At 39.3% G+C, this 51,203-nt stretch carries 46 protein-coding genes, 5 tRNA genes and 1 other RNA gene; 27 read left to right on the top strand and 25 right to left on the bottom strand.

Going from position 1 to position 51,203, the window contains the following annotated elements:
- Positions 1-176 precede the first annotated feature (176 nt).
- The 10 genes from WSC_RS0108795 to WSC_RS0108745 all read right to left on the bottom strand — a co-directional run bounded on the left by WSC_RS0108795 (position 177) and on the right by WSC_RS0108745 (position 7,911).
- The gene (locus WSC_RS0108795) at positions 177-1,634 is read right to left on the bottom strand and encodes an NAD-dependent succinate-semialdehyde dehydrogenase (RefSeq protein ID WP_016955555.1); all 1,458 of its coding nucleotides are present in this window, start codon (positions 1,632-1,634) and stop codon (positions 177-179) included.
- 28 nt (positions 1,635-1,662) lie between these two features.
- Positions 1,663-2,226, bottom strand: coding sequence for a hypothetical protein (locus WSC_RS0108790; RefSeq protein WP_016955554.1), 564 nt, complete (start codon positions 2,224-2,226; stop codon positions 1,663-1,665).
- 386 nt (positions 2,227-2,612) lie between these two features.
- Positions 2,613-2,747 (bottom strand): hypothetical protein, encoded by a 135-nt coding sequence (locus tag WSC_RS25485; protein WP_016955553.1) that lies wholly within the window; start codon positions 2,745-2,747, stop codon positions 2,613-2,615.
- A gap of 278 nt (positions 2,748-3,025) precedes the next feature.
- The gene (locus WSC_RS0108780; protein WP_016955552.1) at positions 3,026-3,928 is read right to left on the bottom strand and encodes a hypothetical protein; all 903 of its coding nucleotides are present in this window, start codon (positions 3,926-3,928) and stop codon (positions 3,026-3,028) included.
- A gap of 361 nt (positions 3,929-4,289) precedes the next feature.
- Positions 4,290-5,510 carry an ImmA/IrrE family metallo-endopeptidase gene (locus WSC_RS0108770; RefSeq protein ID WP_016955550.1) on the bottom strand — a complete coding sequence of 407 codons (1,221 nt, stop codon included), beginning with the start codon at positions 5,508-5,510 and terminating at the stop codon, positions 4,290-4,292.
- A 9-nt stretch (positions 5,511-5,519) separates the two neighbouring features.
- Positions 5,520-5,771 carry a hypothetical protein gene (locus WSC_RS0108765; RefSeq protein ID WP_016955549.1) on the bottom strand — a complete coding sequence of 84 codons (252 nt, stop codon included), beginning with the start codon at positions 5,769-5,771 and terminating at the stop codon, positions 5,520-5,522.
- Positions 5,772-5,965: 194 nt separating this feature from the next.
- Positions 5,966-6,250 (bottom strand): type II toxin-antitoxin system RelE family toxin, encoded by a 285-nt coding sequence (locus WSC_RS0108760; protein ID WP_016955548.1) that lies wholly within the window; start codon positions 6,248-6,250, stop codon positions 5,966-5,968.
- Complete coding sequence (locus WSC_RS0108755; protein ID WP_016955547.1) at positions 6,240-6,491, bottom strand: type II toxin-antitoxin system Phd/YefM family antitoxin; 252 nt, start codon at positions 6,489-6,491, stop codon at positions 6,240-6,242. The genes WSC_RS0108760 and WSC_RS0108755 overlap by 11 nt, the downstream gene beginning before the upstream one ends.
- Before the next feature lie 124 nt (positions 6,492-6,615).
- Entirely contained in the window at positions 6,616-7,713 is a 1,098-nt protein-coding gene (locus tag WSC_RS0108750) for a site-specific integrase (RefSeq protein WP_016955546.1), read from the bottom strand.
- 9 nt (positions 7,714-7,722) lie between these two features.
- Positions 7,723-7,911 carry a hypothetical protein gene (locus WSC_RS0108745; protein ID WP_016955545.1) on the bottom strand — a complete coding sequence of 63 codons (189 nt, stop codon included), beginning with the start codon at positions 7,909-7,911 and terminating at the stop codon, positions 7,723-7,725.
- Positions 7,912-8,017: 106 nt separating this feature from the next.
- Here WSC_RS0108745 and WSC_RS0108740 point away from each other — a divergent pair, with 106 nt between their 5' ends.
- Positions 8,018-9,067: a hypothetical protein gene (locus WSC_RS0108740; RefSeq protein ID WP_016955544.1), complete on the top strand. Its 1,050-nt coding sequence runs from the start codon at positions 8,018-8,020 to the stop codon at positions 9,065-9,067.
- Here the strand turns inward: WSC_RS0108740 and WSC_RS0108735 are convergent.
- The 4 genes from WSC_RS0108735 to WSC_RS0108725 all read right to left on the bottom strand — a co-directional run bounded on the left by WSC_RS0108735 (position 9,064) and on the right by WSC_RS0108725 (position 14,084).
- A complete protein-coding gene (locus WSC_RS0108735; RefSeq protein WP_016955543.1) occupies positions 9,064-9,450 on the bottom strand; it encodes a hypothetical protein in 387 nt (128 codons plus the stop codon). The genes WSC_RS0108740 and WSC_RS0108735 overlap by 4 nt on opposite strands.
- A gap of 64 nt (positions 9,451-9,514) precedes the next feature.
- Positions 9,515-10,954, bottom strand: coding sequence for a replication endonuclease (locus WSC_RS22285; RefSeq protein WP_016955542.1), 1,440 nt, complete (start codon positions 10,952-10,954; stop codon positions 9,515-9,517).
- Between the two features lie 401 nt (positions 10,955-11,355).
- Positions 11,356-11,721, bottom strand: a transfer-messenger RNA (tmRNA) gene (gene ssrA / locus WSC_RS24630).
- Between the two features lie 74 nt (positions 11,722-11,795).
- Positions 11,796-14,084: a reprolysin-like metallopeptidase gene (locus WSC_RS0108725; protein WP_016955541.1), complete on the bottom strand. Its 2,289-nt coding sequence runs from the start codon at positions 14,082-14,084 to the stop codon at positions 11,796-11,798.
- 180 nt (positions 14,085-14,264) lie between these two features.
- Here WSC_RS0108725 and WSC_RS0108720 point away from each other — a divergent pair, with 180 nt between their 5' ends.
- The gene (locus WSC_RS0108720; RefSeq protein ID WP_016955540.1) at positions 14,265-16,430 is read left to right on the top strand and encodes a YgiQ family radical SAM protein; all 2,166 of its coding nucleotides are present in this window, start codon (positions 14,265-14,267) and stop codon (positions 16,428-16,430) included.
- Here the strand turns inward: WSC_RS0108720 and WSC_RS0108715 are convergent.
- From WSC_RS0108715 to WSC_RS0108700, 4 genes are all read right to left on the bottom strand, one after another.
- Positions 16,405-18,507 (bottom strand): TonB-dependent receptor plug domain-containing protein, encoded by a 2,103-nt coding sequence (locus WSC_RS0108715; RefSeq protein ID WP_169315471.1) that lies wholly within the window; start codon positions 18,505-18,507, stop codon positions 16,405-16,407. The genes WSC_RS0108720 and WSC_RS0108715 overlap by 26 nt on opposite strands.
- A gap of 36 nt (positions 18,508-18,543) precedes the next feature.
- Positions 18,544-18,702, bottom strand: coding sequence for a pleiotropic regulatory protein RsmS (rsmS, locus tag WSC_RS24625; RefSeq protein WP_016955538.1), 159 nt, complete (start codon positions 18,700-18,702; stop codon positions 18,544-18,546).
- Position 18,703: 1 nt separating this feature from the next.
- Positions 18,704-18,973: a late competence development ComFB family protein gene (locus WSC_RS0108705; RefSeq protein ID WP_016955537.1), complete on the bottom strand. Its 270-nt coding sequence runs from the start codon at positions 18,971-18,973 to the stop codon at positions 18,704-18,706.
- Between the two features lie 113 nt (positions 18,974-19,086).
- Positions 19,087-20,328, bottom strand: a complete 1,242-nt coding sequence (locus WSC_RS0108700) for a cystathionine gamma-synthase family protein (RefSeq protein ID WP_026016752.1) — start codon at positions 20,326-20,328, stop codon at positions 19,087-19,089.
- 56 nt (positions 20,329-20,384) lie between these two features.
- Between WSC_RS0108700 and WSC_RS0108695 the strand changes: the two genes are divergently transcribed.
- Positions 20,385-20,813 (top strand): OsmC family protein, encoded by a 429-nt coding sequence (locus tag WSC_RS0108695; RefSeq protein WP_016955535.1) that lies wholly within the window; start codon positions 20,385-20,387, stop codon positions 20,811-20,813.
- A 3-nt stretch (positions 20,814-20,816) separates the two neighbouring features.
- On the opposite strand, the gene WSC_RS0108690 is transcribed toward WSC_RS0108695, so the two are convergent.
- Positions 20,817-21,083, bottom strand: coding sequence for a DUF1289 domain-containing protein (locus tag WSC_RS0108690; protein WP_016955534.1), 267 nt, complete (start codon positions 21,081-21,083; stop codon positions 20,817-20,819).
- Positions 21,084-21,282: 199 nt separating this feature from the next.
- Between WSC_RS0108690 and WSC_RS0108685 the strand changes: the two genes are divergently transcribed.
- The 13 genes from WSC_RS0108685 to WSC_RS0108625 all read left to right on the top strand — a co-directional run bounded on the left by WSC_RS0108685 (position 21,283) and on the right by WSC_RS0108625 (position 33,379).
- On the top strand, positions 21,283-21,756 hold the full coding sequence (locus tag WSC_RS0108685) for a chemotaxis protein CheX (RefSeq protein ID WP_016955533.1): 474 nt from the start codon (positions 21,283-21,285) through the stop codon (positions 21,754-21,756).
- Between the two features lie 7 nt (positions 21,757-21,763).
- Positions 21,764-22,183 carry a secondary thiamine-phosphate synthase enzyme YjbQ gene (locus WSC_RS0108680; protein WP_016955532.1) on the top strand — a complete coding sequence of 140 codons (420 nt, stop codon included), beginning with the start codon at positions 21,764-21,766 and terminating at the stop codon, positions 22,181-22,183.
- Between the two features lie 329 nt (positions 22,184-22,512).
- Positions 22,513-24,000 (top strand): methyl-accepting chemotaxis protein, encoded by a 1,488-nt coding sequence (locus WSC_RS0108675; protein WP_016955531.1) that lies wholly within the window; start codon positions 22,513-22,515, stop codon positions 23,998-24,000.
- Between the two features lie 277 nt (positions 24,001-24,277).
- Positions 24,278-24,354 (top strand) — tRNA-Pro (locus WSC_RS0108670).
- Between the two features lie 31 nt (positions 24,355-24,385).
- Positions 24,386-24,462 (top strand) — tRNA-Arg (locus WSC_RS0108665).
- A gap of 22 nt (positions 24,463-24,484) precedes the next feature.
- Positions 24,485-24,560: transfer RNA gene (locus WSC_RS0108660), tRNA-His, on the top strand.
- Positions 24,561-24,583: 23 nt separating this feature from the next.
- Positions 24,584-24,660: transfer RNA gene (locus WSC_RS0108655), tRNA-Pro, on the top strand.
- 216 nt (positions 24,661-24,876) lie between these two features.
- Positions 24,877-26,175, top strand: coding sequence for a trigger factor (tig, locus tag WSC_RS0108650; protein ID WP_016955530.1), 1,299 nt, complete (start codon positions 24,877-24,879; stop codon positions 26,173-26,175).
- Between the two features lie 98 nt (positions 26,176-26,273).
- A complete protein-coding gene (gene clpP, locus WSC_RS0108645; protein ID WP_016955529.1) occupies positions 26,274-26,906 on the top strand; it encodes an ATP-dependent Clp endopeptidase proteolytic subunit ClpP in 633 nt (210 codons plus the stop codon).
- A 47-nt stretch (positions 26,907-26,953) separates the two neighbouring features.
- Positions 26,954-28,243 (top strand): ATP-dependent protease ATP-binding subunit ClpX, encoded by a 1,290-nt coding sequence (gene clpX, locus WSC_RS0108640; RefSeq protein WP_016955528.1) that lies wholly within the window; start codon positions 26,954-26,956, stop codon positions 28,241-28,243.
- A 232-nt stretch (positions 28,244-28,475) separates the two neighbouring features.
- Positions 28,476-30,824, top strand: coding sequence for an endopeptidase La (lon, locus tag WSC_RS0108635; RefSeq protein WP_016955527.1), 2,349 nt, complete (start codon positions 28,476-28,478; stop codon positions 30,822-30,824).
- Positions 30,825-31,060: 236 nt separating this feature from the next.
- Positions 31,061-31,336, top strand: coding sequence for a nucleoid-associated protein HU-beta (gene hupB / locus WSC_RS0108630; protein WP_016955526.1), 276 nt, complete (start codon positions 31,061-31,063; stop codon positions 31,334-31,336).
- 153 nt (positions 31,337-31,489) lie between these two features.
- Positions 31,490-33,379 carry a SurA N-terminal domain-containing protein gene (locus WSC_RS0108625; RefSeq protein ID WP_016955525.1) on the top strand — a complete coding sequence of 630 codons (1,890 nt, stop codon included), beginning with the start codon at positions 31,490-31,492 and terminating at the stop codon, positions 33,377-33,379.
- Between the two features lie 85 nt (positions 33,380-33,464).
- Here the strand turns inward: WSC_RS0108625 and WSC_RS0108620 are convergent, their stop codons facing one another.
- From WSC_RS0108620 to pspF, 6 genes are read right to left on the bottom strand one after another with little or no spacing between them, the layout of a single operon-like run.
- On the bottom strand, positions 33,465-34,250 hold the full coding sequence (locus WSC_RS0108620; RefSeq protein ID WP_016955524.1) for a peptide ABC transporter ATP-binding protein: 786 nt from the start codon (positions 34,248-34,250) through the stop codon (positions 33,465-33,467).
- Between the two features lie 3 nt (positions 34,251-34,253).
- Positions 34,254-35,237, bottom strand: coding sequence for an oligopeptide/dipeptide ABC transporter ATP-binding protein (locus WSC_RS0108615; protein ID WP_016955523.1), 984 nt, complete (start codon positions 35,235-35,237; stop codon positions 34,254-34,256).
- Positions 35,237-36,127: an ABC transporter permease subunit gene (locus tag WSC_RS0108610; protein WP_016955522.1), complete on the bottom strand. Its 891-nt coding sequence runs from the start codon at positions 36,125-36,127 to the stop codon at positions 35,237-35,239. Before WSC_RS0108610 ends, WSC_RS0108615 begins: the two co-directional genes overlap by 1 nt.
- Positions 36,120-37,145 carry an ABC transporter permease gene (locus WSC_RS0108605; RefSeq protein ID WP_016955521.1) on the bottom strand — a complete coding sequence of 342 codons (1,026 nt, stop codon included), beginning with the start codon at positions 37,143-37,145 and terminating at the stop codon, positions 36,120-36,122. Before WSC_RS0108605 ends, WSC_RS0108610 begins: the two co-directional genes overlap by 8 nt.
- Positions 37,145-38,758, bottom strand: coding sequence for an ABC transporter substrate-binding protein (locus WSC_RS0108600; RefSeq protein WP_026016748.1), 1,614 nt, complete (start codon positions 38,756-38,758; stop codon positions 37,145-37,147). The genes WSC_RS0108605 and WSC_RS0108600 overlap by 1 nt, the downstream gene beginning before the upstream one ends.
- On the bottom strand, positions 38,748-39,767 hold the full coding sequence (gene pspF / locus WSC_RS0108595) for a phage shock protein operon transcriptional activator (RefSeq protein WP_016955519.1): 1,020 nt from the start codon (positions 39,765-39,767) through the stop codon (positions 38,748-38,750). Before pspF ends, WSC_RS0108600 begins: the two co-directional genes overlap by 11 nt.
- A 231-nt stretch (positions 39,768-39,998) precedes the next feature.
- On the opposite strand from pspF, the gene pspA reads away from it, so the two are divergent.
- From pspA to WSC_RS0108535, 11 genes are all read left to right on the top strand, one after another.
- The gene (pspA, locus tag WSC_RS0108590; RefSeq protein WP_016955518.1) at positions 39,999-40,670 is read left to right on the top strand and encodes a phage shock protein PspA; all 672 of its coding nucleotides are present in this window, start codon (positions 39,999-40,001) and stop codon (positions 40,668-40,670) included.
- A gap of 12 nt (positions 40,671-40,682) precedes the next feature.
- Positions 40,683-40,916: an envelope stress response membrane protein PspB gene (pspB, locus tag WSC_RS0108585; RefSeq protein ID WP_016955517.1), complete on the top strand. Its 234-nt coding sequence runs from the start codon at positions 40,683-40,685 to the stop codon at positions 40,914-40,916.
- The gene (gene pspC / locus WSC_RS0108580; RefSeq protein ID WP_016955516.1) at positions 40,916-41,323 is read left to right on the top strand and encodes an envelope stress response membrane protein PspC; all 408 of its coding nucleotides are present in this window, start codon (positions 40,916-40,918) and stop codon (positions 41,321-41,323) included. Before pspB ends, pspC begins: the two co-directional genes overlap by 1 nt.
- 45 nt (positions 41,324-41,368) lie before the next feature.
- Complete coding sequence (locus tag WSC_RS0108575) at positions 41,369-41,719, top strand: 4a-hydroxytetrahydrobiopterin dehydratase (protein ID WP_016955515.1); 351 nt, start codon at positions 41,369-41,371, stop codon at positions 41,717-41,719.
- A 42-nt stretch (positions 41,720-41,761) separates the two neighbouring features.
- Positions 41,762-42,826, top strand: coding sequence for a quinolinate synthase NadA (gene nadA, locus WSC_RS0108570; RefSeq protein ID WP_016955514.1), 1,065 nt, complete (start codon positions 41,762-41,764; stop codon positions 42,824-42,826).
- 120 nt (positions 42,827-42,946) lie between these two features.
- A tRNA-Ser gene (locus WSC_RS0108565) sits at positions 42,947-43,037 on the top strand.
- Between the two features lie 165 nt (positions 43,038-43,202).
- On the top strand, positions 43,203-44,450 hold the full coding sequence (locus tag WSC_RS0108560) for an integrase domain-containing protein (RefSeq protein ID WP_016955513.1): 1,248 nt from the start codon (positions 43,203-43,205) through the stop codon (positions 44,448-44,450).
- A complete protein-coding gene (locus tag WSC_RS0108555) occupies positions 44,443-45,510 on the top strand; it encodes a hypothetical protein (protein ID WP_016955512.1) in 1,068 nt (355 codons plus the stop codon). Before WSC_RS0108560 ends, WSC_RS0108555 begins: the two co-directional genes overlap by 8 nt.
- A 94-nt stretch (positions 45,511-45,604) precedes the next feature.
- The gene (locus tag WSC_RS22280; RefSeq protein ID WP_016955511.1) at positions 45,605-45,901 is read left to right on the top strand and encodes a helix-turn-helix transcriptional regulator; all 297 of its coding nucleotides are present in this window, start codon (positions 45,605-45,607) and stop codon (positions 45,899-45,901) included.
- 8 nt (positions 45,902-45,909) lie between these two features.
- Positions 45,910-46,650, top strand: a complete 741-nt coding sequence (locus WSC_RS0108545) for a hypothetical protein (protein ID WP_016955510.1) — start codon at positions 45,910-45,912, stop codon at positions 46,648-46,650.
- 320 nt (positions 46,651-46,970) lie between these two features.
- The gene (locus WSC_RS0108535; protein ID WP_016955508.1) at positions 46,971-49,853 is read left to right on the top strand and encodes a DUF927 domain-containing protein; all 2,883 of its coding nucleotides are present in this window, start codon (positions 46,971-46,973) and stop codon (positions 49,851-49,853) included.
- The last annotated feature ends 1,350 nt before the right edge of the window (positions 49,854-51,203 follow it).

The following is a 51,203-nucleotide window of genomic DNA, read 5'->3' as shown; positions in this document are numbered from 1 at the left end:
CGATGGTAGTTTGGGAGTTCCCATGTGAGAGTAGCACACTGCCAGGCTTTTAATTTAAGAGAAAGGCCCACTCATCGAGTGGGCCTTTTTCGTTTATACCATCCAAAAAAAGTCATATCTAACAATCATATTGATTAGCCTTTTTATAATTTCCTTGATAATCAAAAATAGGCTAATTAATACTGAACTTTAGTGTATTTAACTTCTAAATATTCTTCTATTCCTAAAAATGAACCTTCTCGTCCAATTCCAGACTGTTTTACTCCGCCAAAAGGGGCTTTTACATCAGACAAAGCGACAGTATTAAAACCAAACATACCAAACTCTAAACTATCCTGTATTTTTTTCAGCTGTTGATAATTTGTTGAGTATACGTATGCAGCTAAACCAGCAACGATATCGTTTGCTTGAGTGATTGCTTCATCATTATCTGCAAATTCAATTATAGGTAATACAGGTGCAAATAGTTCATTTTGTGCTATATCCATGTGATTGGATACATTGTCCAAAATAGTTATAGGATAAAAGTTCTTATTTGGGGTCGCTTTAGACTTAAAAGCCACGTGTGCACCTTGGACTATGCTCGACTCAACCCATTTATGCACTGTCTTTATATGCCTAAGATTACTTATTGGGCCAAGATCTGTATTGGGTGTTAGGCCATTTCCCATAACCATGTCACTGACTTTCTCAATGAGGATTTGTAAGAATTTTGCCTTTACCTTGCTGTGAACAAATACTCTGTTTACACATATACATGTTTGGCCACTGTTTCTGAATTTTGATTGGATTAGGTCACTTGCCGCAAGATCTAAATCTGCATCTTCAAAAATAATAAATGGGGCATTGCCACCTAGCTCTAAAGATAATTTAGTTACATTTTCAGCGGATTGACTTATTAATTCTTTGCCTACTCTAGTAGACCCTGTAAAACTAATCTTCTTAATAATATGGCTTTGGTTGATTTGCTTCGAATATTCTTTTGGGCTAGTCGTAACTATGGTTTGTATTAAACCATTTGGAAAACCCGCTTGGTAAGCTAGCTCTGTTAAAGCTAATGCAGTTAAAGGCGTTAGTTCTGAAGGTTTTGCTATTATCGAGCAACCAGCGGCAAGAGCAGGCGCCATTTTACGTGTTAGCATTGCAGCTGGAAAATTCCAAGGGGTAATTAGCGAAACGACACCAATCGGATGTTTCGTGATTTGAATTTGCTGATCTGCTTCACTATTTAATACGCTACCATAAATTCGCGTGGACTCTTCTGCAAACCACTTAATATATTGTGCAGCGTACACAGTTTCTGCAATTGATTCTTTAATTGGTTTTCCTTGCTCTAGCGTGATCAACTTTGCAAGGTCTTCTTGGTTTTCTAATACTAATCTATACCAATTAAACAATAGCTTAGATTTAACCTCAGCTGGTACTTCAGCCCATTCTGATTGAGAATTTTTGGCTTGATCTAATACTTTTTTCGTTAAGCTAAAATCAAAATCACTTAATTCAATTAGAATAGAATTATCGTAAGGATTGATAACAGCTAAATCACTGTTGTGTGCATACCATGAATCAATGCAATATGAACCTGGTTTTATAAGTGATTTGTTTGCGATTTGTTTTTTTAAAATGTTTTGCACAGAGATGCGTCTAACTAGTTGGAATGATTTAATTGCTATTTAACTGTTGTTGCCAGATTATTTCAAATTGTTTTCTTTGTTGTTTTTTGGAATTTGCGCAATAAATGAAATCTGATTGGGTTTGTTTTTGCTGGCGACATCTTGGCTCTAGTTGAAAATAGGTATCCCAAGCTTTGGCCTTCGTGTGATCATACACATGATTGCTAGCCGTAAATTGACTATCAGTTGTTTTGAATTTGTTTCTGTTTGGCTGGTTATACTTGCGGTTACGCAAGTTTGGTTGTAGATGCGTTTGCTTTTTGCTTAGGGAGTCAGGCTGTACATTATGTTTCTGACCTAAACGCTGGTTTCTCAAGCATTGTTGATGTCTCGATTTTATTGCTCTCTCGGCCCGTTTTATATCTTTATATTCATCTTGGTTATATCCTTCTCGCATTTCTTGCTTAATAGAATTCATCCATTTACCAATATCATTGCAATGTATTTGGCTATAATCAATTAAGCGTAAATTACTATATGAGCAAGCAGAATATAAAAGGGTAACAATGATTAAAATGAAATAAGCTTGAAGTCTAATTAGTTTAGCAATCATCCATTTGCCTTTTTGTTTGTGTGAATGGCTAAAATATAACCTATGTTTCAACTAATGTCACTTGGCTGTTATTAATAACCGGAATATCTGAGCTTGATATAATTATCTGTAAGTTATTTAAGCTTCACTCCCATTGTCATACCCATAGGCTTCAACACTTTGTTGAGTGTCTGTAAAGATGGGGTGCCTGTATCTGTTTCAATTTGTTGGTTGAGTGGATGGTCTTTTGGTTGCTAATAAACTCAACTTGGCAAATGGTCTGCCAAGTTTCATTGAGATGCATTTCAACGTCTACAGTTTTCATAGTCAGCCCCACTACAATATATGTAGCGCAGTATAATACGCATTTATTTCTCTACTGATGTGAGCTTACTATAATGCACTTTTTATTTGTGAATAAGTTTGCACACTGAAATGTGGTTATCACGCAGCAATAAACCTTCACCGTCAAACAAGTTGTTTTCTTTGTCTTTTGTATTGTTAATTTGAGTGTTGTCTAAGGGTAAAGTGACACTAGGCATAGTAACATTTTTACTAACACCGGTTTTAGTAACATGCTCCGGTGTTACTAAAAATGTTACGACAAAGTGCGGATGTTACCAAACAAACAGGAACGAATACGAACAAGGAATGGTGTATTTTGTTGATTTTTAAGGGTTTTTAGTGCTTTATCGAACGATGCGGAACGTGTGGTGGTGGAGCCGGGGGGATTTGAACCCGAAGTTTTTTGTTGTTTCATAAATACTTAACCGATTTTTGTTAAAAATAGGCTCGATCCATCAAGCCTATTTTGTACTGGTTATGCTGCTTTATCTATAAATAGCTTATGCACGTTTGAACTCCATTTGCCATCATGAATGATTCTATCAATATGTAGATTTTCATTTAAGATGTCTTTTTTGGTAAATTGAGAGATTAATTCCCAATTCCCACCCAGAATGTAAGTCGCGTTATTATAATATAAGCTTTCCAGAATGTGGAAGCCAGCTCTTGGGAAACAATATACTATGTATCCAGTAAACCCACCCCGACCAATCGCAACAGATTCAGGGTTGTGCTGCTCAATTTCGCTAAGTCTGAAATCACATATGTTTCTCTTATTAGAACTAGCACTACGCTTAAGCTTTTTCAGCACTTCCAAATCATTCCTCCAAGGCAGTTCGCCTTTGGGAAGTATCTCCCAATTTAGCTTTTTTACGTTAGACAAAATTGGAAGTTTATTCTGATCAAAAAGCTCTACATCACCGAACATTTCTAAAAAAATGTTTATCGCTGATATTAACGTGGATTGGTCAGACGTATTGAGTGAATCGGTCACAGCAATCAACTGTTGTTCCATATTTGAGATTGTGATTTCCAAAGAGGTGGGAGCTATGGATTCTCGTTGGTACTTCATTCTTTGAATTGATACAACCTTACTATATTCATTCCCTTGATAATCTTTCCATTCCCAATATCGGTCGACAAAGTAGGGGATCTTCGGTTTGTCTTTTAAACGCTTACCTAGTTTTCCAATTGCATTAAATCTAGTTTTAGCTCCAAGAGCTTTGGGGAGCATTCTTTGACCAACTGAAATTTCATCTGGAAATCCATATTTTTTTAGAATATCTAATTTATCGGAATCAAGTTTAATACCGACGATGATTTTCTTTCGGTCACCAATTAGTCTATTGAATTTGCTAAGGGTTCGTATTGATTTCATTACTTCGCCCCTTCAATTGGTACTAACATCGGGAATGCTCTCATTCCGTACTGGCTAGCGTATTCAGTTTTTTTCGTCTTTGGGTTAGTTCTATACGGACGAAATATTAATTTCATACCTTTCGGTATGTTTATCTTCTTAGAGTCTTTAGTCATAGTAATTCACCTTATAAGGTTGTAATTAGAGACCAAGTAGTTGCAAAAAGGTAAATATTTGACTAATATTACGTCGCTAAGCAAAGCACGGAAGATTAGAAACATCTAACTTTCTTGGTGTGGTCTCTGGATTTCACCATTTCTAAGTATTGCAGTTGAGGTTGGTGGTACAACCTCAACTGATACTTAGAAACCAACTAAATTTTTTACTTTTCGAATAAAATTCTTACCCTCTTGCTGCCGATCCATCTATTAAATTTTCTGTAGTCCCCTGACTCTTTTCTATAACGCCCAGCGATAATACTTGCGTCTACAGAATATCGATTAGCAAAATGGGCTAAATCATCAGCGTCTTCAATTTCTGGATAAACTGTATTTTTCCACTCGTCTTGGTCCATTAGCGCATCAAGCGCAAGTGAGTCAGCTTCTATTTCAATATCATCGTTTTCTGCACTCTCTAAATCATCAAAAATATCAGATCTATCTGCATCAAGGTGCTTCCAAACATGAGCTAATTCATGCATAAGAACAAACCAAAAATTATCTAATCGGTCATATCTACCTGTAATTCCAATAATAGGATTTTCATCTAAACCTTTCATAGCCGCACCATCCAAGTACGTTTTGCTAAAATGAGGTTCGTAAATCAGATGAATACCATTCCTTGCTAATTCTTCTTGAGCTAATAAAGGACCATTTCTGAACTTAGATAATTTTAAAATTTCATTCATAAAATCTAAACTCAAACACTTTTTGTTGAATGAGGTTTTTACAAGCTTGTTATTTTTTGCCTTTTTAAGAACTTCACATTTCCAAACCTGTAAATTAATTTCATTCATTTCTTTAACAGAGCGCATGTGGGTTGAATTTACAGAGCTCCGACAAAACACTTTTGGTGTCTGACCGAATTCAGAAAGGTAATCATGTATTAATTTTTCTGCATTCTTTTTAAAAGTTGCTGTTGCAGTCTTATAGCCCTCAAAAATCCCTCGATTTAACATTTCTTTTAAAGGGTATGTCGACACATCTATTGCTAAATTATCTCTCGTCGACGCTGGTTCTGACATTAATATCTCATAAGGTATAAATAAGTGCTCATGCAATCTCTTTATCATGGATTTAGTTAGGCTCTTTTTGCCTGATAAGATTTCTGAAACCCTACTACTAGCACCTAGTATTGGCTCTAAATCTTTTCTAGTAAGCTCTAACTGTTCCATTTGAAACTTTATTGCACTTATAAAATCGACTTTTCCAAAATCGAATTTCTTTTTTTCGTACTTATCAATTAAGTAACTCAATAATTCAAACTCATCTAAAAATTCTTTATTATGTTTTTTATTTTCATATTCTGAGATGAATTGAGTTAGCTGGCTTTGAGCCAACGTATAATCACTTTCCGTTTTAATTATCTTTAACTTGTAATTCATCACTTACTCCTAGTTTCCAACAAAGGTTAAAACGACTAAACCTATCTCGAAAAATACTAAAAACCTTATAGAAAACTCGTGTGCAATTTCTAATTGAAATTCGCCATTGCTTACACGCGTTTTAGGGAAACTCCTGAAAATATCAGATTCACTTTTCCAGTCTGAACCTGCAACTAGCTTTTCCCAAACCACTAGCTGTGACCTTATCTCTGCAACTTGCTCAATGCCTTTTGCTATTTTGTCACGATTATTGATCTTCAAAAATATCCCCCATCTTTTTATATTATACGATCAAAAAATGCACAAGTCAAATCTAGTAATTGAATATTTAATTAATTACATTTTTTGTAACTAATTAAATTATTCTAACTTGTAAGAATGAATACTATGATATTGATAGGAATTGCACGTTAACCAAATGAGGTATTGGCTTTAATTATTCCATCTTTAGTTATCTATAATCTATTTTTGATGTCTTGATAAATCTTGCCTTTGTCTCGCTTCCCTACGCCTAAAACCAATACAGTAATCTCACTGTTGTTGACTTCATAAACAAGGCGATAGCCAGCGGTACGGAGCTTAATTTTATAAACAGAATCAAAACCACTGAGCTTTGCCGATGGTATATTAGGGTTTTCTATTCGCTCCGCTAGTTTCTTTTTAAACTGGTTTTGAATTGGTGGCGCAAGTTTTTTCCATTCTTTCAACGCCACTGGCAAAAATTTTAACTTATAAGTCATCCAGTGATACTTCTATCGCTTGCGACTTATCTTTTAGACGCTCTTTAACTAATTTAGTCAATTCAATATCATCAAGCATTTCCATCATCCATTCGTAGGTATCCGCGGGGATTAGATAAGCAGCTGGTTTATTATGGTTCAATATCGCAATCGGAGAACCAGCAGCCTCGTTTAATAAAGCTGTTGGACTTTTTTTCAATTCCGAAATGCTGGCTGAGCAATCTGCTAAAACTTGTCTCATAGTAATAAACCTAAAATAAGTATCTATTTGTGTACTTATTTTAGGCTTATTATGTTTTGAGTAAAGCTTTTTGTTTGATTCTTAGTCGCTCTGTTAGATTAACGGGTTATATTAAACTTGTGGCCTAGTCGTTTTTAATCCATTTACCGTAAGTTTTTATAATCATTCCCCAATCTTCATGACCCATTTGTTGGGCAACCCATAGTGGATTTTTGCCTTGGGATAACATTTGAGAAGCAAAAGTATGGCGTGTTTGATATGGATTTCGGTATGTTAAATTTGCTTGCTTAATAGCAGGTATCCAGATTCGTTTTCTTATAGCTGATGTGTCATACCAATAGTCGTTGTTAAGCATATCGGGGAATACTAAATTTTTAACGCCCAAGTTAAGGGCTTTTTGCTCACGTAAAATATTATAAGCTCGGTCACACAATTCAATGGTTCTAATGCCTGCTTTGGTTTTGGTGGTTTTTAGTTTTTTATAAACAAATGCTTTGTTAACCGCGACTGTTCTATCATTTAAATTGACGTCATCCCATGTTAAGGCCATGTATTCAGAAGTACGTAATCCTGTAAAAAATGCAAACTCAATCATATTTCGGTCTGCTTGGGATGAAATGTTCTTTAGGAGTTGGTCTATTTCACCTAAAGTAAACGGGTTGATATCGGCTTTGCTGAGTTTCAGATTTTTAACCCTAGCCATTGGATCTGTATCGATAATTTCATCTTCGTATGCTTGTCTAAAAGCGTCTTTTAATGGCGTAAGTATGTTGTTTATTCGCTTTGGCGACAAAGTTTGTTGTAGTTCAGCAACCCAATCTTTGATTAAGCTTGGCTTTATCTCCGATAGTTTCAACTTACCTAACTTTGGCAATATGTTTGAGTAAACAATCGTTTTATAACCTCGAATTGTACTAAAGGCACAATATTTACGTTTACGCGCAAACCAACTTGATAGTAATTCTTCAACGGTCAAATGGTTCGCCTGATTTATGGTCAGCGACTTAGCTTTTTTGCTGTTTGGAAAGTGTGCTGCATAATCAAATTTTCCTAAACTAATCTCATAAATTATCGCTTCTCGTTTTCTTGCGAGTTCTTGCATTATAGTTTTCGTTGGTTTGCATTTTATGGTTTCTCGGCAACGAATATTGTTATAAGTGAACTCGATAGCTATGCTGCTTTTGTTTGCTTTAATGCCTGTAAGTTTTGGTAAATTATTCATAGTAACCCCTTAGTGTTTGCAACCTGATTCAATCCAACTGGTGATTTGTTCGAAAATTAATAAGATGCGGCCGTCTGGCGCTTTGATGTAATGCTGATTTAATACCCATTGGCCTTTTTTAATCTTTGAGCGAATTGCTTGCTCGGTATAAATACCGAGTTGTGCGAATGATTTAACTGACATATATTTGCTTTCCATTTGTAAGCTCCTATTAGCTTTACTTGTTTTCGTTGGGCTTTATGGTGCTGTAGGTCATGCCAGAAAAAGAGGGAGAAAAGGGTTCGGAAACCCTTTAAGTATATATATGACTAGTGTTCAATATGATATTGAGGTTTTTGAATCTATTTTAAATCATACAGTTAACTTTCTTGAAGCAAATAGAAGTGAAACCTCAGATTGGTTGACATATATAAGGGCTTTCGGTGCTGAAACTCTAAACTCTTTACGTAATAAACACCAACCTCAAGCGAAAGTGCGGTTTACTTATGATGAACTATGGGAATTTTTTCATGTAGCGAAATATAAGAGCCTTCCGACGGAAGTCGTTGATGCAAAAAGAATAATCAAAAGATATGACGATACATTTCGAGGTACTATAGAAAAGCTGAGTGAAGACTATACTAAATATCTGTTGGAAAATGGCTGTTCTTTTAAACTAAATATTGCCTCTATAAAAGGTGGTGGGGCAGGTAACAAAACCAAGTACTACTTTCGTCTTGAACCACTGATTGACAATAAATCACCAGAAGTAAACGTTAGGCTGGGCAGTAGTGTTGACTTAATTGAGTATCGATTAGTTGAAATGCCCAATTTACGCTGGTACGCCAGTTGGCTTTCGAAAATTGAGTTAACGGGCTGGCGGCGCTGGTTGTACGTGTCAATTCCCATATTTTTATTACTAGAAGCATATTTTGCATTTGTTGCTTTTGTGCACTTAAAAGATTTCGCTCTTGGCTTTTTTGGGACTCTGGTATTCATAGTTAATTTTGTCGTGTTTTTACCTTTTAGTGCCTATTTTAGCTTAACAAATTCACGTGTAGCGGAAGCGCCTATTTGGCTTTTGCCGTTGTCGGTTCGATGTGCGCAATTAGTGTCTGTGCCTATTGAAGATCTCAAAAGTAAATCACGAAAAATTGAATTGAGGGTTTACCAAGCTGAATGTCCTATCTGTGGTGCAGAGGTTGATGTTGTAAAAGGTAAAGGAGAGTTTAAAAATCGTTTGATAGGCCAATGTTACGAAGCTGGCAATGAGCATATATTTAGTTTTGACCACGTAACTAAAAAAGGCGTGCCGCTACGAAGTAACGGCTATTATCGAGTTCACAAATTGTCAAAGAGCGAAAAAGCGGATTAGAAATCCATATCTATCAAAGCGAAGTTTTTATAAAACGTAGATTTACGTACTTGAAGTAAGCCATCGTTTGGCGTTTTCACAATAACTTCGGTTTCATCATTTAGTACAAGCATTCCAACCACAACGGCTATATCCTCATTGGTGTAGTCGTATTCTTTTTCAGCGTATACAGCATGGCTATTGAGTAGTTCATAAGCTTCTTGGTTTGTGAAAGTGGAAAGCTGTTGAAGCATTTCTAAATCAGGAAAATCACCAAATGCAAATACGTTAGGCGCAATTTCGACTTCATCATCAAAAAAAGCTTCTGACCTAGTTGGTTTTTGGGCTATTGGTTTGGTCGATTTTTTAGATTTTTTTCTTCGGTTATTTCTGCTTACAGGCATTTTTTGTATCTCTCAATTTAGTTTTTAAAAGGTCGGTACAGTTATTTACACAAGTCCAAGACGCTCAGTCGGGCGGGGCGCAAGAGCGCGCCCCTCCTCCTTCGCTGAAAAGCATATGTTCATAGGCTAGATAGGCTTCTTCGCACTTACGTGCGCGGGCAAGATGGTTTTGAAATTGAGCTTCTATGTCGTATTCAAGGTCGCACTGCTCGATAAATTCAAATTGTTCGCTACGCGAAGAAGTTGAATTTAACGACCCTGATAATTTCCATTCGTGTATGCGGCTAGTGATGATTTCACCATTGCAGATTAATCCTTTTAGTTTCTTCGTCTGTTTCGGTAGCTGGACAACTTCAGCCGTATCAAGGTCGTAAACTAGACCATTTTCAATTTCTTCGTAATAAGGTTGGATTGGTCTAGCTGAGCGGGGAAGGTTAGCGCCACCCATTAATAAGTTATATGCAGCCCAATCACTTGCATCGGCAGCTTGCCGCGCACTTTCGAGCAATTCGTCATCTTGAGTATTTTTAAGTTTTCTTAGTTCACGCCAAACGGTAACAGGTGCCCCACCAATTTGCTGAAACTGTCTAATGTTCCACGTGCTGGCCCAAGCTTCAATTTTTTGCGCAGCTACTTTTGCATCGTTCCCTTCTAAATCTTCATCTATTCCGAAACCATCAATATTTTTAGCTATGTATTTAGCAATGTAGCCAGCAGCACTACCTCTGTTTTTATCTATATGAACGACTTTTAGTCTGTGTTTTAAATTTGCGTTGGTTGTATCTGCGTCTTTGAGAGCGTAGTGCTTAAAAATGTCTACTAATTGTTGCACTTCCTCTGGATGAACAAATAACAACATATGCCAGTGTGGGGTTGCATCATGGTGAGGTTCAGCAACTCGAAAGCCGTATGGGTGAATCTCTTTTTTATTGTAAGCAGAGCGAATTTTAATCCAGTCGTTGTTTAAAAACTCCTGAACATCGGCAGGGGTTGAGCCATTGTATTTTGCGTTAGGTTTACCATTCGCGGTAATTTGGTGAAATCTTGATGGTGCTGTAATTGTTACAAACAAACCTACATGATTGTTGTATTCTGCTAGTTGTTCAAAGCCCTTCACTCTAACCATTAACTCCGCGCGTCTAATCGCAGGGTTAGAAATGTTTTTATCAGATAGCTCAGCTAGTGAAAATTCTTGGCCAATCTCATTTGTGACAAATGTTGACTCTAAAAACAGTCGTGACAGTGCTTTTTCTTTTAGCCTATTTTCTAACGTTAGGTTACTCGAGTAGGCTGATCTATGTTTATGCACTAGCTCAAGGTTACGAGCCAGTTGCTCTAAGGCTTGTTTCTGTAATCTTTTAAAGTTTCTGAACCACCACTTTTCGCAAGTAAAAGCTTTTAGTTGCGCTTGGTAATCATTTTCTTTGGGCAAGTGTTTAATGCCATAGCACCGTGCTTCCTCAGCAACGCTCGCCAGACTGCTCGCTTTCGCTTCGTCAGGCACGGTTGCTAGGGCATTTGCTTTTTCTCTTGCTAATTTTTTTAATTCTTCAAGGCTGTCTGAAAGGTTTAAATCGTTCTGTCTGAGTAATCTATCAATGTCGTTTAAAAATTGGTTTGCTTCACGATAGCCATGAATGGTGCGTATTTTGTGGAATTTTTCGTTAATTGTGTCGGTATAAGCAGGGTGAAGATCATGGAAAACTGCATGGAATATACGGTCTTCAAGAGGGATAAACTCGTCTGAATTTTTTCGTAAAATATTGTCATTTTTGTCAAAAAATGGGTATAAAGCAGCCCTTTTGAGCCTACTAGAGCCTATTTCGCGAGAAATTTGATTGAGCGTTAAACCTTTGATTTCATTAGGTTTAATGCGTCTGGAGTGGTCTGTATTGGTTCGGCTTGTGGTGGAGCCGGGGGGATTTGAACCCCCGTCCGAATAACTGCCGTCTTCGGTACTACATGCTTAGTTTGTCTTTAATTTCATCTAGCAGCTGCGAACAAACACGCCACTATTAGACTATCCTGAATTAAATTTCATGCTTCAGCTCTCAGGCGGGAGCATCCACACTATCTTGTTTGGGTTTGAACTTCTGTTATTCCCCGTCTTACAAGCGGAAGCTAGGGCAGAAGTGCTAAGAGCAGGTTATTAAGCTGCTAAAGCGTAAGTTTCGTCGTTTGCGACTATTTTTTTGCGGCTTTTTACGTGGCCAACCGCCCCACGGCATGCACCTTAGAGTTTTAGAAACCCGTCGAATCCTAATCGGCCCCTGATCAGGGTGTTGCTCACTCAAGGAAGGCGGATTCTACGCATTTTACCGCCTAACTGCAAGTGAAGTTTACTTTTAACTAGGTGAATTTCGGTAGCTTTTCGCTAGTGATAGAACCAGCAGCACCATTAATAAGTATAGATTAGTTGTGCCAGAACTGCCTGCTTTAATGTTTATAGTCACATCCGCTGAATTCTCATTTTCTGCTTCTGGCTCAATGGGGTCTGGTGTGTCGCTCTGAATTTTAGCTGAAAATGAGAATATGTTGCTGGTATCTGTGCCGTTGCTCACTTGTACATTAATAGAAACTTCGCTCCGCTCTGCATTTGTAATCGTTATTACATTGTCAGAAACAGTATAATTGGTTCCATTTAATATAATTACTTCTATGGCTGAGTTTGTTGGGTTGTCTATCACTAAATCATTTATCGATATAGTGAAGTTTTCCCCTTGGTCTACTTCAAATGTATTTTGCCCGGTAATTAAAGGTTGTAGGTCAGCGGCAATTGAAAAGAACCCACTGTTTAAATTGAAGAACTGTTGGCTAGCACAGATAACCATCAATTTTGCTTGGGTAGCTGTGGTATTTGGCAATTCAATTTGTTGTTGGCCATCGTTTGGTGTGTTTGCAGCTAGCGTATATTCAAAGGTATCATCTAAATCAGTATTCATTAAAATGTTTACTTGGCTGCAGAAGTTGTCAGTGCCATTAACTTGCCAATTTACGTCTATTAGTTGGCGGCCCACAAAGTCTTCACCTCCACTTGGTTTGGTAACAACAAATGGTCCAGTGTCGGCTCTTACATTCACGGTTAACTCATCATGTGCCACACCGCCTTTTTGATCTTTAGCGACAAATTTAAAAGTCATCTGCCGTGATGTTGACGGGAGTAGTTCCGCGCTGGTACTCCGCAAAAAAATTAAATCTTGGATATTTGGGATATACCTAGCAGGAGAGGTCGTTGCCGCATAGTTTCTAAAAATGGGTCCATCTCCACTGGTACCCCAATCAGATTTGTCACTCGTTGCCGTGCCTAAATCATATTGTTCCCACGTGTAAATTAACGAATCTTGGTTTGCGTCGTTTGCTTGTCCCGTCAAAACAAATGGTGTGTTGGCTGGAATGGTTTTATCGCTTCCTGCGTTGACTGTCGGTGACAGATTGTCACTTGTTTGGTGGGTTCCGCAGTTTCTACCACCACTAAAGCGTACATAATTATGGATCTCGCTGATACTTTGAAAATGGAAATTGGCGATAGATGTTGTTCGGACATTTTCGTTGCCACTGTTGTCTGAACAAATACCTGCGTATCCCATTATGGTTACGCCGCCGCCTAGTTCATACGCCGAGTCATCAATTCTGCCACCGTCACAAAAACCTGCTGTTCCGTTGAATGTATGTAAAGCACCTAATTGATGGCCGATTTCATGGGCAACAAAATCTACGTTGAATGAATCTCCCTGTGGCCTAGGCGTGCCCGTCATGGCTTGTGCTTTTAATCCGCTTCTGCATACGGCACCAACTTGCGCCAAACCACCACCATCAGTTGCAAACACGTGTCCAAGGTCGTAGTTACTAGAACCAATTATATTATCAATGGTTTGCTGTGCCGCCGCGATATCTGCATCCGGATCATCGTTAGCAAATGGGTCTGTACTTGCATTGGTAAATATCAGCAGATCATTGTTGTCAATCAATTGCAATTGAATGGCCAAATCGCGCTCAAACAACAAATTTACTCGATTAATGGTCGTGACTATGCCATTCAGGGCGTTTGTTTTGTTATTGTAAAACTGGGTATATTCACCTGTTGCTGCAACGGCTATGCGGTATGTAACTATACCTGGTTCGGCAGACAAAGGTCCTCTTGCTAGTAAGTTAGATGTCTGTAGCTGCTCAGTTATTAAAACCTCATCATGTTTTAAATCGCTGTGACCCGTATACAACTGGTACTGGCCATTTGTATCTGGGTCCAAGTACCAAACTTGGCCATCTAGCAAGTACATTGCGTAAAAGCCATTTGGGCCTATGGTAATTCTGGCTAGCTGAGTTGGGTCACTAACTTGATGGCCTTTAAAACTTTTTATTTGTGGGTAATCCTGTTGTAGTTGACCAGTAATTTCATTCGTTCGAGAGATATTGAAATCAACTAATTCACCTGTCGCGGTTGGCAGCTGCACTACAAAAGTGTTTTCGGTAGAATTGCTTAAAGTAGCTAATAATTTTTGAGACGAGTCGTCGGCAGCTAACTTAATCGCTTGGGCTTTATCAACAACATTAGACGTAACTTCTACATCACTTGCTAACGTATTTGGCCGCTCAAGTATCTGCCATGCTGCTGTAGGTAAAGATATAAAATACATGCTTGCGACAAATGGCAAAATTCTCACTGTATCATTCTCGCTTTTGTGCTGCTGCGCAGCTTCTTTAGTTATCCTATAGTTTAGCTTGTTTGATAAATATTTCCGTGTCTCTTTTGTTAACTAGTAGAGATTTTGGTATGATCGGCCTTTATTTCTATTCTCGCTTTGTTGGGTGTATCTATGCTAGCGCAGCGCATGAAAGCGGATCGCGATCTCTTTTCTTATTCCAGTCCAAATTTTCAATCTAAACCGGCACCATTTTTGCCTATGTCAAAAAAGGAAATGGCGCAATTAGGTTGGGATAGTTGTGACATTATCATTATTACCGGTGATGCTTATGTAGACCATCCTAGTTTTGGCATGGCTGTAATTGGACGCATGCTCGAGGCGCAAGGCTTTCGTGTTGGCATTATTTCTCAGCCTGACTGGACTTCAAAACAAGATTTTATGCGTTTGGGGAAACCAAATCTGTTTTTTGGTGTGACCGCTGGCAATATGGACTCTATGATTAATCGCTATACTTCAGATCGAAAATTACGTCATGATGATGCATACACAGCGGGTAACATAGGTGGGAAAAGACCCGATAGAGCCGTTACTGTATACACGCAAAGATGCAAAGAAGCGTACAAGGTTCCAGTCGTTATTGGTGGTATAGAAGCAAGCTTACGCCGCATTGCACATTATGATTATTGGTCAGATAAAGTGCGTCGCTCTGTGTTATTTGACTCTAAAGCAGATATTTTAATTTATGGTAATGCCGAACGGCCGCTAGCAGATGTCGCGCATCGTCTTGCAGCAGGCGAAACAATCGACCAGATGCAGGATATTCGTGGCACTGCGGTTTTACGCAAAGAGCCATTGCCTGAATGGTACGGTGTTGATTCAACCGAGCTAGACAAATTGGGGAAAATTGATCCTATCCCCAATCCATATGAAATGATTCAAGAGTCGACTTGCGAAACCAATCAAGCTACTGAGACTTCTGACGTACAAGTGGTCACAATTCAGCCGGCAAAAACACGTCGACCTTGGGAAAAAACTTACGTTAATTTACCTTCATACGACATAGTTAGAGCGCAAAAAACATATTATGCCCATGCTTCTAGAATATTACATCAAGAGACCAACCCAGGTTGCGCTAGAGCTTTAGTACAACGCCATGGTGACAGAATTGTTTGGATTAATCCGCCAGCGTTTCCGTTAGAAACTTCAGAAATGGATGCTGTGTTTGGTTTACCTTTTGCCCGGATACCACACCCAAGTTATGGTAAAGCGAAAATACCAGCGTACGACATGATCAAAACCTCGGTTAACATCATGCGGGGGTGTTTTGGCGGTTGTACTTTCTGTTCAATTACTGAACATGAAGGGCGGATTATTCAAAGCCGCTCTGAAGAATCTATCTTGCATGAAATTGAACAAATCCGCGACACAGTCCCTGGGTTTACCGGTGTTATTTCTGACTTAGGTGGGCCTACAGCAAACATGTATAAGCTTAGATGTAAACATCCTAAAGCAGAACAAACATGTCGCCGAATGTCGTGTGTGTGGCCGGATATTTGTGGGCATATGGATACTGACCATAGCCCAACAATTAGCCTTTACCGCAAGGCGCGCAAAATTAAGGGGATCAAAAAGATATTAATAGCCTCAGGTGTTCGTTATGACCTTGCTGTTCAAGACCCAAGATATGTAAAAGAATTGGCGACACATCATGTTGGTGGCTATTTAAAAATTGCGCCTGAACACACAGAAGAAGGGCCGCTGAGTAAGATGATGAAGCCTGGAATGGGTACTTATTATAAATTTAAAGAGCTGTTTGATAAGTACTCTAAAGAAGCAGGCAAAGAGCAATACTTGATACCTTATTTTATTGCGTCTCATCCAGGTACAACAGATGAAGACATGGTTAACTTAGCTATTTGGCTGAAGAAAAACCGCTTTAAACTAGATCAGGTTCAAAACTTTTATCCGTCGCCTATGGCAAATGCGACCACTATGTATCATTCGCAATCTAACCCTCTACACAAAGTTACGCACAAGAGTGAAAAGGTTTTTATTCCGAAAGGGGATAGGCAGCGTAGATTACATAAAGCTTTATTGCGCTATCATGATGAGCAAGGCTGGCCAATGATACGTGAAGCTTTGAAGAAAATGGGCTTAAGTAAGCTTATAGGTAATGGACAAGATTGTTTAGTTCCAGCCGAAAGCCGTCGCAAAGCTGCAGGCCAGAATAAGCAGGGACGTAAGCCAAGTGGTCAAGCTGGTAAACAACAGGGTTTCCAGAAAGCGACCACTCGTTTTACATCAGATCAATTTAAAAAGAAAACTCAGCGCCGATAGACCACTGTCGGCTTCTGTTTGGCAGACCTGCGTATACTCGATTGCTAATAGCTGGAGATGCATATTCTTTGTCAAACAAGTTTTTCGCTTTAAAGTAGAAATTTATTTGGTCGCTGAATTGGTAACTAATTTTACCGTTAGCGACTAAATAGCTATCCAATTCTGTAAGATTGCCTTCCGATTTCAAATATTCAGGTGTTTCTTTATCATCTTGGTAGTTCGCAGAAAAGTTGATATTCACTTTATCAAGTTTGTAATTGACTATTAAAAACAGTAGGTTATCTGATTCTTTAAACTGATCGCTTCCTTTATCTATTAGGTGGGTAATCCCAGATTTTAGATAAAGGTTTGTGGTTGGAATATACGTAATTTCAGCTTCAATGCCTCGAGTGATTGTTTTACTATCTTGATTGTTCAACATTACTGTGGTTGCTACAGGCTCCGCCACTATTGCGTCTTTAATACTGTGCTGAAAATAAGTTAGTGAAGCTGTCCAGTCTGAAAATTGCATCAATGAAATAAAATCAAGTGATTTTATCGTTTCAGGTTTTAAATTAATGTTGCCTAATATCAGTGGGTTATTAATCAATCCAAGTTCATTGAATTGAGGCGCACGGTAGGCTTCACCATAGTTAGCTTTAAAGGTGACATTGTCGTTTAGGTTATGCACCACACTAAATCTTGGGCTTATATTACTGCCAATATCGCTGTATTTATCGTACCTAGCTGCGAGCGTTAACTGAGTTTTGTCGCTTGCTTGAATTTGAGCTTGGACAAATGCACCATTAATATCACGTTTTGTTACATCGGTGAATTTAACTTTACCTTCAAATGCACCATTATAATATTCAATGTTAGGCAGTTCAGCTGGGTCGAAAGCTTGTTGGCCTAAATATGCGCGGCAAGCCTGTGATTGCAAACACTTTGCATAGTTGAAATTTGCGCTAGACTCGTCTTTTTGTAAATTACTTCGTCTATGTTCAAAACCAATACTTAATCGAATATCATCACTGTACTGATAAAAGTTGTTAATTCTGAGCCCTTTAGCTCTTTCGTAAATAGGCGTTTTTGCCAGCAAAGGGGCGGCAGACTGTGGCTCACTTATTTGGAAAAAGATCCCCATAGGTAAACCTAATAAATCCAAATCACTTTGGTTATCACGATAATCTAACCAAACATCTGTAGATAAAGTGTCATTCCAATCAAGCTGTTGATTAAACGTAATAAACTTGGAACTGATTTGTGCTCGGTTAAAGTCATTATTCAGAATGCCTTGCACGTAATAGTCTTGCGCGTCCTGTTCACTCATAATGACTTGCAGTGATGTTTTGGCTTTTTTAATGTTTAGCACAACTTCTTGGTGCTCTATCGGATCTCGAGTGTCATGTAATACCTGAGGATTAAAGCTATCTATTTGCGCTTGATATAAATCGCCGTCATCTTGCGAATGATTAACTATGGCTTGGATTGAAAAATCGTCCTGGACAAAACCAGCCGAAGCCGTTGCTTTGATACTACCAAAGTTGCCGGTTTCAATTGTAACTTGTGGCTCTTCATCGGTAACAGTGATGATATTAATTACACCTAGAAAAGCATTTGAGCCATATATTGCCGAGCCTGGCCCTTTGATAATTTCAATTTTTTCTGCGATTGCTAAAGGGATTAACGGAAAGGTGTAGTTATTTGCACCAGAATATTCGCTATTTATACGTTGGCCATTTAGCAGAATTAGGATGTCACCGCCTTCTGAACTTGATGCTTTGCCACGCGCAGATATTTTATTGAATTTCGGATCTCTATCTGAGCGAGTACTTTGAATGCCGGTGACAAAGTTCGTCAGTTCGTGAACATAGTCTAGACCGAGCTTTTTTATTTCGTCACGATTAAATACAGCTACACTAGATGGCACATCTAATAAAGACTCGTTAGACAAGGTTGCGCTTGCAACTTCTAGTTGCATTAACTGTTCTATCGGCAAACTGAATAAGTCGCCTGACAACGCATCTTGCGCTCCGACATTGAAGTTATAACAGGCAAAACACGCCAATAAACTTTGAGAAAGTCGCTTTAATTTCATATCAAAATTGTTGGGGTTAACCCCCATCCGTTACTACTATTGTTGTTTGTTCCGTTGAACCACTTTGTGTCTGAAGTCATCTTCGACCAATTTTAAAGCCGCTAATACGTCTTCAGGTTCTACTTCATTCGATTCAAGCAAATATATCAGGTCAACTGCTAGTTTTACATGTTTTGGTGCTGATTCTAAACTCATTTTAGCGCTTGTCTCGCTCCGTCAGAAATTTGATGGCACTTCTAATTGCGCTATCTACATTCATTTCCATTTGTAAGCGCTCAGCTTGAGGCATATAAAAAGCCATATCTACTTCATACCTGATATAACGTGGCGGCAGCTGGTTTAGCACTAAGCAACACAGATCAGCCAAATAGTCAGCGTCTTTAGTTTCTTCATTGATGTTCATTTGCTGAAGTTTATTAATGACTAAATTTTCATAATAGTTATGAATATCATCATGCAATTTCACTGTGCAGCTCCTTGATACTCGCCATAAATTTCAAAAGTTTATCATTATGATTTAGAGAATAGACTTAAATAGCGCGACATGCTAGAAAATTTTCATTGTCTTAACAATTGTAACTAGTCTAATTTATTTAACGCTTGGGCTAAGTCTTCGATTAAATCATCAATATCTTCAATGCCTACGGATAGTCTGATCATGTTTTCGCTGATACCCATGGCGGCTCGTTTTTCTTTGCCCATTTCATAATAAATTGTTTGCGCGACTGGAATTGCGAGCGTGCGATTGTCACCAAGGTGGGTAGAACATAAAATTAACTCAAACGCATCTATAACTTTTATGCAGTCAATGTCATCGATAGGTGCGAAGCTTAAAATCGCACCAAAGTGCGTAAATTGTATCGATGCTAATTGGTGTTGTGGGTGGTCCGTCAGGCCAGGATAAAATACACTTTTGATCTTTTCGTGATTATTTAAATAGTTGGCTAGCGTATGTGCATTTTTGCACGATCTTTCAAGGCGCAAAGCCATGGTTTCAGACCCAACCGCGAGCAGATGAGCAGAATCAGCCGACAAACAAGCACCCATGTCACGTAATCCTTTCTTTTTAACTTGGGTTAACCCCCAATCTTGAGGAGCATTTTTCTGATAAGTGGGTAGAATATTTGGGAAGTTGCGCCAGTCAAATTTCCCCATATCTATGATTGCGCCCCCTAAAGCATTTGCATGCCCGCCAAAATATTTGGTCAACGAGGTAATTAATAGATCTATGGGGTAGTTTGCCGCATCCAACAAATAGCTCGGGGTCATAGTATTGTCGACAGTAAAGAGGAGATTATGTCTGCTACACAGGTTACCTAAAGCATTGATATCCGCCACTTGTGTCATTGGGTTAGCAATGGTTTCACAAAACAACAAACGGCTATTCGGTTTTATTGACGACTGAACTTCTTCTATGTTGGTTATATCAACTAAACTAATTTCGATACCTAAATTGCTTAATGTGTCTGCAAAGCTATTAGTATTGCCGAAAACAAAGCGACTGAAAATAACGTGATCACCAGCTTTTAGTAAAGTGAGCATTAGGGTGGTGAGCGCTGCCATACCGCTAGAAAATACTAAACTTGCGTGGCCACCTTCTAAATAGCTTATGGTGTTTTGTAAGCTACTAATGCTAGGTGAAGATTGTCGAGCATATGCATGTTGGCTGCTGCGCCCTTGGAAGACATCAATTAAATCGTCAGCTTTTTCATACGCAAAGAGAACAGAATGGTCGACAGGAAAATGAATTGCGCCCGCATGCGGCTTTTGTTGACGCTCTGCGTGGACTAGTTTAGTAGTGAAACCTTTTGCTTTTGTCATAAGATGCTTTGTGTCAAACTCATTATAATTCATCAGATTGGAGAGTAATCTATATTATGTCAAGCCAACCTATACAAATATCTTGGAAAGGTAATAAGCAGTTTTTAGCAAATTCTAGCACTGGTCATTCGGTTTTAATGGATGGTCCTCCAAGTGCCGGTGGTTTAGATGCAGGTACTCGGCCAATGGAAATGGTTCTGATGGGTCTAGCGGGCTGTGCATCTTTTGATGTTGTAACCATTTTGCAAAAGAAAAAAGCCAATTTAACTTCGCTTGACGTAAATGTTACAGCCACACGTAAAGATCAAATACCGGCTGTATTTGAAAATATCGTACTCGCATTTAAAATCTCGGCATCTGGTGTCAGTGAGGTGGCTGTCGAAAAAGCGGTTAATTTATCTTTAGATAAATACTGTTCAGTTGCAGCCATGTTAAGAGCAGCTGGTGTTGAAATTGAGGCTAACGTCACTTTTATTGAAGAATGAGGGTTAAAACAAATCGAGTTGTTGAGCTTGAATCTCTGCAAGCAATGCTTTTTCTTGCTGCTGGGCTTTTTTTGAATTGAGCTTTTTACGGCGTAATGCACATAGTTGTATTACCTGAAGTTTTTGCGGCGAAGTAAGTTTTTCCCAATAAAATCGCTCTTCACGGCTGCGTAAACAACCTTTGCAATAGCCTCTGGGCCCACTTTGGCATACATGTATGCATGGGCTTTTTACTTCAATTTCAAATAAACTTGCTTGCTGCATTGCCATTTTACTTTTACCCTTTATATAAGAGTTTACTATATAACCTGAGATCTGGGTAATTTGTTAGCAGTTGGTTGCTTTAGATTATTCAACTGCCTTGCTGAAAAAGCCATGTGTTATTTGGGTTTACAAAATTTGCAGTGCAAGGCAAACTTGTTGGGTATTTTTATTTTATTTATTAAAAGGGTCGTCTTAGGATATTGATATGAATGTAGAATTCGTCAACCCATTTCTTTCTTCATTAGTTAACGTTATTAGCACTATGGCGATGTTGGAGCTTAAGCCTCTAAAACCAAGGTTAAAAAAAGATGAAGTCGCTCGTGGAGATGTGTCGGGATTAATTGGCATGGTTGGTCCTCAAACCAAAGGATCGTTTTCTGTATCCTTTGAAGAAGGACTCGCTCTAGAAATTATGAGCCGTATGTTAGGTGAAAAACCTGATGGTATAAACGAAGAGGTAACCGATATGGTTGGTGAAATAACCAACATGGTTACTGGCGGCGCGAAAAAATTACTCGCTGAAAAGGGCTACGATTTCGACATGGCCACACCTATGGTGGTTTCTGGTAAAGGCCATACAATTACCCACAAATCTGATGGGCCAATCGTCATTATGCCGTTTGAAGCGGAATCTGGCTCTGCCCATATCGAAATATGTTTTGATAAGGTAGCGAATTAATTTACTTATGTGGTTACAAAAGAAAATAGCTTTGTCAGCAAAATCTAGAGGTTTTCACTTGGTTACCTCTGAAGTAGAGGCTAAGTTAGCTGAATTATCACAGGTTAATATCGGTATTTGTCATTTGATGTTGCAGCACACTTCTGCGAGCTTAACCATAAATGAAAATGCAGACCCGACAGTGCGAGCTGATTTTGAAGATCACGTCAATGTTATGGTGCCAGAAAACCAGCCATATTACCGACACACCTACGAAGGTGATGATGACATGCCTGCACACATAAAAAGTAGTTTGTTTGGTGTTTCGCTGACGATTCCTATCAGTCAAGGGCGCTTGGCTTTAGGCACTTGGCAAGGAATATATTTAGGTGAACATAGAGATTTTGCTGGCAGTCGAAAAATTATTGCCACAATTAACGGAGAATAATTAGTACAAAGCCGTGCTTTTTTATTCTGATTAAACGTTTATTTTACGTTTTTTAGTAAATAACGAAATATATCAACAATTCAGTTACAAATAGGCTTGTTAAATTTGTTTAACTGTCTTACCTTTAACAAAGCCGTTAACTTTGAAGTATATTCAAACTGCGGCACCCAATAATTATAAATCTAACTGTTCAAACTGAGCTTATACACTGAAAAGCTTTTTGATTCAGAAAATCAATTAGTTGGACTAAAGAAACTTACACAATTGCCGAAATAGTTTTTTGAACAGTATTAAACAAGCAGTCTGCATCGTATGAGGTTAAAATATATATGCAATCAATAGCCAAAAAAGTACTTATCGCTTTGTTGTTGGTCAACTTTACTGTACTCACTACAGTTGCAGTATGGACTATGTCCATCCAAGAAGGTGACGAAAATGCGAGATATGACAATACTAAGGCTGATGTGGTCAAACAGCTTCAAGTAATTTTACAAGACCCAGTTTTCTCATACGACTTCCCGCTTATCCAGAGCATCATTGATGCTTACATGCCAGATCCCATTATTGCCCAAGTTAAAGTGACCGACCATAGAGACAAAGACATGGCTGAAACTAAACTTAAGCAAGATGTTGAGTTAGACGGTCAAGCCAAATGGTATGAAATTAAAAGTAGTGACGGCGAATTAATTGGTAAAATCAAGATTGCTTTTTCACGCTCAGCTGTAGACGATAGATTGTCCTCACAATGGAATCAGAGATGGTTGTCTATGATAGTCTCTATGATAGCGCTACTTGCACTGCTGGTATTCTTAATCAAAAAAGTAGTGATTGAACCATTAACCCAAGTAAGTGATGTTTTACGAGATATTGCCGCGGGTGGTGGTGATTTAACCCAAAGAATTCCTGTTAAAACCAATGACGAAATTGGTAGATTAGCGACCAACTTCAATAGCTTTATCCAAAAGATTCAAGAAATCATTACCGATGTTGCACAGGGTGCAAGTGGGTTAGGTGGTTTATCAAGCACAATCAGTGACGTTTGCCACAAAACGACCATGAATACCCATGAGCAAAAAGAGCAAACTGAGCACTCATTAAATTATTTGAAACAGTTGTCGGAAGCGACAGGTGAAATTGCACAAAATGCTGAACTTACAGCATCAAGCACCACTGAAGCATTTGATCTAGCTGCACAAAGCCGCACGGATGTTGAAACTAATTTAGAACATGTTCAACAATTAGTGGATGAATTGGAGAACAATGCCAAAGTCGCATCAGAGCTTAAATCTGCCAGTGAAAACATTGGTGGTGTGTTAGATGTAATTAAAGGCATTGCTGAACAAACTAACTTGTTAGCGCTTAATGCGGCGATAGAAGCAGCAAGGGCGGGTGAAACCGGCCGTGGTTTTGCGGTAGTTGCGGATGAGGTTCGTTCATTAGCAAGTAAAACACGTCAGTCAACTGAAGAAATCGAAAGTATTATTGCTTCGCTACAAAGTAAAGCAGACGACTCTTACAAAGCGTCACATCGCAGTAAAGACTTAGTTAGCGAAACCATAGACTCAACGCAAAAAACGGTTGACTCATTTGGTACTATTTCCGACAAGATGAGTGGTATCAACGACATGATAATTCAAATTGCCAGTGCAACTGAAGAACAGTCGTTATTAACTAAAGAGGTTAGCCAAGGTATTGAGCACTTGTTAGATGGTGCAACTCGACTTGCTAAAGAAACCAAAGAATTAGAGCACAGCACTCAATCTATGATTGAAGTTGAACAGCAATTGTCTGTGCAAATTAAACAATTTAAATTCTAATTTTTAATTGCTTCACATAAAACCAGCTTCGGCTGGTTTTTTTATGCCTGTAATTTATTCGTTTTTAAAATAGACCATTTGAGTTTTTTAATCTTATTGTCTGTGTGTTTGTGAAAATAAAGCACATCTTTGTATTAAAAATACACTAATTGAAGTTATTTTGCGCAAACAAAGCGGATATTGAAAAAAATGCGAAAAAACTGCAAAAAAGTGTTTGACCTACCCAGGTGATCTAGGTAACATGCGCCCCGCTGTCGAGGGAGACCTCAAGCAACGTCGGTGATTAGCGCAGCCTGGTAGCGCACTTGGTTTGGGTCCAAGGGGTCGCAAGTTCGAATCTTGCATCACCGACCACTTTCTAAATGAGTCCATAGGGACTTCGAAAGCGTCCTTAGCTCAGCTGGATAGAGCAACGGCCTTCTAAGCCGTGGGTCGCAGGTTCGAATCCTGCAGGACGCGCCATTTAGAAAACATTTCTACTATGGTGGCTGTAGCTCAGTTGGTAGAGCCCCGGATTGTGATTCCGGTTGTCGTGGGTTCAAGTCCCATCAGCCACCCCATTTTCTTGTTACAGTTTCTAGTTCGGTGATTAGCGCAGCCTGGTAGCGCACTTGGTTTGGGTCCAAGGGGTCGCAAGTTCGAATCTTGCATCACCGACCACTTTACATTCAACGTAATTTTTTAACCTTTAGCCATATTCTCTCTCGACTCCTGCTTAAGTGATCGCTATAATGCTGCGTCATTTTTTTAATGTTCATAGAATATCTGCTCGGTACAACTTTTTTCCAGCAGGTTTTATGTCGATTCAGGGCTTATCAATTATTAATTGGTCCCAAAGGAAATAGAGCCTTTCGCTCATAATTTTGAGGTATAGCAATGCAAGTTTCTGTTGAAACAACACAAGGCTTAGAACGCCGCGTAACAATTACTGTTCCTGCAGACAAAGTAGAATCTGCAGTCAAGAGCCGACTTCAAGGTTTGGCAAAAACTCAGCGCATCGACGGTTTCCGTCCTGGTAAAGTTCCTGTAAGCGTAATCAAAAAACGTTTCGGTGCAGCTGTACGTCAAGAAGTAGCTCAAGAAGTTATCCAACAAAACTTCTATCAAGCTGTTGTTCAAGAAAAATTAAATCCAGCAGGTACTCCTTCAATTCAAGAACAATCTATGAATGAAGGCGAAGATTTCAGCTTTACAGCTGTATTTGAAGTTTACCCTGAAGTTAAAGTTGAAGGTTTAGACGCACTTAAAGTTGAAAAAGCGACTGCAGAAGTAACTGACGCTGACTTAGACAACATGTTAGAGACTTTACGTAAGCAACATTCTAAATTTGAAACTGTTGAGCGTGCTGCAGCTGAAGGCGACCGTGTTAACTTAGATTTCGAAGGTTCAGTTGACGGTGAAGTTTTTGAAGGTGGCAAAGCTGAAGGTTTTGACATCGAGTTAGGCTCTGGTCGTATGATCCCAGGTTTTGAAGACGGTATTATCGGTTTAGCTGCTGGCGAAGAAAAGTCTATCGACGTTACTTTCCCAGAAGAGTACCACGCAGAAAACTTAAAAGGTAAACCTGCCGTATTCAAAATCAAAGTAAACAAAGTTGAAGAGCGCAAATTGCCAGAGTTAGACGAAGAGTTCTGCAAATTATTCGGTATTGAAGAAGGTGGTTTAGACGCACTTAAAACTGAAGTTCGTCAAAACATGCAACGTGAGTTAAAACAAACGCTTAAGCAACAAGCTAAAGAAGCAACAATTTCTGCTTTATTAGAAGCTGTTTCTTTCGAAGTTCCACAAGCTTTAGTAGACCAAGAAGTTAATGCTTTACGTCAACAAGCTTTACAGCGTTTTGGTAATGGCAACCAAAATATGCCTGAGCTACCAGCTGAATTATTCAAAGACCAAGCCGAACGTCGCGTGAAAACTGGTTTATTATTATCTGAACTTGTTCGTAGCAACGAAATCAAAGTTGACGACGAGCGTGTTAAAGAAACTGTAGAGTCTTTAGCTTCTGCTTACGAATCTCCTGAAGAAGTAGTTGATTATTACTACAACAACAAAGAAATGTTAGCTAACATTCAAAATGTTGTTATGGAAGATCAAGCAATCGACTTCATTTTAGAACAGGCACAAGTTGAGAGCATAGCTAAATCTTTTGACGAAATTATGAATAAACAAGCTTAATTATTCATTTTTCTAATTGACTTAGCAGGGTTCGCCTTGTTTAAATGGCTTGGATGAGATTCGTTCAGGCCATTTTTATTTTTAGAGCTAAGGAATTCATGAATACAAATAATACAAATTACGATCCAATTAACGCATTAGTGCCTATGGTGATCGAGCAAACTGCAAAGGGCGAGCGTTCATTTGATATTTATTCACGTTTATTAAAAGAGCGTGTAATATTTTTGGTTGGCCAGGTTGAAGACCATATGGCTAACTTGATTGTGGCTCAATTATTGTTTTTAGAATCAGAAAACCCAGAAAAAGATATTCATATTTATATCAATTCTCCAGGCGGCTCTGTGACTGCGGGTATGGCAATTTACGATACTATGCAATTTATCAAGCCTGACGTATCAACTGTGTGTATTGGTCAAGCTGCGAGTATGGGCGCTTTCCTACTATCGGGTGGTGCAAAAGGTAAACGTCATTGTTTACCGAATTCTCGTGTTATGATCCATCAACCGTTAGGTGGTTTCCAAGGTCAAGCATCTGACTTTGAAATTCATGCGCGTGAAATTTTGGCAATTAAAGAGAAATTAAATCGTTTAATGGCTGAACACACTGGACAAGATTTCGAACGAGTGTCACAAGACACAGATCGTGATAACTTTATGACTGCTCAAAACGCGCTAGACTATGGTCTAATCGATAGTATTTTAGATCGTCGTCAACAAACTGAGCTAAAATAAGGTCTATATAGATAAGTTACGCGAATAGAAAGAATAGAGGTAAATAAATGACAGATTCCCGCAAAGGTGATGGGTCAGGCGATAATAAGTTATTGCACTGCTCATTCTGTGGTAAAAGTCAGCATGAAGTACGCAAGCTAATTGCTGGACCTTCTGTGTTCATTTGTGATGAATGCGTCGAGTTATGTAATGACATTATTCGCGAAGAAATCAAGGAAATAGCACCAGAAGCGCGTTCTACCAAAGAAAAATTACCTACGCCTGTAGAAATTCATCAACATCTAGATGATTACGTTATCGATCAGCAACTGGCGAAAAAAGTATTGTCCGTTGCTGTATACAACCATTACAAGCGTTTAAAAAATAGTGAGAAAGCGAAAACTTCGGTAGAGCTAGGCAAGAGTAATATTTTGTTAATAGGTCCAACTGGTAGTGGTAAAACTTTATTGGCGGAAACACTTGCGCGCTTTTTAGATGTGCCATTTACTATGGCTGATGCTACTACCTTAACTGAAGCTGGTTATGTAGGTGAAGACGTTGAAAACATCATCCAGAAGCTATTACAAAAGTGCGATTATGATGTTGAACTTGCTCAACGTGGCATTGTGTACATTGATGAAATAGACAAAATTTCCCGTAAATCAGACAACCCTTCAATTACTCGTGATGTATCGGGTGAAGGCGTGCAGCAAGCACTGCTTAAACTGATTGAAGGCACAATAGCTTCAGTACCACCTCAAGGTGGTCGTAAGCATCCACAACAAGAGTTTTTACAAGTAGACACGTCTAAAATCTTGTTTATCTGTGGTGGTGCTTTTGCTGGTCTTGAAAAAGTAATAGAGCAGCGCACAGCCAAAGGCACAGGTATTGGTTTTGGTGCAACGGTTAAATCTAAAAACGAAGAAAAAAGTTTGTCAGAGAAATTTTCTGATGTGCAACCAGAAGACTTAGTTAAATATGGTTTAATTCCAGAATTTATTGGTCGTCTACCTGTTGTTGCTACTTTGTCAGAGTTAGATGAAGCTGCGCTGATTCAAATATTGAATGAACCCAAAAATGCCTTAACTAAACAATATGCCGCATTATTCGAGATGGAAGGTGTTGAGCTAGAGTTTAGAGATGACGCATTACGTGCAATTGCGACCAAAGCTATGACACGTAAAACTGGTGCGCGTGGTTTGCGTTCTATTTTAGAGAATGTTCTGTTAGATACTATGTATCAGCTACCATCACTTGAAGATGTATCCAAAGTGGTTGTAGACGAAACTGTTATCAGTGGTGAATCAGATCCAATTCTGATTTACGAAAACACAGGCAAACAAGCCGTCTCTGAGTAATTAGTTTAAGACTCAAGCTACTTGGGTACAGAAGGCGAGTTTAATCACTCGCCTTAATTTCCTTCCTTTGTTTTATACACTTCTAGTAATTCGTTTATTATTTAACCTATTGATTGTAAACCTTGCATTTATCCACTTTTTTCGGCGTTAGAGATTGGATTAATCGCTTGATCTCGCTATATTGAACCCCATATAAACTGTTATCACCCTCCTTGGAAAGAGAAATAATAAAATGACAATAGAATCATCTGGTTTAGCGGATATACCTGTTTTAGCACTGCGTGATGTGGTTGTATATCCACATATGGTAATCCCATTATTTGTCGGCAGAGAAAAATCCATTCGTTGTCTAGAAGCGGCAATGGAGAATGACAAACAAATATTTTTAGTTGCACAGAAAGATGCTTCAGTTGATGAACCAAGTACGGATGATATATACCAAATAGGTACTGTTGCGACCATTTTACAGCTGCTTAAATTGCCTGACGGTACAGTTAAAGTGTTGGTCGAGGGTAATCAGCGTGGTCAGATCCATAAATATCTAAGCACAGAAGATTACTTTTTTGCGCAAATTGGTTTAGTTGATTCACCAGATGTCGACGAGCGTGAGCAAGAAGTATTGATTCGTTCAGCTGTCAGCCAATTTGAAGGTTATGTCAAACTCAACAAAAAAATTCCACCTGAGGTTTTAACTTCATTAAACGGTATCGAAGAGCCGGCCAGACTCGCTGATACTATGGCTGCACATATGCCACTGAAGTTAGATGACAAACAAACTGTTCTTGAAATTGTTGATGTTACAGAGCGTTTAGAGTTTTTGATGGCGCTGATGGAAAGCGAAATCGACTTATTACAAGTTGAGAAGAAAATTCGTGGCCGCGTTAAAAAACAAATGGAAAAAAGCCAGCGCGAATATTATCTAAACGAACAAATGAAGGCGATTCAAAAAGAGTTGGGTGAATTAGATGATGCACCAGACGAATTTGAAACCTTACAGAAGAAAATTAAAGAAGCACAAATGCCAAAAGAAGCTGAAGACAAAGCTTTGGCTGAATTGCAAAAACTTAAAATGATGTCGCCTATGTCAGCGGAAGCAACAGTGGTGCGCAGTTATATAGAGGCTATTTCTTCTGTTCCGTGGAAAAAACGTTCTAAAGTTAAAAAGAATCTACCAGCGGCACAAAAAATTCTTGATACCGACCACTATGGTTTAGACAAAGTTAAAGAACGTATTATTGAGTATTTAGCGGTACAACAGCGCACCAATAAGGTAAAAGGACCAATTTTATGTTTAGTTGGACCGCCAGGTGTTGGTAAAACTTCTTTGGGTCAATCTATCGCAAAAGCGACAGGGCGCAAATATGTGCGTATGGCGCTTGGTGGCGTACGTGATGAAGCTGAAATTCGTGGTCATCGTCGTACCTATATAGGTTCAATGCCAGGTAAATTGATTCAAAATATGACCAAAGTCGGGGTGAAAAACCCGCTGTTTTTATTAGATGAAATCGACAAGATGTCATCTGACATGCGTGGCGATCCTGCATCTGCTTTATTAGAAGTGTTAGATCCAGAGCAAAACAGTACTTTTGCTGATCACTATTTAGAAGTTGATTACGATTTATCTGACGTCATGTTTGTTGCAACTTCAAATAGTATGCGTATCCCAGGTCCATTATTAGACCGTATGGAAGTTATTCGATTATCAGGTTATACCGAAGACGAAAAACTCAATATTGCCCAGCGTCATTTGATTCCAAAACAAATAGACCGCAACGGCCTTAAAGCAGCTGAAATTGATATTGAAGAATCGGCCATCTTAGGCATTATTCGTTATTACACACGTGAAGCTGGCGTGCGTAGTTTAGAGCGTGAAATTTCTAAGCTATGCCGTAAAGCGGTGAAAGAAATCTTAATGGATAAAAGCATTAAGAAGGTTGTGATTAATCAAGATAACCTCAATGATTTCTTAGGCGTACAGCGCTTTGACTATGGTAAAGCGGATAGCGAAAACCAAATCGGCCAAGTAACAGGTTTAGCTTGGACTGAAGTTGGTGGTGATTTGCTCACAATCGAAACCACATCAGTGCCAGGTAAAGGTAAAATGACCTCGACTGGCTCGCTGGGCGATGTAATGCAAGAGTCGATTCAAGCTGCTATGTCAGTTGTGCGAGCGCGTGCTAGCAAATTACGTATTGCCGAAGACTTCTACGAAAAACGTGATATCCATGTGCATGTACCAGAAGGGGCAACACCTAAAGATGGCCCAAGTGCTGGTATTGCAATGTGTACTGCTTTAGTTTCTACGCTTACAGGTAACCCTGTACGTTGTGACGTGGCTATGACAGGTGAAATTACTTTACGTGGCGAAGTATTGGCAATTGGTGGTCTTAAAGAAAAACTGCTAGCAGCTCATCGCGGTGGTATCAAAACCGTCGTTATACCTAAAGATAACGAACGTGATCTAAAAGAAATTCCTGCCAATGTAATTGGTGATTTACAAATTCATCCAGTGAAATGGATTGATGAAGTATTAAAAATTGCGTTAGAAAACCCGCCAGAGGGTTTTGAAGTAGTAAAATAAGGCAATTTGTTGGTTTTTAAGGCTTCTTATTTATAAATTTTATGGTAGCCTTAGACACTGTTTTGCAGCCCTTGTAATTCGGGGGCTGCAGCAATTTATTAAAAAAGTGGTAAAGTTAGGTTTACATACTTGATTCGAAAGTCTAAGCCTGCTATAACTTTGAAACTAATTTGAGCCGCAGTAGGGCACAAGCTTGCTGAAGTGGCGGTATAATAACAATCTAAGGGGATGAAATCTTGAACAAGTCTCAACTTATCGACAAAATCGCAGCAGGCGCTGACATTTCTAAAGCTTCTGCTGGCCGTGCATTAGATTCTTTTATTGATGCAGTTTCTGGTGCTTTACAAGAAGGCGACCAAGTAGCTCTAGTTGGCTTTGGTACTTTTTCTGTACGTGAGCGTGCAGCTCGCACTGGCCGCAACCCTCAATCAGGTGAAACCATTGAGATTGCAGCTGCTAAAATTCCAGCATTCAAGCCGGGTAAAGCATTAAAAGATGCAGTAAATCAATAAAAAATTGATCTGATTAGTAGGTCGAGAAATAGACAGGCTTCGAGCGTATCGAAGCCTTCTTTGTTTATAAGAATTAACAAATCATAACTATTATTTGTCCACTCATATTAAGTTCTTGAAACAGTTAGTACTTAACTTAAAAAGAGATCCAGCATGTTAGAAAAAATCCGTGAAGGTAGCCAAGGACCCGTTGCCAAGATCATATTAGGTCTGGTGATATTTAGTTTTGCTTTAGCCGGTGTTGGTTCATACATCAATTCTGGTAGTGAGCCGAAAGCTGCTGAAGTAAATGGTCTTGCAATTAATGTAAGTCAATTAGAGCGTGCCTACGAAAATGAGCGAGCTCGAATGGAATCACAATTTGGTGAAATGTTTTCGCAGATCGCGTCTGATCCCGCATATTTGGCCAATTTTAAACAAGGTATTTTAGAGCGCTTGATCTCAGAACAACTGGTAAACGATCTTGCTAATCGTTTATCTGTACGTACTAGCGACGAAGAAATCAAAAAAGCCATTTTTGATATGCCTGAGTTTCAAGTAGAGGGCAAGTTTAACAACGACAGATATCTACAATTATTAACTCGTGCTGGTTATACACCGGCCAAGTTTCGCGAAATGTTGCGTCAAGATATGACACGTCGTGCTGTGGTAACTGCGTTAACCCAAACAGATTTTGTATTGGAAGATGAAGTTAAGTATTTCCAGCAGCTACAGTTACAAAAACGTGATATTGAGTACGTTGAAGTGCCAGTTGCTTTGTTTAACGACGCTGTTAATCCAACCGAAGAAGATATTCGTAGCCACTACGAAAGCAATATTGAGCAATACGAAACGCAAGAGCAATTTGATATAGCTTACGTAGAGCTTAAATTAGCTGATGTGGCTAAAGGTATTGAAGTGTCAGAAGACGAAATCAACCAACATTATCAAGCAAGCCAAGCGCAATATGTTAAAGCTGAGCGTCGTCGTGCATCACATATTTTAATTGATGGCTCAACTGATGATGCGCAAGCAAAAGCTGAAGATTTATTAGCTCAAATAAACGCTGGTGCAGATTTTGCTGAGTTAGCTAAAGAACATTCAGCAGATACATTCTCTGGTGAAAATGGTGGTGATTTAGACTTTTTTGGTGCCGGTGTAATGGACCCTGCATTTGAACAAGCGACTTTTGCGTTAACAAACATTGGCGATGTATCAGACGTTGTTGAATCAAGCTTTGGTTTTCACATTATTAAGTTAACTGACATTGAAGCAGAAACTGTGCGTCCACTTGAAGAAGTTAAAGCCGATATCATCAGTCAGTTGCAAGAAGACAAAGCACGTGACATTTTCTTAGAGAAACAACAGTTGTTAGCTGATACTGCATTTGAAGTACCAACGAGTTTACAAGAAGCGGCGACAGCAACTGGCTTAAGCGTAAAACAAACCGGCTTAAAATCAGTGAATGCTGGAGTATTTCCATTTACAGAAGCTAAGTTGATAACTGCTGCGAAAGAAGATGATGTGTTAAATGCTGGATATAACAGTGCTTTAGTCGAAGTTTCGGGTGATCACTTAGTCGTATTGCGTGTAAATCAGTATGAAGCAGCGAGAACTCAGCCGCTAGAAGAAGTTGAAGCGCAAGTTAAACAAGCAGTATCGCAAAAACTAGCGCACTCTGTTGCTCAGCAATGGGTTGAAGAGCTAACGGCTAAGCTAGCTGCAAATGAAACGGTAGAGACTTTATTAAGTGAAAAATCTTTAAGCTTTACTGCAAAACAAGATGTAGCGCGTTTTGGCTCAGAAGTTTCTGGTGCAATTGTTCGCAAAGCGTTTGAAATGAAAAAAGCAGATGAAGAGCAAGTGTCAGCAGCATGGGTTGAAGTGAACCCAACTTCATTTGCTGTGGTTAAAGTAACAGCTGTGACGCAAGCTGAGGTGGAAGAAGTAGACCAAGCAACAGCACAGCGTTTAGAGTCAGCTTTAACTGACTACAATTATCAAGCATTTATCACTGGCTTACGTGAAAATGCGGAAATTGTTACCTACCAAGCAGCCAATTAATAAACCGCTGCGTTAATATCTAAATAATATGCAAAAAGGCAGCCTGGCTGCCTTTTTTCTTTTCTTTAAGTTATAGCTGAGTTGCTTAGCCGTTTTTACTCAATAACATTTGTTGCGAGTAGAGTAATTTCTTGGTCACTACATGGCGTGGATTTGCTAACACATCAGCTGTGTTACCCCGTTCAACCACCTTACCTTCGTTCATGACAAATACCTTGTCACTGATGTGCCTGACCATGTTTAGGTTGTGTGAAACAAAAACGTAAGAGATACCAAAAGTTTGTTGTAGGTCTAAAAACAAGTTAACCATTTGAATACGGGTTGATGGGTCCATAGCGGCAAAAGGTTTGTCCGCGACTATTATTTGTGGATCAAGGATCAGCGCTCGAGCAAGTGCAATACGTTGTTTTTGCCCACTAGAAAGCATATGCGGGTAGTGCCAAATATAGTCAGATAATAGACCGACTCGGCTGAGGGTTTTTTTGATTTTTTCTTGGCGCTCAGTTGCGTTTAACTGAGTGTTGAGTTTCAACGGCTCTTCTAATATCTGGCCAATCGAAATACTCGGATTAAGTGATGTAGCTGGATCTTGATAAATCATGCGTATGTGCTGACAGCGGGTGGTATTATCACCGTCTTGGAGCACTTTACCATTTAAGATTATTTCTCCAGATGTTGGGCTTTCAACCCCAGTCAGTAATTTAGCTAATGTGGATTTTCCCGAGCCAGTTTCACCAATAATTGCCAGGGTTTCGTAGGCATTCAGCGAAAAGCTCACTTTTTCTAGAGCTGTCACTGTGGTTGATTTCCATGGCAAAATCCGTTTGTGGTAGGTTTTGGATAAATCGTTTACTTCTAATAAAACTGACATGCTCTACTCAATATTTATCGGGTAATGGCAACTAAACACATGGCCTTTAAGTTTTATGCTTTTGGGGGTCACCACACACTCTTTTTGCGCGCGTAAGCAGCGTGGCCCTAGTCGACAGCCAATAGGTAAATGCTGCAAAGGTGGTGTTGAGCCGGGTAGTGCTTGTAAACGGGATTTAGGGGTTAAGTTGCCCCCTAATCTAGGCACAGTATTAAACAACACCTCAGTGTATGGATGAAAAGGTCGACGAATTAAATCTTTAGTTGCTGCAGATTCAACACTCTGACCACTGTACAAAATAGTTATGTCGTCAGCAAACTGGGTAACAGCATCTAAATCATGGGTGATTAATAACACAGACATGTCTTTGCTTTCATTCAATTTGTGCAATAAACGCAGTATTTGAATTTTGGTTGTGCTTTCCATCGCATCTGTTGGTTCATCTGCAACCAGCAATTTGGGGTTGCGTGAAATGGCCATGGCGATCATGACTTTTTGGCATAAACCTTCTGACAATTCGTGTGGATAGCTATCAAAACATTGTTGATATCGTTTGATCCCAACTCGTTTGAGCAGTTGATGAATATATTCAATCCGTAGTCTGCGTCTTTGCCAAAATGAACCTTTGCATTCGCTGGCAGGTACAACTTCGCTTAATTGTTCACCTATGGTTGCGGTCGGATCTAAACAATGCCCAGGCTCTTGGAAAATCATTGCTATATCTTTATGGATTATCTGATCACGTTGTTCAGTAGACAATTTCAGCAAATCTTGCCCACGCCAAAACATACGATCAGCTTTGACTTCCCATTTGTCTGATAAGGTTGCGGTTAATGCACGCGCAAATAACGACTTACCAGAGCCAGATTCACCAACTAACCCATGAATAGTGCCATCACGCATAGATAAACTCATTTTATCAATAGCGTTCACCTTGACGTTGTCTGATTTTAACGACACGGTTAGGTTTCTAACATCTAATAGCATTATTCGCTCCGTTGTTTTAACGCGTTGCGCAAACCATGCCCAACTGCGTTAACCGACAACAAACATAAAAACATGGTAATCCCCGGCAACATAGTTAACCACGAAGCTCGGTAAATTAAGTCAATACTGGCAACTAACATAGCGCCCCATTCTGGTGAACCTTGCTGTGCACCTAGACCCAAAAAACCGAGCGCTGCTATATCTAACATAGCTGCCGATACCGCGAATGTATACTGCAAAATAATACTTTCGACTATATTTGGGAAAATTGAACGAAATAAGATTTGCCAATTATTCGCCCCATCTAATCGCGCCGCTGTAACATATTCTTTTTTAAGTTCTGCTTGAATTGCTTGGCGGGTGCGGTGCACAAATAAAGGAATTAACACCAAAAATATTGCCCAAATGGTATTGGGTAATCCTGGCCCCAATACAGCAACAATCACTATGGCTAACAGTAAAGATGGAATCGACAGAATGGTGTCGAGTAAATGATTGAATATACTTGCTCTTACGCCTTTGCTCATACCAGCTAAAGCACCTAGTGCAGTGCCCACTAACATTGCAGCTAGCGCGGTTAATAAACTAAGGCCAAAGGTAATTTGGCAACCGTATACTAGCCTAGAGAAGACATCTCGACCTAAATCATCTGTGCCTAAAATAAATCTGACATCACCGGCACTACTCCAAGACGGTGGCAATAATACATCTTGAGAATGTTGTTCTAATGGGGCATATGGCGTGATAATAGGTGCTAGAATGGCCAAGGCGACAAAAAACAATACGATACAAAAACTAATCCAAGACACATGATCGGATTTAAATTTACCCCAAGCCAACATATATGGACCTGGGTGTGCCACTTCATTGTAAATATCATGACTAGCCATTTAATTCTTTCCTTACCAAAGGATTGACCAAGGTATGAATGATATCTGCCAACACGTTGATTAAAATCATAAATGACGAAACCAATAACAAAGATGCCTGAATAACAGGATAATCTCGTTGATAAATTGCTTCCAATAACCAATGGCCAATGCCCGGCCATGAGAAAATAATCTCAGTTATCATAGTGCTTGTCATCAAGGTATTAAACAACAAACCAAACTGCGGAATAATAGGTAACAGCGCATTACGCAATACATGACGTCGGACAATTTGATATAAACTGATGCCTTTGGTACGTGCAGCTTTGATGTATTGGCTATCCATAACGCTAATTACGTTGGTACGCATCATGCCAATTAATAAGGTTGTCGGTAGTGTTGCGAGTGTGACGGTTGGTAAAATCAAATGTCGCAGCGCATCTTGATAGATAGGCCACTTGTTATCGAAGTCGCTTAATGCAATGTCTATCAATAATACGCCACTAATATATGGAATATCATAAAGCAAGTTGAGTCGGCCAGAAATGGGTAACCAAGCAAGGTTGAGTGAAAAGACCAAAATAAACAGTAAACCCAACCAGAAAATTGGGATTGAGTTAGCTATAGCTGAAGCTGAGAAGATTATTTTATCAATCAATGAATTGCGTTTAACACCAGCCCAAAGGCCTAAAGGTAAACCCACTAACATAGTAACGACCAAAGCGTAAAAACTCAGCTCGGCCGACGCTGGAAAAATTCGGACAAAGTCTCTAATGACTTCACTTTGCGAAGTAAATGACAAACCAAAGTCACCAGAGAATACGCGGTCGAGATAGGCTAGATATTGCATAAAATAAGAGTCGTCTAACGCAAGAACTTGGCGGATGTCGGCATACTCTTCGTAAGTTAAACTTTGTTGTCCGGTAAAGTTTATAACAGGATCGCCAGGGAATAAGTGACCCAAAGAAAAAGACAGCAAGCTCAATAAAAATAATGTCGTTATTAACAAGTTGAGGCGTTTAACTAAATAAATAAACATTAAAACTTCTCCGCATGTTTAAACGATATAGCTGAATACGGTTGAAATTTTACATTGACGACATTGTCTTGTTTAGCCAAAAAGCTGAGAGAATGAGCAATCGGTACAACTGGCATTTCTTGTGATAACAAACTTTGTGCTTGCATTAAATTATCTTTGCGGCGGCTATAATCAGTTGCCGCGGCTGCGTTTGCCAATAAATTATCAAAATAAGGGTTACACCAAGCAGCTCTGTTGCTGCCAATAACGGCAGCAGCGCAGCTCAAGGTCGGGATCAAATAATTGTCTGGTGTGGCCATATCAGGTGTCCAGCCAATAAGCACAGAATCATGCGCATAATCCATCAGTTTTTTGCGCAATGTACTCCATTCAAACTCAACAATTTCAACTGCTATACCAACTTCGGCTAAGTTGGCTTTAATTAACTCGGCCATTTTTAAAGAATTAGGATTATATTCACGCTCAATTTGTGCGCTCCAAATTTGCATTTTAAAGCCTTCAGCTATACCAGCTGCTCTTAATTCTCTTTTGGCTTGTTCTGGGTTGTAGTTAATTGCTGGGATATTCGAATTATAAGCCCACGAGCTTGGTGGCAATAAAGAGTTAGCTGGAAAAGCCATACCATAATAAATGGTTTTATAAATGGTTTGACGGTCTAATGCTTTGGCTAACGCACGCCTAACTTCACTTTTGTTAAATGGTGGTTTTAAGGTATTAAATGCCCAAAATGCAATGTTATCAGCACTTTTTGACTGCAAGGTAATACCCGGCCTGTCTTGTAATACCTCCATCTCACTTGCTACTGGATGAGCGACCACATCACACTCGCCGGTAATGAGTTTTGCTAAGCGGTTAGAACTTTGTGGGGTGATATCGTAAACCAAGTGGTCAATCTTGGCTTTACCTTGCCAATAGTCAGGATGAGCTTTGTAGCGAATGTATTCATCTTTAACAAAGTCTTCGAAATAAAAGGGGCCTGTGCCAATAGGGTAGTTATCTAGTAGGTTGTTTGCATCTTGTAAATCGAGTTTGGCGGCGTATTCAGCCGACAAAATAATCATATAATCTGTGGCAAGTTGTGACAAAAAATCTGTATTGGCTTGGTTTAGCTTAAAGCGAACATGATGCGACGAAACTTTTTCGATATCATCAATCAGCAATTCAAGCTGATAACTTTGCATATGTGGATAGCTGTCGGCACTGGCAAAAAATGGATGTGTATTTAAACGCCAGCGGTTAAACGTAAACAAAACATCATCCGCGTTTAATTCTCGACTCGGGATAAAGTAGCGGGTTTGATGAAATTTAACCCCTTGGCGTAAAAAAATATCAATGGTTTTTCCGTCATCACTCACTTGCCAAGATTCAGCGAGAGCTGGGGCCAATTGATCAGACGAAACACTTTTTTCAATTAAACGGTCGTAAATTTGATGAACGCTGGCGTCTAAGGTAATACGTGACGTAGTGGTTTGTGGATTAAAGTTTTCGGGGTTACCTTCAGAGCAATAGATAAGACCATTTTTCAGTCTATCATCCTGTATTTGTTCGCACCCGCTACAAAACATTGTTAAAACACTAGAGATTAACCAAAGTTTGGTTAAGTTATTCATCATTTCGAAGTGTTTCCAGTAATTGATATTTTTTTAAATAACCGCGCAATTGGTGATAACTGACTTCTAATAAATCTGCGGCTTTTCTTTGATTAAATCGCGCTTCTTGTAATGCCGATTTTATCAGATTAATTTCATATTCTGCAGTTTTGTCTTTAAAGTTAACTGGAAAATTTACACTCGCTTGCACACTTGCAGGTAATTTCGCGTTGGCTGCTGGCTGTGTCAGTGGGCGATAGGGCGATTTAAACGGATCAAAAACAATATGGTCGAGTGTTTTATCAAAAGAGTCGTTGCGGTAAACACTGCGCTCAACCACATTTTTTAATTCCCGAATATTTCCTGGCCACGGATAATCCAACAAAGCGATGCGCGCTGCTTTGCTAAAACCGGGAAAATGTGAGTGACTAAGCTCTTGTGCCATATTTACGGCAAAATGTTCAGCCAAGAGTAAAATATCTTCTTTGCGCTCTCTTAGTGGTGGAATAGTAATTACATCAAAAGCTAAGCGGTCTAACAAATCAGCTCTGAATTTACCTTGTTCGGCTAAACTGGGTAAATCTTCATTGGTTGCGGCAATTAACCTAACGTCGGTTTTATTGGTTTGGCTACCACCAACGCGTTCAAATTCACCGTATTCAATCACTCTCAAGAGTTTTTCTTGCACCATAAGTGAAGAATTAGCTAACTCGTCTAAAAATAAACTACCACCATGAGCGCGTTCAAAACGGCCTGCATGTTTTTTGTTTGCGCCGGTAAAAGCCCCTGATTCGTGGCCAAATAACTCACTTTCTAATAAATTTTCGTTTATCGCAGCACAATTGAGTTTTAAAAACTCGCCGTCCCAACGTGATGACAAATAGTGCAAGCGCTCAGCCACTAGCTCTTTACCTGTACCACGTTCACCGATAACCAATACAGGTTTGTTTAATGGCGCGAGTTGGGATATTTGCTCAATCATGGCTAAAAAGGCATTTGACTGGCCAATCAGGTTTTGTTGAACTTTTGCCATAGTGTTGGTCTATTTCCTCAACTTTTGGTGTAATTGATTATGTTCCTAAAGTAGTGAAATTACTAGAATTAAATAAAGTTAATATAGATCAATGGCTTGATGTTTTGGCATGATGTTTGTTTATATAAACTCAAATCTTGAGGGAATTGAGGTTTAGGTAGGGGAATCGGAAAGGGAATTGAATATTTTACAATGTATTATCGGATACAACCGAAATTAGAGAGGTTATTTATGGGTATTTTTTCAAGATTTGCCGATATTGTTAATTCAAATATCAATGCTTTGTTAGATAAAGCTGAAGATCCTGCCAAAATGGTTCGTTTAATCATTCAAGAAATGGAAGATACTTTAGTTGAGGTACGTTCTAACTCAGCAAAGGTTTTAGCGGATAAAAAAGATTTAGCCCGCCGTTTACAACGTTTGCAGTTGCAACAACAAGAATGGCAAGAAAAAGCTGAGTTAGCCATTAGCAAAGATAGAGAAGATCTGGCTCGTGCCGCATTGTTAGAGAAAAAGCGTATCTCAGATCAAGAAGCGCTAATGGCTTCAGAAGTTGCATTGTTGGATGAGCAGTTAAATAAATTACAGTCTGAAATACAGCAACTGCAAGATAAGTTAACCGACGCTAAAGCACGTCAAAAAGCATTAATTATGAAACACGAAACTGTTAGTGCACGTGTTAGTGTTAAACGTCAACTGGATGCTGAAAAGGTGCGCAACTCGTTAGACAGATTTGACGCTTATGAACGCAAAATAGGTGACATTGAAGCTGAAGCCGATAGTTACGATTTGGCTGGCAAAAATCTTAAAGCTGAATTCGATGACTTAGTTGCACAAGAAGCTTTAGACGATGAATTAGCGCAATTAAAAGCAAAAGTGAAATCTAAACAAGATCAAGAGTAAGGAATTTTTGTCATGAAAGAAATTGTCGCGTTGCTGGTAACCCCTATCATTTTATTCATGATATTTGTTGCGCCAATTTGGCTAATTTTAAGTTACCGCAGCAAGAAACAAATGAACCAAGGACTGACCGAACGCGAACAAACTCAGTTGATAGAGTTGTCTCGAACTGCTGAGCGCATGGCCGATAGGATTGAAGTTTTAGAAAAAATCTTAGATGTTGAGTCACCAAATTGGAGGCAAAAATAATGAAATCGGAAGATAGAAAGTTAACTCGCGATGTTGCTAATGGTCGAATCGCCGGTGTATGCGCGGGTATCGCAAAGTATTTTTCGTTAGAAACTTGGGTTGTCAGATTAATTACCTTTGGCGCATTAATTTTTTCATTTAGCTTTATATTGTTTGTCTATATTGCTGCTTGGTTAATATTAGAGAGAAATGACAAGGTAAAGTCTGGACGCGTGTACGATACTAGTACACGCGACAACTACCATTTTGATATTAAACAAAATGTTTGGCAGGCCGGACAACCGCCAAAACAGGTACTCGCTCATTTGGGGGATGTTTTTGACCGTTTGGAGCAAAGGGTTCGCCGGTTAGAAAAATATGCTACAAGCGAGCGCTACAGGGTAGAAAGGGAAATTAATAAGCTATAATTAAATACCCAAACCGCTTGTTTAATATTTACATAAGGAATGATCATGGCCAATTTAACCGAACAAAGCTGCGAAGCGTGTCGTGTAGGCGCCCCTTTGGCAACAACTGAAGAAATTGCTCAGTGGTTGCCACAATTAACCGATTGGCAAATCGTTAATGTGGATAGTATTGACAGGTTAACTCGAACTTATCAGTTTAATAATTTTGTTAATGCATTAGCCTTTACTAATAAGGTTGGGGAGCTGGCCGAATCAATGGGCCATCACCCAGCGTTATTAACCGAGTGGGGGCGAGTGACTGTCAGCTGGTGGACGCATAAGATCAAAGGCTTACATAAAAATGATTTTATTTGCGCTGCGAAAACAGATGCAATATACCCAAGCTTGAGCAAATAGCGTATAATTCGCGATAGTTTTTATACAATTTTATCAAGTCACATGTCGCAAATTGAATTAAATGCAGGATATGAGTTCAACTTTCCTGCAAAACCAACTCCTTTATCTATTGAAGAAAAAGCGCAGTACAAAGAGCGCATTAAAAAGCTTTTAGCTGAAAAAGACGCTGTGTTAGTTGCGCATTATTATACTGATCCTGAAATTCAAGCTCTGGCTGAAGAAACGGGCGGTTGTGTTTCTGACTCACTAGAAATGGCTCGTTTTGGTCGTGATCATCCTGCAAAAACCTTAATTGTTGCAGGGGTAAAATTTATGGGTGAAACCGCAAAAATTTTATCGCCAGAAAAACGTGTATTTATGCCAACGTTAGAAGCTACTTGCTCATTAGACTTAGGCTGCCCAGAGAAAGAATTCACCGAGTTTTGTGATGCACATCCAGACCATACTGTTGTTGTTTATGCAAATACTTCAGCTGCGGTTAAAGCGCGTGCGGATTGGGTGGTAACCTCGTCAATTGCTTTAGAAATTGTTGAGCATTTAGATGCTGAAGGCCACAAAATTATTTGGGGGCCAGATAAACACTTAGGTTCGTACATAGAGCAAAAAACCGGCGCTGAAATGCTTAAGTGGAATGGCGCATGTATCGTCCATGACGAATTTAAAGCTAAACACCTGCGTGAAATTAAATCTATGTATCCACAAGCTGCTGTGTTAGTTCACCCTGAATCACCAGCTTCAGTTATTGAACTTGCAGATGCAGTTGGCTCAACCAGCCAATTGATTCAAGCTAGCCAAACCATGGAAAACGAAATGTTTATCGTGGCAACTGACAAAGGCATTTTTTATAAAATGCAGCAGTTAGCACCACATAAAACATTTATTGAAGCACCAACTGGTGGCAATGGTGCAACTTGCCGTAGCTGTGCGCATTGCCCTTGGATGGCGATGAATGGTTTAGTCGCAATTGAAAATGCGTTGATCGCAGACGACTTATCAGAGCACGAAATTTTTGTCGATGACAGTTTACGTGAGCGTGCGTTAGTACCACTTGATAGAATGCTTAATTTTGCTGCCGAACTTAAAATGAAAGTAAAAGGTAACGCATAATCGGCATAGTTAGCTGATTAAATAAGCAAACAAAACGAATAACTGTTATTTGTTTTAATCAAGACTTGCTAAAGTGGGCTGATTTCCATATTATGCAGCCCGCTTTAACAAAAGCTCTGCGGTGAGGTGGCTGAGCGGCTGAAAGCGCACGACTGGAACTCGTGTATACGTTAATCGCGTATCGAGGGTTCAAATCCCTCCCTCACCGCCATTTCTCCTTTTTAAGTAGTCCGAAATAATCCGTTTAAGCTACTAAAATCGGGTGTTATAGCTCGGTTTGCTGTCCTAAGCAGTTCTATTCAATCTTGCCAAATCTAAGATTTTAAGTAACACTCTATGTAACACTGACCAATGTTACTAAATCTGGTGTTACATCATGCCGAAACAAGTTAAGCCTTTAACCAATACAGAGATAAGCAAAGCTAAAGCCAAAGATAAGGAATACAACCTATCTGATGGTGACGGTTTAAGTTTAAGAATCAAGCCGAACGGCTCTAAGCTTTGGCTATTTAACTTTATTAGTCCTGAATCTGGCAAACGCTCTAATTTGAGTTTTGGTTTATATCCAGATGTATCTTTGCAGGCTGCTAGGCAACAGCGTTTGGAAGCAAGAGCATTGCTAGCTAGCGATATTTGCCCAAAAGCACACAAAGAACTTCAAAAACAAGAAACTGAAAGCTACAAGCGCACCACGTTGGTAAAAGTCGCTGAAAGCTGGATGAATTTAAAAAAGAACCAAGTAACTGCACATCATGCCGAAGATATTTGGCGATCATTAGACAACCATGTATTTTCAAAAATGGGTGATACGCCCATAAAATCTATACAGGCGAAAAAAGTAATTGATGTATTAACCCCGTTAGCAAACAGAAACAAACTAGAAACGGTTAAGAGAGTTTGCCAAAGGCTTAACGAGGTAATGGTATTTGCTGTTAACACTGGTCTAATTGAGCATAATTGTTTAGCTGGTATTCGTGCGGCTTTTAATAACCCTGATAAAAAGAACATGCCCGCTTTGCCACCTGAAGAACTGCCTGAATTTATGCGAGCTTTAAATATTGCTCGTATTAAATTAACTACCAGGTGTTTGATTGAATGGCAACTTCATACCATGACTAGGCCGAGCGAGGCCGCTGGAGCTCGCTGGGACGAATTAAATTTGGATGAAAAAATATGGCTGATTCCAGCCGAAAGAATGAAAAAAAGGCGTGATCATATTATCCCTTTAACCGAGCAAACTTTAGCTATGGTTGAATTTTTAAAACCAATTACAGGTACTAGCCCATTTCTATTCCCTGCAGATAGAGACCACTTTAAACCAGCCAGCACACAGACAGCCAATAAAGCAATAGAGCGTATGGGATTTAAAGGCCGATTGGTTGCACATGGTATGAGGTCTATCGCTAGTACAGTATTAAACTCACATGGTTTTGATTTTGATGTAATAGAGGCCGCTTTAGCTCATGTGGATAAAAACACAGTAAGAAGGGCATACAACAGAGCTGATTATTTAGAACGTAGGCGGGTGTTAATGGCTTGGTGGTCTGAATATATTGTTAAGGCTTCAACAGGGCATTTCACCCAAAGTACAGAGCGAAAAGCGTTAAGGGCTGTAAATGGATAATAAAGATCAGGAAATTGAAGCAGCTTTTGAGGCCATAAAACTTAGACCATACAAGAATGATTGGATTGGTTTCGAAGAATTTTGCCAACCAAATTCTGGATATATAAATTCAGAAATAAATTTTTTTCATATATGGGATACGGGAAACTATTTAGGTGGAAATGAAGACCTTTACCAAATTTATCAATTCAGTGCTGATAGTATTAACCCTTCAGTTTATGAATGTTGCAAATATAACATAGAGTTATATAACGCCGTTTTAAAGCACAAAATAGAAGTCGAATATCGATACTACATACAAGAAAAGAAACAAGCTTATATAGAAAAAGGATTATGTTTTACTAATTATTGCGAAATAAATAGCAATAGAATAATGAAAGGTGCATTTTGGTATTTTGACAAGCCTGGGTTTAGCGTAACAGACGATACTTTAACGACAATCGACAGGCGGTTTTTCGATTATAGTAGAGATGAAACCAAGGCGGATTTGGGCTATGCCGAACTAAAAATCCCTAAAAAGATTCCTTTTTTATTAACAGTCAATCCCCTCGAAAGCTTTTTTCCTGAAAACAAGAAAGGCAATAAATCAATAAAAGAAGCATTAAGATATCACAATTTGGCCTTAAGTTATTTTCAGTTGGCGTCAGTTTATCAAACGTGGGTACTACTCTTTAAATTTGCAGGCCGATTACTCCCAGAAGAAAGTCGGCAAGTAAACTATTTAAAGATGCAGCTCTGGAATAAGGATAAAAAAATTGCCTTGTTGGAAGCTAGAAATCTAATGGACAGAATGGATCATGCGTTATCTAGGTTTTACACCACCAGTAAACTAAGCAAAGAGACAACTACCACCCCTCAAGAAATTGAGGATATTAATTACCAGCTTGTCGTAAAAACAATAAACAGGTACTTGTCAGACCGAAATAAAGCAACATCAATTGATGACCTAAAGAAACAATTAAGAGGGGCAAATACGATCTTAATTAAAAATACGGGTTTAAGTGAAAATACCGTAAGGAAGCACAAAAAACGATGGTTGGCTGAACAGCAACTAAATTAAACCGCAGTAAGGATACCCTATTGCGGTATTCTAATTTTAACCTTTAAAGCGTCAATCCGACTGAATCCATTAGTTATATATAGGACGCTTTAAAATGACCAAACCAGATACCATTCAATTTATCCGAAAAAATGAAGTTTTAGCCCGTTTCGGCTATACCAATTCAACCTTATACGACCGAATAAAAAACAAACTTATGCCTGGCTCCATTAATTTAGGCGGTAATGCCGTGGGCTGGCTAAAGCATCAAGTGGACGCGGTTGCCGCTGCTATTGTCGAGGGAAAATCAAACGATGAAATAAAGGTCATTGTGGCCGAGCTACAGGCAGACCGTAAAAACGCCAGTAAGTGGCTAGAACGTTCATCTACCGAAACTAACCAAGCGGCATAGGTGACGACATGAATAAAAAAACAGACACCCAGCTAATGCCGAATGCCTGCACAAGACCTAACAACGAGTCTAACCTTTTAAGCGAGGTACAATCAACTGCCCACCCGTTAAAATCGTTTATTGAAGGTTTTGAGGATGCTAACAAGGTACCAAAATTAAACCTTTATAATGCGTTTAATACTTTTGATTATTTAGTGGGGTTACTAGAAGACAGTATTAAAAAAATTGAATTGGGGTTAAGTACGCCTGCCATCAATGAAAAAATGCCCTTAGACACCAAAAATAAAATTAAAAAGGGGCTGGAGCAACTAACACACGCTGTAGCAATTGTTGAAGTTAAAACAAATGACTATGAACAAGCGTATATGGTTTACAAGCAGAACCCAATCACATCGATTGATGACCTAATAAAAGCTAGCCAGCAAACACCCAGTTTATCTATTGACTATTTTATGGGAGATTGCTTTCACAACCGAGGATGCAACCTAAGTACCTTTTTTAGCGGATTAAAACCAACGGATAGCTTAAACTTAGAAGCTTTAGCGAATAGCTACTCGGCAACCCAAGCATTTTTATATTTAATTGAAACCGCACATTCTAGCTTGTTGCATGTATTGCCTAACATGAGTAAATACTACGACACTTTTCGAGTGCTTCAATTACTTTCTGATTGGGCAACTTTGCAAGCTTACACCTGTGAACAAATGGTTGATACGGTTAGATTGTTAGGGGGCGAATACTATGAATAATTGCTCAAAAGCCGTATTTCTAGCCTTATTAATACGGGGCGAATTCATTGATAGAGACGATGCCAGCTTAATTGGAATAACCAATTTAAAAAGCTTAGTTGAGACATTTAGAAGGGAATACAACTTAACATTCGAGTTTAAGACTAGATTAAAACCAATCTACAACACGTTTAGGTTTTTAACTGCCTATGGTTTAAAGCGTTCAGTGTCAAATATAAGGCAAGCAGAATACATTTTGCTTCACGGTTTTAGATACCGACCCGCAGCTTAAATACAATTCATCAAGTACAAAATAAACCTAAGATTAGGGCGGCATTCCTATGCAAAAATTAAACTTTAAAGCAGTGAATGACACTGCACTAACAAGGGCTGAACAGGTATCAGCTCACTTTGCCCCTAATGGAACTCGGCAAGGTCACGAATGGATAGCACTGAACCCAACGCGAGCAGATAATAAGAAAGGCAGTTTCTCAATTAACTTAAATACAGGTGTTTGGTGTGATTTTTCTACCAATGACAAAGGCGGAGATTTCATTGATCTAGTAGCCTACATTGAAAACATCGGCAAAGGTGCCGCATGTAAACGCCTCGCTGAATTCCTTGGTATTGCTAGTTCGGCTGGTGGTTCAAATACCCACAATCAAACTAAACAATCCAGCAAAACAAATTTACCAACTTTTATTCCTGTCCAGCCACCTGCAGGCGTCGCAAAAGATTGCCCGACTAAACACTATAAGAATGGTGAACCCTCAAATATATGGAACTACACAAACGTCAAAGGTGATTTGGTTATTCGTGTAATGCGCTTTGATTCACCAGACGGAACAAAGACCTATAGGCCGTTAGCATATGGTTCTAAAAGTGGTAAGGCACCCCGCTGGCATTGGCAACAATTGCCCGAAAATCGCCCTTTATACAACCTACCAGCCGTTAGCAGTAAATGTGACAATGTTGTATTGGTAGAGGGGGAGAAGGCCGCAGATGCTGCTAAAACCTTATTTGATGACCACGTAGTTAGTACATGGTCTGGTGCAGTAAAAGCAGTTGGTAAAACTGATTTTAGTCCACTGGCAGGTAAGCATGTTGTGTTCTGGCCAGATAATGACGAAGCAGGGCAAGAGGTGATCGCTAAGCTCAAGCCAATATTGGAAGCAGTTAAGGTTAAATCATTTAATCTAGTCAACCTGGAATTTTTCAACAAGTACAAGCCTACTGATAAAGGGCTAGCTGCTGGTGGAAATTGGCCGAAAAAAGCTGATGCTTATGAAGCGGTAAAGATAGGTTTTACTGCTAAACATATTAGCTACGCAATAAAGCAAGGGCTATTCATCCAACCAGAAGAAAAAGCCCTTGAACAGACGGTTGATAGTGTTCAGCCCGAATGGATGCCACAAGGTTTCAAGATTGATGAAGAAGGTTTGTATGCGTTTGACCAACAAGCGGATAGATACCGTTACATATCAAAGCCTATCCATGTATTGGCGTTATCAAAAAACGCAAGCGGGGACGGTTTAAACTGGGGAACGCTGGTGGCATTTAATGATTTTGACCAACAAACTAAACAATGGAATATTCCAAATAAGCTATTTAACGACAATGGCGGTCAAGCCATATTGAAAGAATTGTTAGACCGAGGTTTTGAGTTTGAACCAAGGCGCAACAGTAAAAAGCTTGTTTTAGAGTATTTAGAAGCGAGTAAACCACCTAAGCGTATTAACTTAACTCAATCGCGCGGGTGGCATGATAACTACAAAGCTTTTGTACTACACGACCGAGTTTTGGGTGACAACAAAGCAAACCTTATGTTTTATAGCGAGCGACCATTTAAAACCGATCTGAGTAGCAAAGGTTCTTTAGAAGAATGGCGAGAGTATGTCAGTAAACCTTGTGTTGGTAATCCGTTTTTAATATTTTCGGTCAGTCTTGCCCTTGCTGCGCCATTAGTGGAATTAATGGGATTCGAAACCATGGGTTTTCATTTATTCGGTGATTCGAGTTTGGGTAAGTCAACATCGTTAAATGTTGGAAATTCAGTTTATGGCGATCCTAAGACGTATGGCCGAACATTTAGAGGAACAGACAACGGCCTAGAGCTATTAGCCGCAGACCGAAACAGCTTATTTTTAACACTGGATGAAATACACGAAGCAGACCCAAATCAATTAGGCGGCATTGTTTATATGCTTGGCAACGGACAAGAAAAAACACGTGCTCAAGCTTATGGGGCTGGCTCTAGCGACATTAGAAAATGGCACCTTGCTTTTTTATCAAGTGGTGAACATACCCTAGCGCAACGCTTAGCGGAAATCGGTAAAAAGGCAACAGGCGGACAGGCTCAAAGGCTAATTGAATTACACGCATGTTTGCACGAAGATGAAATCATAAAAAAGAAAATGGGCTCACTAAATAACTTACATGGGTATGATCACGGCTCTAAATTAGCTGAGTATCTAAGCGAGCAAACACGACATTACCATGGCTGCGCATTCCCTGCGTTTGTTGAAGCTTTGCTGGCGTATGACGTAACAAAAGCCAAGCAATTTATAGAGAATGTTATTGAAGGTTTTACCGTCACTGTGCTGTCTGAAAAAGCATCGGGGCAGGCAAAGCGAGCCGCTAAAAAATTCGCGCTGGTGGCGGCTGCGGGGCTTCTAGCTGTAGAGCTAAAAATAACAGCTTGGCACCAAGACCATGTATTAGAAGCACTAGATACCTTATTTACTCACTGGTTAAATGCCCGAGGTGGGGAAGGCAATATTGAAGTTATTGAAATAATTAAACATATCCGTTTGCAATTTGAGTTGCACGGTGAAGGCCGCTTTACTCGCTGGGACGAAGTTAAAAGCCTGTCAGACGAACAAAGCACGGTAATAGATACGCATGTACCACGCACACCTGAGCAATGGGGCTTTAAACGTGGGCTGGTGGAGAAAAGCACTTTAGACGGTGACACTTTGGCGTTTGAATATTATGTGCATCCGACTGTATTTGAACAAGTAGTATGCCGAGGTTATGACTACAAGCGGGTGGCAAGGTTACTAAAAGATATTGGCGCATTAGTTTTGACAGAAAGTGAACAGAAAGAAGGCCGGCTTAAAACTAAAGCTCGAATACCAGGTTCGGGTAAAAAACGTGTGCATATATACAGAATAGACGGGACACAGCTATTTGATGACGAAGAGCTCACAAAAATAGCCGCCTAACCCACGCCCAACCTTCAAGTTATTAGCGCGTACAGTGCTAAAATGGTGCAATTTGTCCCCAGTAAATTGAGTTTGTCCCCAGTCTAAAACCCAGTGTTTTTAAAACTGGGGACAGAATAAAACCAAATAAAAACAGTTGTTTAACTTGTTTTGTCCCCAGTGTCCCCAGTGTCCCCAGTAAAAAACAAAGGGGGTCTAAGTTTTACTAAAAATCAATACAAGTTTTCTAGGACGAATTGCAGAGGAAAGCAGGCGTTCAGGCTATATGGGGCAAGGTCTGACGAGGTACAGAGTGGGGTAATAGGCACTTGAAAAACTTGTAATAATGAATATTTATTCTAAAAAAAGTTTTTAGTTTTGGCAGTTATACAAATTTACTTGGGGCGGCGGTACTAGGCCAAAAGGCTATAGAGATTTGATCCCCCCTATAGGGTATTAGTTAAAATGGTTTTATTTAGGCTATTCTGCCTAAGTTACTGATATTAATTATTATTATAACCCCCTCTAGCTAATTATCAGGTGAGTTTTCGTGCGAGGCGCTTACCCGTGTATCGATAGATATGGGGAAGAACCTAGTATATGGGGGTATACAGTACCTATACTGTATAAATGGAAAGGTATATTTATTCAATATACTGCATAACTACGCGTTTAAACCTTACCTATCTGGTAGTCATGGCTGGACACAGCCGCTTAGCAAGCTGACAAAAGGGGGGGGGGGGTTGTAACTTGAAAACTTGTGTGAATTAATAGTCTAGTTTAAGGGATAGCCTCATTTTTACTGGGGACAGTGGGGACACTGGGGACAACATTACTTAATTGTTTGTTTTAACTAAACTTTATTGTGTCCCCAGTTTTAAAAACACTGGGTTTTCGACTGGGGACAAACTTGATTTACTGGGGACAAATTACTGTTATTGGTACTATTTTTAACCAAATTAACATTACACGTTCGATTTTAGGTCAACCAAAAACACGAGTTTTATATAAGTTTTTGTTCAGGATTAAAGGCTTTAGCGCATCATTATAGAGCCACCAGCCAAGCAAACTGGGTTCCTTACCACCTAAGCAGCTATTTGCATAAACATTCAGAGAAAAAGGCGCAGCTTAAAGATCAGCACCGATTTGTGTAAACCATTTAACAAAATGATGACCATCGTGGATTAGCATCGATTTGTATCAACCGTTTAAGAAAACAATGACCATCGTGGATTGGCAAAGATTTGTGTAAACCGTTTAACAAATTGACGGGCACCGTGGATTAGCATCGATTTGTATCAACCGTTTAAGAAAACAATGACCATCGTGGATTGGCAAAGATTTGTGTAAACCGTTTAACAAATTGACGGG

Source organism: Catenovulum agarivorans YM01, from assembly GCF_000281085.1.
Lineage (GTDB): Bacteria > Pseudomonadota > Gammaproteobacteria > Enterobacterales > Alteromonadaceae > Catenovulum > Catenovulum agarivorans.
This window is presented reverse-complemented; position numbering and strand designations above follow the sequence as displayed.

Bases quoted from the DNA above. Each gene is read 5' to 3' on its own strand.
- WSC_RS0108790 (WP_016955554.1), bottom strand. From the start codon at position 2,226: ATGATTGCTAAACTAATTAGACTTCAAGCTTATTTCATTTTAATCATT.
- WSC_RS25485 (WP_016955553.1), bottom strand. From the start codon at position 2,747: ATGCCTAGTGTCACTTTACCCTTAGACAACACTCAAATTAACAATACA.
- WSC_RS0108780 (WP_016955552.1), bottom strand. From the start codon at position 3,928: ATGAAATCAATACGAACCCTTAGCAAATTCAATAGACTAATTGGTGAC.
- WSC_RS0108770 (WP_016955550.1), bottom strand. From the start codon at position 5,510: ATGAATTACAAGTTAAAGATAATTAAAACGGAAAGTGATTATACGTTG.
- WSC_RS0108760 (WP_016955548.1), bottom strand. From the start codon at position 6,250: ATGACTTATAAGTTAAAATTTTTGCCAGTGGCGTTGAAAGAATGGAAA.
- WSC_RS0108755 (WP_016955547.1), bottom strand. From the start codon at position 6,491: ATGAGACAAGTTTTAGCAGATTGCTCAGCCAGCATTTCGGAATTGAAA.
- WSC_RS0108750 (WP_016955546.1), bottom strand. From the start codon at position 7,713: ATGAATAATTTACCAAAACTTACAGGCATTAAAGCAAACAAAAGCAGC.
- WSC_RS0108745 (WP_016955545.1), bottom strand. From the start codon at position 7,911: ATGGAAAGCAAATATATGTCAGTTAAATCATTCGCACAACTCGGTATT.
- WSC_RS0108740 (WP_016955544.1), top strand. From the start codon at position 8,018: ATGACTAGTGTTCAATATGATATTGAGGTTTTTGAATCTATTTTAAAT.
- WSC_RS0108735 (WP_016955543.1), bottom strand. From the start codon at position 9,450: ATGCCTGTAAGCAGAAATAACCGAAGAAAAAAATCTAAAAAATCGACC.
- WSC_RS0108725 (WP_016955541.1), bottom strand. From the start codon at position 14,084: ATGTATTTTATATCTTTACCTACAGCAGCATGGCAGATACTTGAGCGG.
- WSC_RS0108720 (WP_016955540.1), top strand. From the start codon at position 14,265: ATGCTAGCGCAGCGCATGAAAGCGGATCGCGATCTCTTTTCTTATTCC.
- WSC_RS0108715 (WP_169315471.1), bottom strand. From the start codon at position 18,507: ATGAAATTAAAGCGACTTTCTCAAAGTTTATTGGCGTGTTTTGCCTGT.
- rsmS (WP_016955538.1), bottom strand. From the start codon at position 18,702: ATGAGTTTAGAATCAGCACCAAAACATGTAAAACTAGCAGTTGACCTG.
- WSC_RS0108700 (WP_026016752.1), bottom strand. From the start codon at position 20,328: ATGACAAAAGCAAAAGGTTTCACTACTAAACTAGTCCACGCAGAGCGT.
- WSC_RS0108695 (WP_016955535.1), top strand. From the start codon at position 20,385: ATGTCAAGCCAACCTATACAAATATCTTGGAAAGGTAATAAGCAGTTT.
- WSC_RS0108690 (WP_016955534.1), bottom strand. From the start codon at position 21,083: ATGGCAATGCAGCAAGCAAGTTTATTTGAAATTGAAGTAAAAAGCCCA.
- WSC_RS0108685 (WP_016955533.1), top strand. From the start codon at position 21,283: ATGAATGTAGAATTCGTCAACCCATTTCTTTCTTCATTAGTTAACGTT.
- WSC_RS0108680 (WP_016955532.1), top strand. From the start codon at position 21,764: ATGTGGTTACAAAAGAAAATAGCTTTGTCAGCAAAATCTAGAGGTTTT.
- WSC_RS0108675 (WP_016955531.1), top strand. From the start codon at position 22,513: ATGCAATCAATAGCCAAAAAAGTACTTATCGCTTTGTTGTTGGTCAAC.
- tig (WP_016955530.1), top strand. From the start codon at position 24,877: ATGCAAGTTTCTGTTGAAACAACACAAGGCTTAGAACGCCGCGTAACA.
- clpP (WP_016955529.1), top strand. From the start codon at position 26,274: ATGAATACAAATAATACAAATTACGATCCAATTAACGCATTAGTGCCT.
- clpX (WP_016955528.1), top strand. From the start codon at position 26,954: ATGACAGATTCCCGCAAAGGTGATGGGTCAGGCGATAATAAGTTATTG.
- lon (WP_016955527.1), top strand. From the start codon at position 28,476: ATGACAATAGAATCATCTGGTTTAGCGGATATACCTGTTTTAGCACTG.
- WSC_RS0108625 (WP_016955525.1), top strand. From the start codon at position 31,490: ATGTTAGAAAAAATCCGTGAAGGTAGCCAAGGACCCGTTGCCAAGATC.
- WSC_RS0108620 (WP_016955524.1), bottom strand. From the start codon at position 34,250: ATGTCAGTTTTATTAGAAGTAAACGATTTATCCAAAACCTACCACAAA.
- WSC_RS0108615 (WP_016955523.1), bottom strand. From the start codon at position 35,237: ATGCTATTAGATGTTAGAAACCTAACCGTGTCGTTAAAATCAGACAAC.
- WSC_RS0108610 (WP_016955522.1), bottom strand. From the start codon at position 36,127: ATGGCTAGTCATGATATTTACAATGAAGTGGCACACCCAGGTCCATAT.
- WSC_RS0108605 (WP_016955521.1), bottom strand. From the start codon at position 37,145: ATGTTTATTTATTTAGTTAAACGCCTCAACTTGTTAATAACGACATTA.
- WSC_RS0108600 (WP_026016748.1), bottom strand. From the start codon at position 38,758: ATGATGAATAACTTAACCAAACTTTGGTTAATCTCTAGTGTTTTAACA.
- pspF (WP_016955519.1), bottom strand. From the start codon at position 39,767: ATGGCAAAAGTTCAACAAAACCTGATTGGCCAGTCAAATGCCTTTTTA.
- pspA (WP_016955518.1), top strand. From the start codon at position 39,999: ATGGGTATTTTTTCAAGATTTGCCGATATTGTTAATTCAAATATCAAT.
- pspB (WP_016955517.1), top strand. From the start codon at position 40,683: ATGAAAGAAATTGTCGCGTTGCTGGTAACCCCTATCATTTTATTCATG.
- pspC (WP_016955516.1), top strand. From the start codon at position 40,916: ATGAAATCGGAAGATAGAAAGTTAACTCGCGATGTTGCTAATGGTCGA.
- WSC_RS0108575 (WP_016955515.1), top strand. From the start codon at position 41,369: ATGGCCAATTTAACCGAACAAAGCTGCGAAGCGTGTCGTGTAGGCGCC.
- nadA (WP_016955514.1), top strand. From the start codon at position 41,762: ATGTCGCAAATTGAATTAAATGCAGGATATGAGTTCAACTTTCCTGCA.
- WSC_RS0108560 (WP_016955513.1), top strand. From the start codon at position 43,203: ATGCCGAAACAAGTTAAGCCTTTAACCAATACAGAGATAAGCAAAGCT.
- WSC_RS0108555 (WP_016955512.1), top strand. From the start codon at position 44,443: ATGGATAATAAAGATCAGGAAATTGAAGCAGCTTTTGAGGCCATAAAA.
- WSC_RS22280 (WP_016955511.1), top strand. From the start codon at position 45,605: ATGACCAAACCAGATACCATTCAATTTATCCGAAAAAATGAAGTTTTA.
- WSC_RS0108545 (WP_016955510.1), top strand. From the start codon at position 45,910: ATGAATAAAAAAACAGACACCCAGCTAATGCCGAATGCCTGCACAAGA.
- WSC_RS0108535 (WP_016955508.1), top strand. From the start codon at position 46,971: ATGCAAAAATTAAACTTTAAAGCAGTGAATGACACTGCACTAACAAGG.